Origin of the sequence: Rhizobium sp. J15, assembly GCF_002531825.1 — a bacterium.
Classification (GTDB): domain Bacteria; phylum Pseudomonadota; class Alphaproteobacteria; order Rhizobiales; family Rhizobiaceae; genus Rhizobium.
On the sequence record NZ_NWSX01000032.1, the window covers coordinates 1 to 57,671 of the forward strand.

The 57,671-nt window shown below is 57.4% G+C and carries 52 protein-coding genes (1 of these 52 running past the window's edge); 24 read left to right on the forward strand and 28 right to left on the reverse strand.

Features of this window, described 5'->3' with window-relative positions:
• Positions 1-29: 29 nt before the first annotated feature.
• Both solA and CO670_RS22935 read right to left on the reverse strand, forming a co-directional pair.
• Positions 30-1,142, reverse strand: a complete 1,113-nt coding sequence (gene solA, locus CO670_RS22930; RefSeq protein WP_245425944.1) for an N-methyl-L-tryptophan oxidase — start codon at positions 1,140-1,142, stop codon at positions 30-32.
• Positions 1,143-1,322: 180 nt separating this feature from the next.
• Positions 1,323-2,081 (reverse strand): FadR/GntR family transcriptional regulator, encoded by a 759-nt coding sequence (locus CO670_RS22935; protein ID WP_037113432.1) that lies wholly within the window; start codon positions 2,079-2,081, stop codon positions 1,323-1,325.
• 304 nt (positions 2,082-2,385) lie between these two features.
• Between CO670_RS22935 and CO670_RS22940 the strand changes: the two genes are divergently transcribed.
• The 8 genes from CO670_RS22940 to CO670_RS22975 are packed head-to-tail and all read left to right on the forward strand — an operon-like array spanning position 2,386 to position 11,004.
• The gene (locus tag CO670_RS22940; RefSeq protein WP_097592328.1) at positions 2,386-4,467 is read left to right on the forward strand and encodes a hydantoinase/oxoprolinase family protein; all 2,082 of its coding nucleotides are present in this window, start codon (positions 2,386-2,388) and stop codon (positions 4,465-4,467) included.
• A 10-nt stretch (positions 4,468-4,477) separates the two neighbouring features.
• Positions 4,478-6,121, forward strand: coding sequence for a hydantoinase B/oxoprolinase family protein (locus tag CO670_RS22945; RefSeq protein WP_097592329.1), 1,644 nt, complete (start codon positions 4,478-4,480; stop codon positions 6,119-6,121).
• Between the two features lie 8 nt (positions 6,122-6,129).
• The gene (locus CO670_RS22950) at positions 6,130-7,446 is read left to right on the forward strand and encodes an amino acid deaminase (RefSeq protein ID WP_097592330.1); all 1,317 of its coding nucleotides are present in this window, start codon (positions 6,130-6,132) and stop codon (positions 7,444-7,446) included.
• A gap of 29 nt (positions 7,447-7,475) precedes the next feature.
• The gene (locus CO670_RS22955; RefSeq protein WP_097592331.1) at positions 7,476-7,946 is read left to right on the forward strand and encodes a RidA family protein; all 471 of its coding nucleotides are present in this window, start codon (positions 7,476-7,478) and stop codon (positions 7,944-7,946) included.
• A 55-nt stretch (positions 7,947-8,001) separates the two neighbouring features.
• Positions 8,002-8,670 (forward strand): amino acid ABC transporter permease, encoded by a 669-nt coding sequence (locus tag CO670_RS22960; protein WP_097592332.1) that lies wholly within the window; start codon positions 8,002-8,004, stop codon positions 8,668-8,670.
• Positions 8,671-8,678: 8 nt separating this feature from the next.
• On the forward strand, positions 8,679-9,329 hold the full coding sequence (locus CO670_RS22965; RefSeq protein ID WP_097592333.1) for an amino acid ABC transporter permease: 651 nt from the start codon (positions 8,679-8,681) through the stop codon (positions 9,327-9,329).
• Between the two features lie 59 nt (positions 9,330-9,388).
• The gene (locus tag CO670_RS22970) at positions 9,389-10,225 is read left to right on the forward strand and encodes a transporter substrate-binding domain-containing protein (protein ID WP_097592334.1); all 837 of its coding nucleotides are present in this window, start codon (positions 9,389-9,391) and stop codon (positions 10,223-10,225) included.
• Positions 10,226-10,233: 8 nt separating this feature from the next.
• Complete coding sequence (locus tag CO670_RS22975; RefSeq protein ID WP_097592335.1) at positions 10,234-11,004, forward strand: amino acid ABC transporter ATP-binding protein; 771 nt, start codon at positions 10,234-10,236, stop codon at positions 11,002-11,004.
• 538 nt (positions 11,005-11,542) lie between these two features.
• On the opposite strand, the gene CO670_RS22985 is transcribed toward CO670_RS22975, so the two are convergent.
• Positions 11,543-12,283 carry a helix-turn-helix transcriptional regulator gene (locus tag CO670_RS22985; protein WP_245425945.1) on the reverse strand — a complete coding sequence of 247 codons (741 nt, stop codon included), beginning with the start codon at positions 12,281-12,283 and terminating at the stop codon, positions 11,543-11,545.
• 146 nt (positions 12,284-12,429) lie between these two features.
• Between CO670_RS22985 and CO670_RS22990 the strand changes: the two genes are divergently transcribed.
• The 12 genes from CO670_RS22990 (at position 12,430) to CO670_RS23045 (ending at position 27,868) form a co-directional block, all read left to right on the forward strand.
• The gene (locus CO670_RS22990) at positions 12,430-13,461 is read left to right on the forward strand and encodes a pyridoxal-phosphate dependent enzyme (protein ID WP_097592337.1); all 1,032 of its coding nucleotides are present in this window, start codon (positions 12,430-12,432) and stop codon (positions 13,459-13,461) included.
• Between the two features lie 1,077 nt (positions 13,462-14,538).
• Complete coding sequence (locus tag CO670_RS32640) at positions 14,539-14,736, forward strand: hypothetical protein (protein ID WP_141502357.1); 198 nt, start codon at positions 14,539-14,541, stop codon at positions 14,734-14,736.
• A gap of 154 nt (positions 14,737-14,890) precedes the next feature.
• The gene (locus tag CO670_RS23000; protein ID WP_097592338.1) at positions 14,891-15,481 is read left to right on the forward strand and encodes a DUF1349 domain-containing protein; all 591 of its coding nucleotides are present in this window, start codon (positions 14,891-14,893) and stop codon (positions 15,479-15,481) included.
• A gap of 204 nt (positions 15,482-15,685) precedes the next feature.
• The gene (gene hisN / locus CO670_RS23005) at positions 15,686-16,471 is read left to right on the forward strand and encodes a histidinol-phosphatase (RefSeq protein WP_097592339.1); all 786 of its coding nucleotides are present in this window, start codon (positions 15,686-15,688) and stop codon (positions 16,469-16,471) included.
• Positions 16,472-17,213: 742 nt separating this feature from the next.
• Positions 17,214-19,019, forward strand: coding sequence for a thiamine pyrophosphate-binding protein (locus CO670_RS23010; RefSeq protein WP_176539004.1), 1,806 nt, complete (start codon positions 17,214-17,216; stop codon positions 19,017-19,019).
• A 101-nt stretch (positions 19,020-19,120) separates the two neighbouring features.
• Positions 19,121-20,437: a histidinol dehydrogenase gene (hisD, locus tag CO670_RS23015; RefSeq protein ID WP_097592341.1), complete on the forward strand. Its 1,317-nt coding sequence runs from the start codon at positions 19,121-19,123 to the stop codon at positions 20,435-20,437.
• 75 nt (positions 20,438-20,512) lie between these two features.
• Complete coding sequence (locus tag CO670_RS23020; protein WP_085740317.1) at positions 20,513-21,763, forward strand: ABC transporter substrate-binding protein; 1,251 nt, start codon at positions 20,513-20,515, stop codon at positions 21,761-21,763.
• A gap of 81 nt (positions 21,764-21,844) precedes the next feature.
• Positions 21,845-22,741, forward strand: coding sequence for a sugar ABC transporter permease (locus tag CO670_RS23025; RefSeq protein ID WP_085740316.1), 897 nt, complete (start codon positions 21,845-21,847; stop codon positions 22,739-22,741).
• Entirely contained in the window at positions 22,731-23,609 is an 879-nt protein-coding gene (locus CO670_RS23030) for a carbohydrate ABC transporter permease (protein WP_085740315.1), read from the forward strand. Before CO670_RS23025 ends, CO670_RS23030 begins: the two co-directional genes overlap by 11 nt.
• 4 nt (positions 23,610-23,613) lie before the next feature.
• The gene (ugpC, locus tag CO670_RS23035; protein WP_097592342.1) at positions 23,614-24,714 is read left to right on the forward strand and encodes a sn-glycerol-3-phosphate ABC transporter ATP-binding protein UgpC; all 1,101 of its coding nucleotides are present in this window, start codon (positions 23,614-23,616) and stop codon (positions 24,712-24,714) included.
• Between the two features lie 8 nt (positions 24,715-24,722).
• A complete protein-coding gene (locus tag CO670_RS23040) occupies positions 24,723-26,219 on the forward strand; it encodes a GMC family oxidoreductase (protein ID WP_097592343.1) in 1,497 nt (498 codons plus the stop codon).
• Positions 26,219-27,868: a GMC family oxidoreductase N-terminal domain-containing protein gene (locus CO670_RS23045; RefSeq protein ID WP_245425947.1), complete on the forward strand. Its 1,650-nt coding sequence runs from the start codon at positions 26,219-26,221 to the stop codon at positions 27,866-27,868. Before CO670_RS23040 ends, CO670_RS23045 begins: the two co-directional genes overlap by 1 nt.
• A 115-nt stretch (positions 27,869-27,983) precedes the next feature.
• On the opposite strand, the gene CO670_RS23050 is transcribed toward CO670_RS23045, so the two are convergent.
• The 3 genes from CO670_RS23050 to CO670_RS23060 are packed head-to-tail and all read right to left on the reverse strand — an operon-like array spanning position 27,984 to position 31,196.
• A complete protein-coding gene (locus CO670_RS23050) occupies positions 27,984-29,282 on the reverse strand; it encodes an MFS transporter (protein ID WP_245425949.1) in 1,299 nt (432 codons plus the stop codon).
• 13 nt (positions 29,283-29,295) lie between these two features.
• On the reverse strand, positions 29,296-30,168 hold the full coding sequence (locus CO670_RS23055; RefSeq protein ID WP_097592344.1) for a sugar phosphate isomerase/epimerase family protein: 873 nt from the start codon (positions 30,166-30,168) through the stop codon (positions 29,296-29,298).
• Positions 30,169-30,221: 53 nt separating this feature from the next.
• On the reverse strand, positions 30,222-31,196 hold the full coding sequence (locus CO670_RS23060) for a Gfo/Idh/MocA family oxidoreductase (protein ID WP_097592345.1): 975 nt from the start codon (positions 31,194-31,196) through the stop codon (positions 30,222-30,224).
• 173 nt (positions 31,197-31,369) lie between these two features.
• On the opposite strand from CO670_RS23060, the gene CO670_RS23065 reads away from it, so the two are divergent.
• A complete protein-coding gene (locus tag CO670_RS23065; protein ID WP_097592346.1) occupies positions 31,370-32,194 on the forward strand; it encodes a helix-turn-helix transcriptional regulator in 825 nt (274 codons plus the stop codon).
• Between the two features lie 33 nt (positions 32,195-32,227).
• On the opposite strand, the gene CO670_RS23070 is transcribed toward CO670_RS23065, so the two are convergent.
• The gene (locus tag CO670_RS23070) at positions 32,228-32,923 is read right to left on the reverse strand and encodes a hypothetical protein (protein WP_176539005.1); all 696 of its coding nucleotides are present in this window, start codon (positions 32,921-32,923) and stop codon (positions 32,228-32,230) included.
• Between the two features lie 312 nt (positions 32,924-33,235).
• Here CO670_RS23070 and CO670_RS23075 point away from each other — a divergent pair, with 312 nt between their 5' ends.
• Positions 33,236-34,672, forward strand: a complete 1,437-nt coding sequence (locus tag CO670_RS23075) for an aspartate ammonia-lyase (RefSeq protein ID WP_097592347.1) — start codon at positions 33,236-33,238, stop codon at positions 34,670-34,672.
• Positions 34,673-34,676: 4 nt separating this feature from the next.
• Here the strand turns inward: CO670_RS23075 and CO670_RS23080 are convergent, their stop codons facing one another.
• From CO670_RS23080 to CO670_RS23175, 20 genes are all read right to left on the reverse strand, one after another.
• Positions 34,677-35,444 (reverse strand): DeoR/GlpR family DNA-binding transcription regulator, encoded by a 768-nt coding sequence (locus CO670_RS23080; RefSeq protein ID WP_097592348.1) that lies wholly within the window; start codon positions 35,442-35,444, stop codon positions 34,677-34,679.
• Positions 35,445-35,535: 91 nt separating this feature from the next.
• Complete coding sequence (locus CO670_RS23085) at positions 35,536-36,537, reverse strand: glycoside hydrolase family 3 N-terminal domain-containing protein (protein WP_097592349.1); 1,002 nt, start codon at positions 36,535-36,537, stop codon at positions 35,536-35,538.
• Position 36,538: 1 nt separating this feature from the next.
• Positions 36,539-37,354, reverse strand: a complete 816-nt coding sequence (locus CO670_RS23090; RefSeq protein WP_097592350.1) for a DeoR/GlpR family DNA-binding transcription regulator — start codon at positions 37,352-37,354, stop codon at positions 36,539-36,541.
• Positions 37,351-37,977 (reverse strand): HAD-IA family hydrolase, encoded by a 627-nt coding sequence (locus tag CO670_RS23095; protein ID WP_097592351.1) that lies wholly within the window; start codon positions 37,975-37,977, stop codon positions 37,351-37,353. Before CO670_RS23095 ends, CO670_RS23090 begins: the two co-directional genes overlap by 4 nt.
• 702 nt (positions 37,978-38,679) lie before the next feature.
• Positions 38,680-39,063 carry a VOC family protein gene (locus CO670_RS23100; protein ID WP_097592352.1) on the reverse strand — a complete coding sequence of 128 codons (384 nt, stop codon included), beginning with the start codon at positions 39,061-39,063 and terminating at the stop codon, positions 38,680-38,682.
• Between the two features lie 41 nt (positions 39,064-39,104).
• A complete protein-coding gene (locus CO670_RS23105) occupies positions 39,105-39,869 on the reverse strand; it encodes a sugar phosphate isomerase/epimerase (RefSeq protein ID WP_097592353.1) in 765 nt (254 codons plus the stop codon).
• Between the two features lie 68 nt (positions 39,870-39,937).
• On the reverse strand, positions 39,938-41,215 hold the full coding sequence (locus CO670_RS23110; RefSeq protein ID WP_245425951.1) for an MFS transporter: 1,278 nt from the start codon (positions 41,213-41,215) through the stop codon (positions 39,938-39,940).
• A gap of 49 nt (positions 41,216-41,264) precedes the next feature.
• On the reverse strand, positions 41,265-42,242 hold the full coding sequence (locus CO670_RS23115; protein ID WP_245425955.1) for an aminotransferase class IV: 978 nt from the start codon (positions 42,240-42,242) through the stop codon (positions 41,265-41,267).
• Between the two features lie 54 nt (positions 42,243-42,296).
• Positions 42,297-43,655, reverse strand: coding sequence for a glucoamylase family protein (locus CO670_RS23120; RefSeq protein ID WP_245425957.1), 1,359 nt, complete (start codon positions 43,653-43,655; stop codon positions 42,297-42,299).
• Positions 43,656-43,963: 308 nt separating this feature from the next.
• A complete protein-coding gene (locus CO670_RS23125) occupies positions 43,964-44,851 on the reverse strand; it encodes a Gfo/Idh/MocA family oxidoreductase (RefSeq protein WP_097592355.1) in 888 nt (295 codons plus the stop codon).
• Positions 44,848-45,651, reverse strand: coding sequence for an IclR family transcriptional regulator (locus CO670_RS23130; RefSeq protein ID WP_097592356.1), 804 nt, complete (start codon positions 45,649-45,651; stop codon positions 44,848-44,850). Before CO670_RS23130 ends, CO670_RS23125 begins: the two co-directional genes overlap by 4 nt.
• 4 nt (positions 45,652-45,655) lie before the next feature.
• Positions 45,656-47,239, reverse strand: coding sequence for an ABC transporter ATP-binding protein (locus CO670_RS23135; RefSeq protein ID WP_245425959.1), 1,584 nt, complete (start codon positions 47,237-47,239; stop codon positions 45,656-45,658).
• Between the two features lie 28 nt (positions 47,240-47,267).
• Entirely contained in the window at positions 47,268-48,104 is an 837-nt protein-coding gene (locus CO670_RS23140) for an ABC transporter permease (protein WP_097592358.1), read from the reverse strand.
• 17 nt (positions 48,105-48,121) lie between these two features.
• Positions 48,122-49,093, reverse strand: coding sequence for an ABC transporter permease (locus tag CO670_RS23145; protein WP_097592359.1), 972 nt, complete (start codon positions 49,091-49,093; stop codon positions 48,122-48,124).
• Positions 49,094-49,160: 67 nt separating this feature from the next.
• A complete protein-coding gene (locus CO670_RS23150) occupies positions 49,161-50,741 on the reverse strand; it encodes an ABC transporter substrate-binding protein (RefSeq protein WP_225881471.1) in 1,581 nt (526 codons plus the stop codon).
• A 90-nt stretch (positions 50,742-50,831) separates the two neighbouring features.
• A complete protein-coding gene (locus tag CO670_RS23155) occupies positions 50,832-51,713 on the reverse strand; it encodes a dihydrodipicolinate synthase family protein (RefSeq protein WP_097592360.1) in 882 nt (293 codons plus the stop codon).
• A gap of 440 nt (positions 51,714-52,153) precedes the next feature.
• Complete coding sequence (locus CO670_RS23160) at positions 52,154-52,741, reverse strand: VOC family protein (protein WP_245425961.1); 588 nt, start codon at positions 52,739-52,741, stop codon at positions 52,154-52,156.
• A 109-nt stretch (positions 52,742-52,850) separates the two neighbouring features.
• The gene (locus tag CO670_RS23165) at positions 52,851-53,159 is read right to left on the reverse strand and encodes a YciI family protein (RefSeq protein ID WP_097592361.1); all 309 of its coding nucleotides are present in this window, start codon (positions 53,157-53,159) and stop codon (positions 52,851-52,853) included.
• Between the two features lie 29 nt (positions 53,160-53,188).
• Entirely contained in the window at positions 53,189-53,803 is a 615-nt protein-coding gene (locus CO670_RS23170) for an NAD(P)H-dependent oxidoreductase (RefSeq protein WP_245425964.1), read from the reverse strand.
• A 120-nt stretch (positions 53,804-53,923) separates the two neighbouring features.
• Positions 53,924-54,715 carry an alpha/beta hydrolase gene (locus CO670_RS23175; RefSeq protein ID WP_097592362.1) on the reverse strand — a complete coding sequence of 264 codons (792 nt, stop codon included), beginning with the start codon at positions 54,713-54,715 and terminating at the stop codon, positions 53,924-53,926.
• A gap of 135 nt (positions 54,716-54,850) precedes the next feature.
• On the opposite strand from CO670_RS23175, the gene CO670_RS23180 reads away from it, so the two are divergent.
• On the forward strand, positions 54,851-55,825 hold the full coding sequence (locus CO670_RS23180) for a LysR substrate-binding domain-containing protein (RefSeq protein ID WP_245425968.1): 975 nt from the start codon (positions 54,851-54,853) through the stop codon (positions 55,823-55,825).
• A 151-nt stretch (positions 55,826-55,976) separates the two neighbouring features.
• Here CO670_RS23180 and CO670_RS23185 read toward each other — a convergent pair whose 3' ends face one another.
• Complete coding sequence (locus CO670_RS23185) at positions 55,977-56,849, reverse strand: LysR substrate-binding domain-containing protein (protein WP_097592363.1); 873 nt, start codon at positions 56,847-56,849, stop codon at positions 55,977-55,979.
• Positions 56,850-56,988: 139 nt separating this feature from the next.
• Between CO670_RS23185 and CO670_RS23190 the strand changes: the two genes are divergently transcribed.
• Positions 56,989-57,671, forward strand: the 5' portion of a protein-coding gene (locus tag CO670_RS23190; RefSeq protein WP_097592364.1) for an SDR family NAD(P)-dependent oxidoreductase. The gene runs 79 nt beyond the window's last position; 683 of the gene's 762 nt are visible here — the first part of the coding sequence; it begins with the start codon at positions 56,989-56,991; its stop codon lies off the right edge, out of view.

The window sequence follows — 57,671 nt, forward strand, 5'->3', positions numbered from 1 at the left end:
GGAAAATAATGCACCATCAAATGCCGGGACTAAACACCTAGCGAATGCTTGAAGCCATGTCCTGAGCAAGCAGAGACCACGATGACCTTGTCCATTTCGGGATGGGCATCGATGATGAATCCGTTATCGGGCGTGTTCGTGTAGAAGCAGGTCGCGTTGTTGACCACATCGGGCTTCACGCCGACCATATTCGGCCCGACATGTTTGTTGTAAAAGTCATCGGACTCCCAGCATTCGGCCTTGGGACCGATCGTCTCGTGATCGATATCGGGCGTGTCGCGACTTGCGACCATCTTGACGCCCTCCCGTGGATCCGTGACCGGGAATCCGGTGAAGTAGTCTTCTAGACGATCCGTCACGAACCAGATGAACACCGGCATCTTCTCGGGCGCGAACGGCGCGAAGTCATCTGCATCGTACCAATGGATCGTCTGACGAGTGACGGTGAGAATTCTATCGAAGGGCGCTCCGAGCAAACCTCGGGTCCAGCCACCGGCCGCGACGACCGCTCTCTTGGCGTGAACAGTTGCATTGTTCGTATGCACGACTACTTTGCCGTCGACCTGCTCGAGTTTTTCAACAACGGTATCCGTCACCACCTCCGCACCAAGCGCCCTTGCGCCTTTGATCTGGGCATCGATGAGAGCTTCTGGAAGCATGTATCCGGCATTGGGCTCGAGATAGCCGCGATCGGTATCACGGAAGTTCCTGAACTGGGGATAGCGGGCTCGCAACTGCTCGGCGTTGAGGATTTCATGCTCAACGCCGAACTCCTCGGCCATGGCGATACTGCTGGCTAGAAAATCCTGCGCCCCGTGGAGCGGTGTGGCTCCGTTCATCGGCGATCCGACAATAAGCGTTCCTGACTTCACAAGGAAAGTCTCACCGAACTCCTTTTCGAGATCTGCAATGATCTCATGAGAGCGCACAGCAAGGGGAACGTATGCGGGACCTTCGCCGACTGCTTCTCGGGTAACCCGAGTACCGCCGTGGCTGGATCCTTTTGCGTGTGGAGGAACGAACCGATCTATGCCTAGAACTCGCTCACCCCGCTTGGCGAGTTGATAGAGCGTAGAAGCTCCCATCGCGCCAAGCCCGACCACGACGACATCAGTGTGAATGGTGGAGGTATTCCAGGACATAGCTTTGCTTCCGATCATGCTGAGCCGCCATCACACCGGCCGGCGCTTCATTTGCAGATGGCATTAGGCCTTCGCTCGATCGAAACCTGAGCATGCAACCACGACCGCCGCCCGCAGAAATCAGGCGAGGTCAATTTCACGCCTCGATGTCATCCTATCACAATGCAAAGAGATCATATCTTATGTAGCATCGTCAAGCGTATTGTCTTGTTCCTCGGTATTTTTCCGAGCCTGCACCATCAGTCCCCGGTAACGCATCTGGCTTCTGCCAATGTGATTCTTCATGGCATCACGCGCCGCCTCGACGTCTTGATGCGCGATCGCCTCGCAGATCGCGTGATGCTCGCCGACCGACTTCTCAAGGTATTGATGGGTTATGAGCGTCCCACGCTTGGCACCCTCCAAAGCACGGCGCGGGAGGATGGAAAGGCCTAGCCGGTCAAAGAATTCGATGAAAGCTTCATTGTTTGTCGCTTCCGAAATCGAGCGATGAAAGGTCCAGTCCGCTTCCTCGGTCGGCACGTTATCGGCGAGCGCCGCTCGAAACCGGTCTGCCGCTTCCCAAATTTTTGCTTCCTGCGCCCAAGATCTGCGTGCTGCGGCAAGGCCGGCTGCGTGCACCTCGACCGCCATACGAAGTTCGAGGATATCGAGCATGGAAGCTGAAAAATGCAGATTTCCAACGCCTTGCTGTGAGCTGGCTTCCGGCTCCGCCTTCTGGGAAACGAACACGCCGACACCGTGTTTGGCTTCCAGCAATCCATCCGCGCGCAGCGCTGCAACCGCCTCTCGGATTACTGTTCGGCTTACCCCGAACTCAAGTGCCAGCGCCTTTTCCGTCGGTAATTTGTCGCCCACCTTGATGGAATCGTCGAGGATGCGCTCCCGCAAGGCCTTCTCCGTCTTCAATGTCAGCGTGTTCTTCTTCGTCGCGCTCAAGTGAATGCCTCCAACCTCAAGCCTCGGTGATCATATCTTGCTCGGCACATGTTTGCCCTTTCACGTGCCGTATGTCCATCGCGAAGTTGAAACCCTGGATTTCCAACGAAATTTGGCCTTCCGCAGCTGCGGGAAAACAACATAATCACCGACACGCCAAAACAATCTGTTGACAAGAGATCATATCTCTATCAGGCTACAAGTACGATCTTGACCGCCAAGCCGGCTATAGGCCGCATATGAAAAAGGGAACGAGCGGGCGGACGTGAATCACAATGGGTTCCCGAAGATAGGGCATAGATAGATGGACAACCAAAAGGCCAGGATCGGCGTCGACATCGGCGGTACGTTTACCGACGTCGCGATGGAGTACCAAGGCAAGATCTTCTCGACCAAGGTCCTCACGAACTATACGGCCCCTGAGGCGGCTATCATCGAGGGTATCGCGGGGGTCTTGAGCGACGCCTCCCTGCCGTTCTCGGAAGTGGGTACCATCATTCACGGAACGACGCTTGCGACCAACTCGCTCATCGAGCGGCGTGGCGCCAAGACGGCCTTCGTCACGACCCGTGGCTTTCGTGACGTCATCGAAATGCGGACCGAAAACCGCTTCGAACTCTACGATCTCAATATCGTGCTTCCCCCTGCGCTGATCCCGCGCCGCGACAGACTCGTCGTGGATGAACGCGTCGGCTCCGACGGGGAGATCTTGAAGACTCTGGACGAGGCCGAGGTTGCCGCGCTGGCTGCCTCCATCAAAGCGGGCGAATATGAAAGCGTCGCCATCGGCTTCATGCACTCTTATGTGAACGACATTCACGAAAAGAAGGTCCGCGACATTCTCGCATCCGAAATCCCCGGGATTTCGATATCGATATCGAGCGAAGTCTCGCCGCAGATGCGCGAGTTCCAACGCTTCAACACCGTTTGCGCCAATGCCTATGTGAAGCCTTTGATGGCATCCTATCTCAACCGGCTTGTCGACAAACTGCGCCAAGCGGGTGCACATTGCCCCGTATTTATGATCCATTCGGGCGGAGGCATCATTACCGTTGACAGCGCCGCTGAATTCCCGGTCCGCCTGCTAGAATCCGGGCCGGCTGGCGGCGCCATCTTCGCTGCCGAAGTTGCCAAGCGGTACGGCCTTGACCGCGTTCTCTCCTACGACATGGGCGGAACGACCGCAAAAATTTGCCTGATCGACGACGCTACCCCGAAAACCGCCAAGACGTTCGAAGTGGCGAGAACCTATCGCTTCAAAAAGGGCAGCGGCATGCCGATTTCCATCCCGGTTATCGAGATGATCGAGATCGGCGCCGGCGGCGGTTCCATCGCCTCCGTCGATGGGATGAAGCAAATTCGTGTCGGTCCTCATAGCGCCGCATCCGAGCCTGGGCCTGCCTGTTACGGCCGCGGCGGTGACCGGCCTACGGTCACGGACGCCGATTTGCTGCTTGGCCGACTGGACGCCGACAACTTCGCAGGCGGCTCGATCAAGCTCCGTTCCGACAATTCGAAGAGCGCGCTTTCCCGCGAGGTCGGCGCCAAACTCAGCATTGACGAAAATGCCGCCGCTTTCGGCGTCTGCGAGGTCGTCGACGAAAGCATGGCGAACGCCGCCCGCATGCACGCGGTCGAAAATGGCAAGGAGCTTGCCGAGTACAGCATGATCGCGTTTGGTGGCGCCGCTCCGCTGCATGCCTCCCGGCTTTGCGAAAAGCTCGGCATGAAGGAGCTCCTGATTCCTCCGGGCGCGGGTGTCGGGTCCGCCATTGGATTTTTGCGTGCACCTATTGCCTTCGAATCCGTGCGGAGTGCCTATGTCCGCTTCGCACGGTTCGAAGCCGGCAAGGTGAATTCGGTACTGAAAGAATTGCAGGAAGAGGCCACGCGCTTCGTGCACGCGGCCGATCCCAATGCCGAGGTGGAGATGGAGTGCACAGCCTATGTGCGCTACGTCGGCCAGGGCTGGGAAATCCCGGTCATCGTAGAAATAAGAGATTATGCGGAAAACGACGGCGCGTCTTTGCGCCAGCAGTTCGAAGACGCCTATGCCGCCTATTTCGGTCGGGCGATCGATGGTCTCGACGCGGAAATCATCAGTTGGTCGCTTCGCGCCAGCTCCCCGATCCATGAGGCGCAGCCCGTTCGGCGGGCTTCGAGAACTCATGCGGCCAAGGTGCCGACGCGACGAGAGATGTTCGACGCCCGCGCAGGAAAGTATCTGCCCGCCGACATTGTCGAGCGAACTGAGCTGAAGGTTGGCGAGTACGTCTCCGGCCCGGCCGCGATCGTGGAGCGCGAAACGACCACGATCATCTCGTCATCCTACGAGGCGATCATGCAGCCCGATGGCTGCCTGCTTGTGACTGCAAAAAACGCATAAGGAAAAGGCCATGACACAGAAACGCGATGCAATCGCCGAGATGCGGCTCCAGATCATGTGGAACAGGCTCATCTCCGTCGTCGAAGAGCAGGCTCTGACACTGGTGCGCACCGCCTTTAGCACGAGTGTGCGCGAGGCGGGTGACCTCTCAGCCGGTGTGTTCAACATTGCCGGTGAAATGGTCGCACAGGCCGTAACGGGAACGCCCGGACACGTGAACGCCATGGGCGAAGCCGTAGGCCATTTCATCCACACGATCGGACGCGATAATATTTTCGAGAGCGATGTCTACATCACCAACGATCCCTGGAAGGGCACCGGACATCTACACGACTTCACGGTCGTCAGCCCATCCTTCCACAAGGGCAGGCTGATAGGCTTTTTCGCATGCACCGCGCACGTCGTCGATGTCGGCGGACGCGGCTTCGGACCCGACGCTGGTGAAGTGTACGAAGAAGGCATTTTCATCCCGATCATGAAGTTCGCGGAGCGAGGCGCGGTAAACCGCGATCTGATCAACATCGTTCGTAACAACGTACGCGAAGCCGACCAGGTCGTCGGAGACCTGTATTCGCTCGCCGCCTGCAACGAGATCGGCCACAAGCGGCTTCTCGAAATGCTCGCGGAATTCGATATTGCCGATATCGAGGATCTTGCGAAGTTCATCTTCGAGCACTCCTACCAGGCTACCGTCGACCGCATCGCCGAACTGCCCGCAGGTATCTACCGCAACTCGATGCGCGTGGACGGCTACGGATCGGCGATCGACATGGTCGTAAAGCTCGATGTGCGGAAGGACGAAATCATCGCCGACTTCGATGGTACATCGCCGCCCAGTCCCCTCGGCATCAACGTCCCGCTGATCTATACGACGGCATACGCCGCATACGGCTTGAAATGCTCGCTGGCACCGGAGATTCCAAACAATGCGGCGTCCCTGAAGCCATTCAGGATCATTGCACCGGAGAATTGCATTTTGAATGCGCAGCGACCGGCGCCGGTCGCTGTTCGCCACGTACTCGGTCACTTCGTTCCGGATACCGTGCTCGGCGCAGTCCATAAGATGCTGCCCGACACGGTTCCGGCGGAAGGCGCTGGCGCCCTGTGGAATATCCACCTCAGCGCCCGCCCGTCTAAAGGCCGTGCAGCCAACGGCTTCGATCTGCACCGCACCGAGATCCTGATGTTCAATTCCGGCGGAAGCGGTGCTAGGCCAACGCTCGACGGTCTCAATGCGACTGCTTTTCCAAGCGGCGTTCACAGCATGTCGGTGGAAGCAACCGAGCACGTGGGCCCGGTCATCGTTTGGCGCAAAGAATTGCGAAACGGATCGGGCGGCGAGGGGCGCCAGCGCGGCGGCCTTGGTCAAGTCGTTGAGATCGCACCGACGGACGGTCATGAATTCTACTTCAACGCCATGTTCGACCGAGTCGAAAACGCGGCGAGGGGCCGGGAAGGGGGCGAAAATGGCGCCTCGGGCCGCGCCTATCTCAACGACGGCACCGCCCTGAATGCAAAGGGCCGGCAGTTCGTCCCAGAAGGCAAAAGACTGGTTATCGAGCTTCCCGGCGGCGGTGGTTATGGCAAGCCCGACGATAGGCCGCACGAAGCAGTCGAACGGGATCGTCTCGACCAGTATGTCGTTTCGAAGTGAGTGTTTCGATGAGCATGATCGAGAAACTGGCCGCAGAAATTGGCACCTTCAACCTGTCACCGGGACTGCGCGGCATTCCGGCCGGGAACGCGCCGGTCAGTTCCGCCAACATCCCGGATGCGCACTGGCGTCCCGCCGGCGGCGAGATGAGCCTCCCGCTGCTGACGCTCGATCTGCAAGCCTACGAGATAAACAAGAAGACAATGCTTGGCATCTGCAGCGACTTCGACTGCCAGATCGCTCCGCATGCCAAGACGCCGATGTCGCCGGTTCTCGCCCGAGATCTCGTATCTGCCGGCGCGTGGGGTGTATCCGTCGCGGACCTTCGCCAAGCGGAGGTGATGCTGCATCACGGACTCCGCCGCGTGCTGATCGCCAACGAAATTGGTGGTAAATCCGCCGTGACGCGGCTGGCACGACTGCTTCGAAACTATTGCGATGCAGAGATCTTCATGTTCGTTGACTCGACCGACGTGGTATCGGCCTTGGCCGGATCGTGGTTGGGCGATGACACGCTTCCGCCGCTGAACCTGCTGGTGGAGGTCGGCTGCGGCCGGGGTGGAGTAAACTCCGATACGGAAGCTCGGCATCTTGTCTGGTCGATCGCGAGCCTCAATTCGGAGCATATCCGATTGGCAGGAATTGCCGCGTATGAGGGAACGGCAAACCGTCCAAACGAGAAGGAGTTTCTAGCGAATCTCGACGACCTTTTCGATCGTGTCTCCTTTGCCTTGAAAGCAGCTCGGGAAACGGTCGGGCCGGAAAGCCCGCTCGTCTTGTCGATGGGGGGCTCCAGTCTTTTCGACTATGTAATCGATCGCTGCCGGCCGATCGTGGATGGCGATTCTAACGTTACACTCCTGTTGAGGAGCGGAGCGTGCTTCTTCAGCGATCACGGACCAATCCGTGCGAGACTACAGGCGATTTCTTCACGTGGAGTGCTGGGCAAAGCTGCAAGCGACAGTATCGCGGGAGCCTTCATGCCCGTGCTCAGGATTTGGGCCGAGGTCCTGTCAACCAATGGAGCACACGATGCCATCTGCGGCTTCGGCCTTCGCGACGTCGCACATGATCAGGGTCTTCCGGTCCCGGTCGCTGTATGGCGCAACGGCGAACAGTTGACGACCCTCGGCGACGTATCGGTCGTCTCGAAGCTTAACGACCAACACGCATTCGTTCATGCCCCGGAACTCGAGCTGAGCGTCGGCGACGTCATCGAGTTCGGCATCAAGCATCCGTGCACGACGATCGATAAGCACGACGTGATCTTCGGTCTCGACGAGCGGGGCGAGGTGAAGGTCGCTTTGCGAACATTCTTTGGCTGAACGTCAAAACCTACTTACAGGAACTGAAAATGAAAAAGTCCGTCCACGACCGCATCAACGAGCTGGGAATCGTTCTTCCCGCCGTAACGGCCCCAACCGCTACCTATATCCCGACCAAGATCCTCGGATCGATGCTCTATGTATCCGGACAGGTTCCCAAGGTCGATGGGCAGGTGCGCTTCGTCGGCAAGGTAGGCGAAACGATGTCTGCCGAAGAGGCGAAGCAGGCTGCCCGCATCTGCGCAATGAACATCGTCGCACAGTTGAACCTGGCGCTTGGCGGTAACCTGGATCGAGTTGTTGGCTGTTCCCGCGTTCGCGGCTTCGTCAACGCAGTCCCGGATTTCGGCGGACACGCAGCTGTAATCAATGGAGCCTCGGACGTGATTGTCGAGATATTCGGCGAAAGAGGCCGTCACACGCGCACGGCGATCGGTGTGGGCTCACTGCCTCACGGCGTCGCCGTGGAGGTGGACGCAGACTTTGAGATCCGGACTTGAGGAAACGAGTTCTTCGGCCGGCATGACGCGATGACAATACGGAACGGCGCTCGATATGGGATATCAGTTTGACTTCGGCGTTGTGTGGGAGGCTTGGCCCATCCTGCTCGATGGAACGCTGACCGCCTTATACTACACAGGAATATCCAGCGCTCTGGCGCTCGTCTTCGGCGTGATCATCATGGTTGCCCGCAGAAACGAGCTCCCGCCTCTCCGCTATGCAGCGAAGGCTTTTATCGAAATCATTCGAAACACGCCTTTTATCGTGCAGCTTTTCTTCATCTATTTCGGCCTGCCTTCTCTCGGGCTGAAGCTGTCGGTGTCAGCTGCGGCCATCACTGCGCTGACCGTCAACACGGCCGCCTATATCGCAGAAGTTCTGCGCGGCGGTGTTGATGGACTGCCCTATGGTCAGATCGAGGCCGGTAGAGCCCTGGGGCTGAACCGGCGACAGATCTTCTTCGACATCGTCCTCGTTCCGTCGATCCGATCGGTCTATCCGGGTCTCTGCAGTCAGTTTGTTCTCCTGATGCTCACATCGAGTGTCGTGGCGTCGATCTCTGCTCCGGAACTCACCTATGCGGGGCAGATGATCGAGGCGGAGTCGTTTCGGAGCTTCGAAGTCTACTTCGTCGTGACCGGCATCTACCTCGCGTTATCGATTTGCCTCTCGACGCTGCTTCGGCTCCTCGGCCGTGTCTTTTTCTCCTACCCAATGAAGTGAGGCCAGCCATGGTTAGAGAACTCGTTGCAGCCGATTTCTGGATGCTTTTGGAAGGCCTCAAATGGACCGTCTTGCTATCAATCATCGCGTTCGCCGGCGGTGGTGTGATGGGGCTGATCATTGCCCTTATGCGGACGAGCGCATTTCGCATCCCCAGAACCATCGCCCACTTCTATATCGAGATTTTCCAAGGCACGCCTTTGCTTATGCAGCTCTTCGTCGTCTACTACGGCGTGGCGCTCCTCGGTTTGGATGTAAATGCTTGGGTTGCTGCGGCGATCGGTCTGACGGCCCACTCCAGTGCGTTTCTCGGGGAAATCTGGCGGGGAGGTATCGAGGCTGTTCCACGCGGTCAGACAGAGGCGTCCCGGGCGCTTGGCCTAACTTACTTCCACCGAATGTTCGATGTAATCCTGCCCCAAGCGTTCAAGGTCTCGCTGCCGGCAACCGTTGGATTCCTGGTCGGCCTCATCAAGGGCACCTCGCTGGTCGCCATCATCGGGTTTACCGAACTGACCCGAGCAGGCCAGATCATTTCCAACAACACCTTCCAGCCATTGCTCGTCTTCGGAGTGATTGGCGCGATGTATTTCGCCCTGTGCTGGCCACTCTCTCTCCTCAGCGACCGCCTTGAAAAAAGGATGGCATTCGGGAGGTAGCCCATCAGTGACATCGGCACACTGGATTAATAACTGCCGAAAATCAAAAGAGGTGAACTATGAAGATGGATTTCAAGGGAATGGGACGTCGTAGCTTCATGGCAATGACGGCGATTGCAGCGGCAGCAACCATGCTCGGCACTGCCGTCTCGGCGCAGGCTGCTACGATCGAGGAAATCAAATCGAAGGGAACGATTACGTTTGGGATCGTGACCGACCAACCGCCCTTCAGCTTCATCAATGGGAGCGGACAGAACGAGGGCTACGACATCGACCTCAGCAAGCTGATGGCGAAGGAGCTCGGCGTCGAAGCCGCCTACGTTCCGATCACCAGCGCAAACCGGATTCCTCAGCTCTTGACCGGCAAGGTCGACATGCTGATCTGCGTCCTCGGCATCTACCCCGACCGCGCAAAGGTCGTCCAGTACGTGGCTCCCTACGCCTCGATCAGCGCTTCGATTTACGGCCCGAAAGGCATTACGAAGATTGAAGAGCTTTCCGGTCATTCGATCGCCGTCGAAAAGGGCAGCTCGATGGACAAGTCCGTGACGGAAGCGGCGCCAAAGGATGCTGACATCCGCCGCTATGACGATGCGTCCTCGGCAGTGCAGGCGCTTCTCTCCGGCCAGGTCGAGTATCTTGGAAGTTACTCCCACCAGTTCGTCGGCGTGGAGAAGGCGGCTCCTGGGAAGTTCGTCTCAAACATCGTGCTGAAGACCGAATATCTCGGAATTGCTGTGGCTCCTGACTCCAAGGAACTCGGCGAATGGGCCGGCGACTTCATGTCCCGCCACGAGAAGGACGGCACGCTGACTGAAATCTACAAGAAGGCTTTCGGGACCGAGTTCCCTAAGGTCCCCGCTTCGATGGAAGGTATCACCTTCACAAAGAAGTAAGGGTGTTAATGGCTCATACCACAGAAGGAAGTACGCCAGTGGCAGACAAAACGATACGAATGGTGGACGTCGATAAGTGGTATGGGCCTCTTCACGTCCTAAAAAAGGTGAACCTCGACGTGGCAAAGGGCGAGCATATTGTGCTTTGCGGACCCTCGGGGTCCGGCAAGTCGACACTGATACGCTGCATCAATTATTTGGAAGAGACCCAAGGTGGCGCCATCGTCGTGAACGGCGTCGAACTGGGAAAGAAGGGCACTAATGCCGACCATATCCGGCGTGATGTTGGCATGGTGTTTCAGCATTTCAATCTATTTCCTCATAAAACAGTTCTCGAGAATTGCATGTTGGCGCCTAAACGCGTTAAGCGTTTGAGTGATAAAGAGGCGCGAGAGACGGCGATGCGGTATTTGGAGCGTGTGCGGATCGCGGAGCAAGCCAACAAATATCCGGCGCAGCTATCGGGCGGACAGCAGCAGCGAGTCGCCATCGCGCGCGCACTCTGCATGGGGCCGAAAGTCATGCTCTTCGATGAGCCAACGTCGGCCCTCGATCCCGAGATGGTCAAGGAAGTGCTGGATACGATGATCTCGCTCGCCGAGGACGGCATCACCATGATCTGCGTGACGCACGAAATGGGTTTTGCCCGCGCCGTCGCGCATCGGGTAATATTTATGGATGGGGGACAGATTATCGAGAGTGCTCCGCCGCACGAATTCTTCTCGAATCCGCAGTCGCCGCGTGCCAAGGCCTTCTTGGGCCAGATTCTCAACCATTGATCGAACCAGGAGTCAGAATGCAAAATCAGTGAACCTGGGCAGCAGGAGATGAAGGCAGGACGGCGTCCAAAGAACCGGTTGATGGTGCAGCGCTTGAGGCGCTGCGGCCCCGGTATGCCGGTGTCGACGGTCGAAAAGGCAATGGTCTCTGTTTGACGCACGCCTGCGCCGCATAAGGGCGACGTGTCGACATTCTCGCAAAGACGGATGGCGTTAACGTACGGATCGAGCGAAAGGGTCTGATCGGCCGGATCGATTTCAATTCCCGCTCATCCATACCATCGCCAGCATTCCCATGGGGACATGGCTTCCCGATCTCCGCGGTACAGTGCCGGAAATGGAGGTCAGTGAGGACAGTACTGCGAGTGGGGTTCACGTTTCGGCGCGAAACAGCTGCCGGAAGGCGCCCTTTTTGCCGGCATTACGTTCGATGTTTCCGGCATCGCGATCTTCAATCCGGATGTCAATATGCGGAGCCGAGCTTTTCACCGTGTCCTGCTTCCCGGCGCTTCATGCTTCAGTTGGTCGGGGCCGCTATTCACCGGCCTTCGTCGTGCTCTCGCAAGCGTCCTCGAAATGCGTTGGGCGTCGCCCCGATCGCATCCTGAAACATCGCAATGAATGCAGAGGTGGTGCTGTAGCCCAACTTGAGTGCGACCGTTTGAACGGAAAGGCCATCCGCAAGCATGGGAACCGCCCGGGTTAGCCGAAGCCGCTGACGCCATTTCACAAAGCTCATGCCAAGATCGCGGGCGCAGCGACGGGCCAATGTACGCTCCGTGCTGTGGACGTGGTTCGCCCATTGGCCAAGAGATCGACCGTCACCGGGGTCTTGAAGAAGTGCTTCCAGAACTTGCTTTAGGGCGCGATCATTCGACAATGGCAGGAAGCTCTCCAAAGGCGATCCAACACTCAGCTGATCGATCAACACGCGCATCAGCCTTGCATCATCGGCATTTCCAGGCTCTCGTACACCACGCTTCTTCAAATCAAGAAGAATCGCTTTCGCGATCGGCCCGACGGAGAGAACGCTTGCTTGGTGCGGAAGACGGTCACAATGGCTCTGTTCGATGTCCAAAAGCAGATACGTGGTTTCGTCGCCAGCCCAGGCCAGATGCTCGGTCTCGGGCGGCAACCACACGCCGAAGTCTGGCGGCGCCGCATAGCGGCTGCCTTTCACCGTCAACTCGACGACGCCCGCGACGGAGTAGACGAATTGACCCCAGCTGTGTCGATCCACTGGGAATGCGGTGACTTCGGTCAACTGCACAACCTTCATGGCGACCGATCCACGTGCAGACCGTTCATTTTTTCCTAAACGATTGTCGCCAGTCATTTTGTCAGAAGCCACGTATCCAGTGTCCGGATTTCAGTATCTGCCCTTGTGTATAGGGTCCTCATCTGACGATGTGTAGAGGATAATGGATGAGTGCTCTGGAAACACTTGAATGCCTGCCGCGCCTTAATCTGCGCGGGTTTGTATCGCCAGTGCAGCGTCTTGAGCGTTTCAGTGATGCGATTGGTGTCGAAATTTGGTGCAAGCGGGACGACATCGGCTCGGTCGGTCTCGCAGGCAACAAGGTCCGCAAGCTCGAAGTCGAGCTCGCGCACGCCTTGGCTTGCGGCGCCACGCACCTGGTTGCGGAAGGCTCGCGCCTTTCCAATGCCACGCGTGCGGTGGCCGCTGCCAGCGCTGCTCTCGGACTGAAATGCACACTGCTCCTTTGTCATGACGAGCCGCACGAACCTGTCGGCAATCTCATGCTTGATGGTCTTTTCGGCGCTGATCTTCGATTTGTGGGCGATATGAGCTGGACTGATCTTGCTCGGCATTCAGTAGACGTCGTCAGCGAACTCGAACGATCCGGTGAACGCGTTTATCGACTTCCCATCGGCTGTGCTTCTGAACGCAGCTGCTTGGGGTTTGCCCTGGCATATGACGAATTGCGTCAGCAAATGCGCGAGCATGGACGCACCGTTGGGACGATCGTCCATGCGAGCTCATCAGGCGGAACCCATGCGGGCCTCGTCCTTGGGAATGCACTCCACGGTTTCGAAAGTGAAATTCGCGGCATTGTTGTAGCGGAGGACGTCTATCCCGATGTGCCTGGCGCCTATCTGTCGTTCGCTCGCGGCGGCGCGCGCCTTATCGATGCAGAAGTCGAATTGACGCGCGATCATATCAACGTCACGCAAGCATATCTTGGTGAGGGATATGGACTGCCTGCTGACGGCATATATGAGGCGATCGATTTGCTCGCGACCAAAGAGGGTTTGCTGGTCGATCCTGTCTATAGCGGGAAGGCGATCGCGGCGATCATCGATCTTGCCGCGAAGGGTGAGCTAAACGGCCCTGTCGTCTTCTGGCATACAGGCGGGTATCACGCGCTTTTCGACCCTCGCTATGCAAAGCGAATCTGGTCGGCACTTGACCGCCTCGCAGACATCGTGCTGTGATCTCGCACTGGACCACCGCTGAGGTATAGTCATGAACTAGCCGCCATGGGGCGGGTAGTTCAGCCGCTCGCATCAGGAAGAGCGAGTGCGAGGGGCGCTGGTTTCACCCCTGTCCGCGCGGCGCCGCCGGCAGAGTCAGGACGGCGATGCGGGGCGAAAGGCGCGGGCAACGGGTCTGCCGCGAATGGACAGCCGCATACGCGATTGAATCGCTTTCTATCAGCGTTTCAAAGGACGGAAGTCGGAGGCCCAATTGTTTCGCGAGTGGGAGACTGGCTCATACCCGATCTGGTCGGTGGAACGTCTTGCGAGAAGCGGGACGTCCGCTGTTCGACACGCCGTTGACGATCTCGTAGGCGAGGTTTTGAGAATCCATTCCCTGCCGGACCAATGCCACGAGATTAAGATCGCTGATCCATATCAGCTCGCGGCGGGCACGCCCGCGCCGCCACCTGGGACGTTTTCGTTGAAGGCCCTTTGGGTATAGGCCGCGGCTTGGATGCGATAATTGGTCCGGCCAACCCTGAGGGCCAAGCATCGCGGTCCCGGCCATCGTTGCACTTAACATAACCGGAGCGTTACACCGCGGTGATCGCGGGCGCACAATGATGCTAATGTCATCGACCCCGGATCTAACTAACGCCCGTTCCTCTTGCGCCACTCGGCGCCGTCGATATCGGTCTTCTTTTGGCAGCCGTTCCATGAGAAACCGCAATTCCGGTGAAGCCGACTGCGTATCCCTTCTTGCCCTCCTGCTCGGAGTGGATTTTTCACGGCCGGCGTCCTTGACGATGCGAACCGTCATTCCTGCGATTGAGAGGAAAACCGTGACATCGCGAGCCAACATGATTGCCCCAGGTCGGTGATGTCGAACCTTCCTTCGAGATTGTCGAGCAGGAAGCCTGCATCGACCATCTTTCGAATGATCTCTTGAGAATTCTTCGGCTTGGGCTCGCCGGTCGGATCACAAATCGGGTCGGGGTCGAGCGTGGCGACGACGTCGCCGGCCGTGACGTTCGATGACGCGACTGCGGTTTCGAAACGCCGGCGGCCGGTCGCTATCCAGAGCGCGCGCTCGTGCTCGGGAAACTCGGCGAGTCTTTTCTTGATTTCGCCGATCCGGACAAATTCCGTGCCGGCGAATATACAGGCCGTTTATTAGAATTTCGAATAAAAATCGACCATTGGGCCGACGGCGCAAAAACGGGTTTGGTGTCGTTGAACGGTGCTCATGTCGCAGGGTCGGGCGACCACGTCACATCGCGTCAGGTTTAACGGCTTTGCGAAATTGTAGTCAGGGAATTTCGTGTGATTTTAATCCTGCTGTGTTGCGTTGCTTTCTTTTCTCACCAACACGCGTGGTTCTTGGCAAAATTTCCGGCCGAGCTTCAGGACACCGTGGTCAATTTGAAACGAGCTGAGGTCGTAGATGAACTTAAATAGCATGCAGGTCAGAGGCGGAAACCACGGGACGGTGGTCGTCGGCGACAAGAGCTTGACGCTAACTGCCAATGGAAGCACTGACTGGTTCCATCATCCCGCGGACAGCTTTCGCCGGAATGACGTGCTTTCCTTAGGTGCGGACGTCGCTGAAAAGTCATTCGCAGTTGTCGCAAGGGTGTCAGTTGAGTTCACTTCACCCTACGACGCAGGCGCAATTTTCGTGCAGACCGACGAGGATAACTGGGCAAAACTGGCGTTTGAATACTCTGCTGCCCGTAAGCCAACAATCGTAAGCGTCGTTACAAGGACGACATCAGACGATTGCGACGGACCGAATTTCCCTGGAGAAGCTGTTTGGCTCCGCGTTTATTGCGATGGTGAAACGATTGCATTCCATTTTTCCGAGGACGGCAAATTCTGGCAGTTTCTGCGCTGGTTCGCTATCCCTGGCATTGGCAAGCGTCCGATTAAAGTTGGTTTTGGCGTTCAATCGCCGACGGGAGAGGGCTCAAAGGCTCACTTCGACCATATCGAACTGACCTTTGAAAAGATCGCCGACCTGCGAAGCGGTGCGTAAAAGGCATCAGCACAGGCTCACGCGGCCTAATTGACGGCGAATGTCACGCGTCGTTCGTAAGGAGACGAACAGGAACCCTAGGGTCGCGTAGGACGGGACATCAACCGGGCGACATGGGTGGCATCCTCAACGCAATAACCAAAGCGATCTATGCAGCAAGAGTGTTGCGGCGCTTCGAGACACCAATCGAGACAGGAATAAACAATGAAACTTCCTACGGCGGATTTTCTGCACAGATTAGCCGACGCTGCCGATCGCGAGACAGTGTCGCGATTTCGGCAAAAGCTTGAGACGACAACGAAGCCAAAAGAGGGATACCGCTTCGATCCAGTGACGGAAGCGGATCGAGAGGCCGAATTGGCAATGCGAGCGCTGATCTCCGAGGAGTTTCCCGATCACAGCATTGTCGGTGAAGAATACGGCGTCACGGGAGCTGGAGCCTGCCAGTGGGTCCTCGATCCGATCGATGGCACCCGTCCGTTCCTGCTTGGAATTCCGGTATGGGGAACTTTGATCGGCTTCTGCGAGCAGGGGCGAGCGAGTGCTGGATTAATGAGCCAACCGATCACGAGAGAGAGATTTTGGGCCCACAACGGCGAAAGCTGGCTCAGGACTGACAACGCTACAACCCGCTTGACGACAAGTCCGTGCACGCAGCTCTCGGATGCCGTCTTGCATACCAACTCGCCTGAAGGTGTGCGCCGGAACCCCGACGTTCGATTTGATGTGCTCGACGCGACGGTCAAAATGACCCGATATGGGGGCGAGTGTTACGCTTTCGCCATGTTGGCGGCCGGCCACATCGATATCTGCGTCGAATTCAGTCTGCAGCCTTACGACATCGTGCCGTTGATTCCGCTTATCGAGGCAGCGGGGGGCACAGTAACGACGTTTGACGGGTCGCGTCCGGAAAACGGAGGCCGCATTATCGCTTCTGCAAACGAGGAACTCCACGCCGCTGCGATCAGCGTTTTGATGCGTGGACGATGAAGCATAACGCGACAATGATGCGATCGCCAAGGGTAGAGCCTGTCGCGACGCGCCGCCAAAAGCCGGACGGTGGGCGCGCGACAGTGCGTTCATGGTCATCTGCTCCAGGATAGCCCGAGCTGAATCTGACGCCAGATCCGCGCGATTTTCGGTTGTCAGCACACCTCTTAGATCGCCAAATCTGGGCCCCAACCTTACACCTTACCTTAACTGCCACTGTGGTTTGGGTAGTACGCTGCTTTCCGGCGTTTGCTCTTATCAGGGCACAATGGCAGGCGCGGTCATCCTGACATTACTGCAAAGCGATCTGATACTGGGCTGCCGGAATTTGCCTGGCAGATTGTCTATGGGGGCATACTTGCACCTGTTACGGAGGTCAAAGAGGCAAGTGTGCCTCCTTGACCAATTCATTCCAGACTCTTTGAGCATTATGAAGCACTTTTGACTTCATAATGCTCATTCACGCGAGCGTGGTCGCCAGCTCAGAAGCCGTCCGTCATTACCCTCGCATAGCGCCTGATAGTTCATCACGGGGCCTCCCGCTCGGGTGGGTTGTTGTAACCGGCGTCGAGCTCTGCGCCGGCTGGCGCAACATAAATCAAAAGGTGCTTCATCCTGCTTCGCCGTTTCGGAGTCTGCGAACTTGCGAGTCCGCCTGATGCGGCGGCAATGTAAGCGCAGTTGAACGGCTGCGGTCATTACCAGCCCACGACTAAAGAACAACGAACTTTAGAGGGTGAAGATGATGAAACTCACAGGTGGCCAGGTTGTCGCAAGGGCACTGAAAGAGTATGGCGTCGAATATGTGGCTGGCGTGCCGGGGCACGGGATCTGGTCGCTTTTTGACGCGTTCCTCGAAGAAGGCTCCCAACTTCCATTCATCCAGGTCATGCACGAGCAGAGCGCCGTCCATATGGCCGATGGATATTTCCGGGCCAGCGGAAAGCCGATGGCTTGCTCGACCTCCGTCGGGCCGGGCGCTGCAAATACCATCATCGGTCTCGCAACAGCGCTAACCGATTCCACCTCGCTGTTCTACGTATCGGGTTCTCCGCAGACCTACATGCACGGTCACGGCACCATGCAAGAACTCGAGCGTCATCAGGATAACGCCTTTCCGCGCGTCACCGAACAGGTTACCAAACGTGCGTGGCAGGCAAATTCCGTCCAGGTTCTTCCCAGCATCATGCATCGCGCTTTCAGCGAAATGCTGACGGGCCGGCCGGGTCCGGTGCACGTCGAAGTGCCGATGGACGTTCAAGTCGAAGCTGCTGACGTCACGATCCATCCGCTCCAAAAGCGGCTTCCGATCGGCATTGCCTACCCGGATCCGCGTGCAATCGAAGCTGCAGTGAAGGTCCTTCTCGCAGCCGAGCGACCTGTCATTGTCGCCGGCGGCGGTGCTATTTCTGCGAACGCGTCGGAGGAATTGACGCGGCTCGCTGAAAAACTCGGTGCGGCCGTCTCGATTACATGGAATGGCAAGGGCGCGATTTCTGAAGATCATCAGCTGTTCATAGGTGCTGTCGGTCAAACCGGCACTACGAGCGGCAACAAGATCACGGCTTCGGCAGATGTTGTCGTCTCCGTCGGTTGTCGCTTCACGGATTGGTCTGCGTCTTCGTATGCCAAGGGCGTCTCCTTCTCGATTCCCTCTGCAAAGCTGATTCACATCGATCTCGATCCACGCGAAATCGGCAAGAATTACGAGACCGAGGTCGGCATCGTGGCGGACGCCAAGGTTACTCTGGAAGCCATTCTGTCGCTGATTTCCGACGCAGACTCTACAAAGATGCTGTCGCGCCGTGAACCTTTCCTGGCTGACGTCCAGAAAGCGAAAGCAGATTGGCGCGCGCAGGTCGAGCCACGCGAAACGAGCCGCGAAACGCCGTTTACGTCGCAGCGCCCCTTGATGGCGCTTCGCAAGGTTCTCGATCGCGACGGCATCGTTGTCGTTGGTTCGGGGAATACGCAAGGGTCAGTGAAGCAGAGCTTCCCGGTCTACAAGCCCCGCACCCACATCACGTCCGGTTCCTACTCGCCGATGGGATGGGCCGTTCCCGCAGCGCTCGGCGCCAAACTGGCCTGCCCGGACAAGCAGGTCGTCGCGATTGTCGGCGACGGTGATTTCATGATGTCTCTCCCGGAGATGGGAACGGCAGTCATGAACGGCATCAACGTTGTGTTCCTCGTGCTGAATAATTTCGGATACATGTCCATCCGCGGGGGGCAGCGAAAGTTCATGGGTCGCCACGTTGCTTCCGAGTTCAACCACCATGTCGGCAATGGTGAACCCTACTCGGCCGACATCGCTGCCTCGGCTCGCGCATTCGGCCTTGAGGCATGGAAGGTTGAGAAAGATGAGGACCTCGAAAGCAGCATCAAGGCTGCCCTCGAATGCGGTGGGCCCGCTCTCGTCGAAGTGATTGTGTCGCGTGACGCCGCTGGTCCGTTTGCCACCGGGTGGTGGGATTTCCCGTCGCCGGCCTACTACGAAAAGGAACAGGCTGGCTACGCAAAGATGCGCAAACTCGAGCAGCATCTCTAGAACCGAATTGAGGTTCGGGGCGCCGCCCGGCGCCCCACCAACCACAGTTTATTCTCACCCTGAATGCGGAGCGCAGCTTCCGCAAACGAAGAGTTATTGTCATGATCAGACACATTAAAACTGCCCAAGCTTCGACGGCGGGCGCTTCTGATGGCGCGGTAACGAAGGCTGTCGAGGAGCTCCTTTCCAAAGTGGAAGCCGGCGGCGATAAAGCGGTCCGGGAACTCTCCGTTAAGTTCGACAATTTTGACCGTGAGTCTTACCGCGTGACCAAGGACGAGGTCACCGCCGCGATCAATTCGCTGACCAAACAGGAGCGGGACGACCTGGACTTTGCCCAGGATCAGGTCCGCCGTTTCGCACAGGCACAGAAGGAAGCGCTACAGGATCTCGAAGTCGAGACGATGCCCGGCGTCATCCTCGGCCATCGCAATGTGCCGATCGAAAATGTCGGCTGCTACGTGCCGGGCGGGAAATATCCCCTGCTTGCATCGGCCCATATGACAGTGCTGACAGCGCGTGTGGCGGGCTGTGACCGCGTCATTACCTGTGCCCCGCCGTTCAAAGGACAGATATCCAACAAGATCGTCGCCGCACAGTCTCTCGCCGGGGCGGACGAGATCTATTGCATCGGCGGCGTTCAGGCGATTGCGGCGATGGCCTACGGCACCGAAACGATCAAAGCCGTCGATATGCTGGCCGGACCGGGCAACGCCTTCGTGGCGGAGGCCAAGCGTCTTTTGTTCGGCAAGGTCGGCATCGATCTGTTTGCCGGCCCGACTGAAACGCTGGTCATTGCAGACGAAAGCGTCGACGGTGAAATCGTCGCCACTGACCTGCTCGGTCAGGCCGAACACGGCGCCAATTCTCCGGCCGTACTCATCACCAATTCCGACAAGCTCGCCAGAGATACGCTCGCCGAAATCGACCGGCTCCTGCAGATCCTGCCGACAGCGTCGGTCGCCGGCAAGGCTTGGAACGACTGCGGCGAGATCATCCTTTGCGACACGATCGACGAAATGGTGTCCGAAGCCGATCGCGTCGCTTCGGAACACGTTCAAGTCATGACGAGCGACCCAAACTATTTCCTGGAGAACATGAAAAACTATGGCGCGCTGTTCCTTGGCGCCCGTACCAACGTTGCCTTCGGCGACAAGGTCATCGGTACGAACCACACCCTGCCGACGAATAAGGCCGCGCGCTACACGGGCGGTCTCTGGGTCGGGAAATTCCTCAAGACCTGCACTTATCAGCGCATCGAGACCGATGAGGCATCAGCGCTGATCGGTGCCTATAGCTCGCGTCTGTGCCTGATGGAAGGCTTCGTGGGTCACGCCGAGCAGGCCAATATCCGCGTCCGCCGCTTCGGCGGCCGCAATATTCCTTACGCCGGGTCGGCTGGGCCGCTCGACGCGTAAAATCTGCCGGCAGCTTTGACACGTGCGAGGCTGCCCGCAATCCACCAACCGCTGAGACAAAAAAGGGGAACTACAATGAAACTGAAAATGCTTCTGACCGCTTCGATCTCTCTGCTTCCGATGGCCACGATGGCGCAGGAGAAGCCGAAGATCGAAGGTATTCACCACTGGGTTTCCGAGAGCGAAGTCAAGGCGCTCAAGGTCATCACCGACAAGCTCGCCACCAAGGGCTATACTTGGCAGGACAGCGCGGTCGGGGGGCTCTCCGGGGCAAACGCCCTGCAGGCGCTGCGCACCCGGCTCGCCGCCGGCAATCCGCCGACGACGATGCAATTCCTGGGCTTTGAGGGGCTCGATTGGGCGAACGAAGGCGTTTTGCGTTCGCTGAACGAGCTGTATGAGAAAAACGGGTGGGAGAAGACCATTTCTCCTCAGTTGGAAGCCTTCGTTAAGAACGGCGACGACTACATTTCCGTGCCGATCAACATGCATCGTCAGAATTGGATTTGGGCCAACAAGGCGCTGTTCGACAAGAACGGCATCAGCGAGCCCAAGAGCTGGGACGACGTGATTGCAGCCGGTGAAAAGCTCAAGGCTGCGGGTGTCGTCCCTCTGGCGATGGGCGACGAACCCTGGCAGATCCTCGAAGTCTTCGAAGCGATCGCCACCGACATGAACGGGCCGGAATTCTACAAGAAGGCGATTGTCGATCTCGACGAGGACGAATTGTCGAGCGACAAGATGGTCAAGACATTCGATATGTTGCGCAAGGTGCGCGGTCTGGTCGATGACGGCTTCACGGGCCGTGACTGGGCCGTCGCCTCGGCCATGGTCGCTGACGGCAAGGCCGGTATGCAGGTGATGGGCGATTGGGCCAAGGGCGAGTTCCTCAACAAGGGCCTGAAGCCTGGTTCCGACTTCCTCTGCTTCCCAACGCCGGCACAGACGCCCTATTTCAAGTTCGTCATCGATGCCTTCGGCCTCTTCAAGACCAGTGACGAGGCGGTCGTTCTTGGGCAGGATGCCTGGGCGGAGTCCGTCATGGATCCGCAGGTCCAGCGCGACTTCAACAAGATCAAGGGGTCGATTCCCGCCCGGATCGACATTTCGGTTTCGGACTTCGACACCTGCGCACAGCGCAGCTTCGCCGACCGTGATGCTGCCCAGAAGAATGACACCATGCTTGGCGGATTAACCGAAGGCTTTGCCAACCAGCCGCAGTTCACCGGCGTGTTCAGCGACGTAGTTGCGAAGTTCTTCACGACCGACATGTCCTCCAAGGACGCGGTCAAGGCTCTCGTCGACGGAATCAACAACGCAAAGTGAGCGTCTTCGGTGTCCAGCCCGCCACGGCGGGCTGGTTCGCTCGATTTCGACGCACATGCGCCTCAACGCTGGAATGCTGTGATGGACAGTAGGATTTCTCCGAAAGATAGATTTACGCTCTGGCTGCCCCGGCTGGTCTTGTCTCCAAGCCTGGTGGTGGTTTTCATCGGCGTCTATCTCTTCATTGCGTGGACGGGCTGGATATCCCTGTCTTCGTCGAAAATGGTGCCGCGATACGACTTTGTCGGCCTGGAGCAATATGTTCGCCTTTGGGCAACGCCCCGCTGGGAGACGGCAGTCGCCAATCTATTCATCTTCACGGTGCTGTTCCTGGCAATAACGATCGCGCTCGGCCTGCTTATCGCCATCCTGCTCGACCAGCAGGTGCGGGCCGAGGGCTTCCTGCGCGCCATCTACCTCTATCCCATGGCTCTTTCTTTTATCGTTACCGGCACCGCATGGAAGTGGATCCTCAATCCTGGGCTCGGCGTGCAGAAGGTCGTTAACGAGCTCGGCTGGACCGGCTTTGTCTTCGACTGGATTACGAGGCCGGAATACGCGATCTACTGCGTCGTGATCGCGGCGGTCTGGCAATCCACCGGTTTTGCCATGGCGATCTTCCTGGCTGGCCTGCGAGGCATCGACAATTCCGTGATCAAGGCGGCCCAAATTGAAGGTGCAGGCCTCGTCCGGATCTACTGGAGCATCATCGTCCCTATGCTTCGGCCAGCCTTCCTCAGTGTCATCGTTCTGCTGAGCTATATCTCAATCAAAAGCTTCGATCTGGTCCTGGCGCTGACTAATGGTGGCCCGGGCAGCGCAACCGAGATGCCGTCAACCTTCATGTTTTCCGCTACGTTCAAACGAAATCAGATGGGCATCGGTGCGGCAAGCGCCATGATGATGCTGATGACGGTCGCGGCAATCATCGTGCCGTACCTCTATTCCGAACTGAAGGAGAGCCGCAATGACCACTGAGGTTAACAGGGCGCGGCGTTCCGCCCTATTCGGGCATATCTTCATCTACGGGTCGCTCATCGCTCTTGCAGCGTTCTATCTGATGCCGCTGTGGGTGATGATCGTCACGTCGCTCAAGTCGCTTGACGAGATCTACTCCGGTTCGTTTATCGGTCTTCCGCAGCAGCTCACCTTCGACGCCTGGCAGAAGGCCTGGGACGAAGCATGCATCGGCACCGAGTGCAGCGGCCTGAAGCCATATTTCGTGAATTCGCTGATGATGGTCATTCCGGCGGTCATTCTGTCGACCGGGATTGGTGCGATCAATGGCTACATCCTGACAAAATGGCGCTTCCCAGCCTCAAACTTCGTGTTCGGCATGCTGCTCTTCGGTTGCTTTCTGCCGTTCCAGGCGGTGATACTGCCGATGGCCCAGCTGCTTGGCGCCCTCAAGCTCTCAGGAACCATTCCGGGACTGGTCCTCGTTCACACCGTCTACGGGATCAGTTTCACGACGCTGTTCTTCAGGAACTACTTCATCACGATTCCGAACGAACTCACGCGTGCAGCACAGATCGACGGTGCCGGATTTTTTCGTATCTTCTTTTCGATTATGCTGCCGGCGGCACTGCCCATCATCGTTGTCTCATGCATCTGGCAGTTCACTCAGATCTGGAATGACTTCCTCTTCGGTGTGTCCTTTACCGCGGGACAATCGTCACCGATCACCGTGGCACTCAACAATATCGTCAACGTCACGATGGGGCGCAAGCAATACAACGTCGACATGGCCGCTGCCATGATCGCCGCCATTCCCACGCTCGTCGTCTACATCCTGGCAGGCCGCTACTTCGTACGCGGATTGACTGCCGGTGCCGTGAAAGGCTGAACCCATGTCTACTCTCGAAATCGATCGCGTCCGCAAGGCTTATGGCGAACTGGAAGTCCTCAAGGAAGTATCAATCTCGATCGGCACGGGCGACTTCCTTGTGCTGCTCGGACCTTCCGGCTGCGGCAAGTCGACCCTCCTGAACATGATCGCAGGCTTGGAGACGATCACCGGCGGTTATATCCGCATCGGAGAAAAGGTCGTCAACCACCTCTCGCCGAAAGACCGCGACATCGCAATGGTCTTTCAGTCCTACGCGCTTTATCCAACAATGACAGTGCGGGAAAACATCGAGTTCGGAATGAAGATCCGCAAAGTGCTTCCGGCTGAGCGGGACAAGGCGGTCAAGGCTGCGGCCGATCTTCTCCAGATCAGCCATCTTCTTGATCGCAAGCCGTCACAACTGTCGGGCGGCCAGCGTCAGCGCGTCGCCATGGGACGCGCAATTGTCCGCCAGCCAAAGCTGTTTTTGTTCGACGAACCGCTGTCTAACCTCGATGCCAAGCTTCGCGTCGACATGCGTACCGAAATCAAGCGCCTGCATCAGCGCCTCGGTACGACGATCGTCTACGTCACGCACGACCAGATCGAGGCCATGACGCTCGCAACCCGTGTTGCGGTCATGAAGGATGGCGTCGTCCAGCATCTCGACGAGCCTCAGAAGGTCTATGACCGGCCGGCAAACGTCTATGTCGCAAAGTTCGTCGGCTCGCCTTCGATGAACATCATCCCCGGCAGGCTCGAGGTCGCCGGCTCATCCGCGACCGCCGTTATCGACGTGCCGAACAAGCCGCCGGCGCGCGTGACGGGTATCGGCTTGTCTGCCGAGTCAGCGAAACGATACGCTGGCAAGAATGTACTTGTCGGGATCCGTCCGGAGAACTTCACACCCGCTTTGGCTGGGGCTGGCAACCACATCGCAGTGGACGTCGATGTGGTCGAGCCGACTGGACCTGATGCCCTTGTTGTCTTCCAGCTTGCAAACGTCGAAGTAACGGCGAGATTGCCGCCGAACGTCACCCGCTCGCGCTCTGAAGCATCGCTCGCCGTCGATGCCTCGAAGATCGTCCTGTTCGACGTCCAGACCGAAGCCAGAATTGATTGAGGTATGCCATGCAGCACACGGCGGATGTGGTAATCATCGGCTCAGGCATCGGAGGCAGCTCGCTTGCCTACAGCCTTGCCGAGAGCGGTCTCAAGGTCATCATACTGGAGCGCGGTGGGCACCTCAGAGACAGCGTGGAAGCTCGCGACGACGTCGCGATTTTCCAACAGGGTTTCTATCGGCCAGCGGAAGAGTGGCTTGGAACCGACGGCGAAAGCTTCCTTGCCAACAATTATTATTACGTTGGCGGAAATTCGAAATTCTTCGGCGCCGTGATGTACAGGTATCGAAGGGAAGATTTCGAAGCCCGTCCACATCTCGACGGAAGCTCTCCCGGGTGGCCATGCACATACGAAGAGCTGGAGCCGTGGTATGATCGGGCTGAAAAGGTGTTCCAGGTCCGTGGCGCGCTCAGTCAGGATCCGACGGAGCCCTTCCACAGCAAGCCCTACGCCTTTCCTCCGGTTCCCGACGAGGCGCCGATTGCATCGGTCCGCGACCGGCTGAAGCGTGCCGGTGTCCATCCGGCGAGCTTGCCGCTCGCCATCGACATCGAGGCTTGGCTTCATCGCGCACAGACCGGTTGGGATGCATTTCCGAACACCGGCGTCGGCAAGATCGATGCCGAGGCCGGTCCGCTGACGGAGGCCTTGCGTCATCCAAATGTCAGCCTCATGACCGGTGCCAACGTCTCGCGTCTGGAAACGGACGAGACCGGCACCCACGTCACTGCTGCCGTCTTCGTCAAGGATGGGATCGAGCAGCGCATCTCTGCCGGCATATTCGCCGTCGCCACCGGCGCGGTGCAGACTGCAGCACTCCTGCTCAGGTCTGCGAACAAGGCTCACCCGACTGGACTGGCCAACAGCTCAGACCAGCTCGGCCGGAATTTCATGAACCACAACACATCCGCGATGCTGGTACTCGATTATCGCCGCAATGCCTCGGTCTATCAGAAGACGATTGCCTTCAACGATTTTTATAATGCCGATAACGACTACCAGGCGCCGCTTGGAAACGTTCAGTTGCTGGGGCACATCACCGGCAACATTCTGAAAGCGAACTTCCCGGTACCTGCACCCTCATGGCTGGTCCGCATGATCGCGCGACATGCCTACGGATGGTTCCTCACCAGCGAAGATCTTCCTAATCCGGAAAGCCGGGTGATGGTCCGCGACGATCGCATCGTCGTCAACTGGATCCGATCGAATATGCGCGCCCACCAGGCTCTCATCAAAAAGACAAAGGACGTCATGCGAAAAGCGGGCTTTCCGGTGGTGCTCACCCACACCTTCGGTCGAAAGACGACGTCTCATCAGTGCGGTACGGCGCGGCTCGGGCGTGATCCGAAAATCTCCGTCGTCGATCTGAACTGCCGTGCGCATGACGTCGAAAACCTTTATATTACCGATGCCTCAGTTCTTCCGACGTCGGCGGCAGTCAACCCAGCCCTGACCATTGCTGCCCTTGCGATCAAGGCGGGCGCATCCATCCGAGGTGTGTGATGTTACTTCCCCCTTTTGGCTCAGCGCGTTATGGCATCAGGCCGCATTCTGGCAAGCACCGCCGCTACGACTATATCGTCGTCGGCGGCGGGTCGACCGGCTGTGTGATCGCCTCGCGATTGTCCGAGGATGAAAATATCCGCGTGGCGCTCCTAGAGGAGGGGCCCACCGATTCCAGCCCATACATCCACATTCCAGGCGCCTACTACAAGACTGCTCAGGGAAGCCTCTTGAAGCGTTTCGCCTGGGAGGCCGGTCCGGAGCTTGCACGTAACGAGCAGCAGACGATGGTACAGGCGCGCGTGCTCGGCGGCGGTAGTTCGGTCAATGCGATGATCTATATTCGCGGTGTCCCCTCGGATTACCAGCAGTGGGTGCAATTGGGCGCTGCGGGATGGGCCTATGAGGACGTGCTTCCATATTTCAGGCGTTCCGAAGACAATAACCGTTTTTGCAATGATGCACATGGCGTCGGAGGTCCGCTCGGCGTCTCCGACATCGATCACATCCATCCCTTGACGCGCGGTTGGCTACAGGCATGCCAGCAGGCGGGTCTTCCCTATAACCCGGATTTCAACTCCGGCAGCCAGGCGGGGTGCGGGCTCTATCAGATTACCGCAAAGGACGGTAAACGCAGCAGCGCTGCCGTCGCCTATATCAAGCCAGCGAAGGGACGGCCGAACTTGCAGGTCGTCACTCGCACCACTGTCACTCGGCTGATCATCGAAAACGGCAGGGCTGTCGGTGTCGAATACATCCGCAATGGTGAGAAGCACGTGCTGCGTGCAGAGCGCGAAGTAATCGTGTCGGCGGGCGCGATCGCCACGCCGAAACTCCTGATGCTCTCAGGCATCGGACCAGCCACCGAGTTGAAGCGGCACGGGATCACCGTGCATGCAGATCTTCCGGGTGTCGGTAAGAACCTGCAGGACCACGTCGAAATATCACTGATCTATCAACTGAGTGGCCCCTACAGTTACGACAAATACAAGAAGATGCATTGGAAGGCGGCCGCCGGTTTGAACTACGCGCTTTTCAAGGGCGGGCCCGCGTCATCAAACCTCATCGAGGGCGGTGCGTTTTGGTGGGGCAATAAGAGCGAACATGTCCCCGACATCCAGTTTTTCATGGTGGTCGGCGCGGGCATCGAGGAGGGTGTCGATGCCGTACCGGGCGGCAATGGTTGCACGATCAACCTCGGTCAGATCCGGCCGAGGTCGCGAGGCGAAGTCACCCTGCAAAGCGGCGATTTCAACGCCGACGCCCGCGTTGCTCCCAATTACTTCTCTGATCCGTACGACCTGGAAGCAATCACCGAGGGTACAATGGTCGCGATGGATATCATGTCAAAACCGGCGCTCTCGAAATATCTCCAGTCACGATATGTGCCGGCCCCGAGCGTCAGCACGCGCGATGACATTCGCGCGTTCTGTCAGAGAGCCGCGCACGCAGCGCTGCATCCGTCGGGGACTTGCCGGATGGGTATCGACGAGATGGCTGTGGTCGACCCGCAACTTCGCGTCAGGGGGATCGAAGGCCTTCGCGTCGCCGACGCATCAGTTATGCCAACATTGATTTCTGGCAATCCAAATGCCGTCTGCATCATGATCGGGGAACGGGCGGCCGACTTTCTGCGCCTTACGCAATAAGAGCGACGGAGACAACTTGATCGAGCGGGCGATGTCGCAACGACATCGCCCGCTTTCGTTTATCGCGAAGGAGTCCATTCCACCAAAAGGTCCAAGCCACCTGGCGTGTCGCCGCTCAGGCTTCGTGTCGGAGCTTGAGCCCATGAAGCGCCATGCGCTTGGCGACTGCGAAACCGACGATGGCGACAAGAACAAAGCCGCCCGCAATTACGCCAAAGCTTGTTGTCAGGCTCGAATGCTGTGCGATAAAGCCGAGCAGCGCCGGCCCTAGAAGCAGGCCGCTATAGCCCATCGTCGTGGCGATCGACATCGCCCGTCCGGCCGAATCCCCTCCAAGATGACCGGCGGCCGCAAAAACCGCTGGAACTAGGTTTGCCACTCCGAGCCCGCATAAACCAAGGGCAAACATCGTCACGCTAATGCTGCTCGACACGACGATGACCGAGACCGAGACAGCGCAGACCACACCGCCGATGCGAATAACATTGACATGCCCAATGCGCCCCGTCGCCAAGTCGCCCGCAAACCGTCCGAGTGCCATCGTCGCGGAGAAGGTTGCGAACGCATAGGCTCCGACACTTTCAGAGGCCCCGCGTTCGGCGACGAGAAAGATTGCAGTCCAGTCCATCACGCCGCCTTCGGCCAACATGGAGAGGAAAGCGATGGCTCCGAACATAATGACAAGAACCAGCTGTTTTCGACTGAGCTCTATTGTCTTCACCGCCTTCGATTGGGTACCGCTGATGCGATGTTCAAACGAGCGTGTTCTTGCAATCAGCCGCGAGGCGAACGCGACGACGACCACGGTTGAACCTGCAATGCCGAGGCATAAGTTCAACCCGCCACCGATCGAAACCAACTGGCCGACAAGAAGTGCGCCCAAGAGTGCCCCGACACTGAAGACCCCGTGGAAGGAGGACATCAGGTGTCGTTTCGATGCGCGTTCGAGGTGCGAGGCTTCGGTGTTCATCGAGACATCCAGCGTTCCGAAGCCGGCGCCCGCCGCAAGGATCAGAAGTGCTGCGGTCAGAACGCCAGAAGCCAATGGAACCAAAAGGATGCACGTCCCGAATACAACGCAGCCCGCAAGCGAGAGCTTGTCGCTCTGCAGTCGGTCGATGAACCGTCCGATCGTCACCATCAGAACAATCGCGCCCAGTGCGAACCCAAGAAGAAGGAAGCCAAGTTCTCCCTTGCTGATCGCAAGCCTCGTCGAAACGAGCGGAAGGCTGGAAGCCCAAGCTCCAATGCCTATTCCGGCCGCGAGGAAGAAAGCACAACATCTTGCCCGCTTTGACGAGCCAATGCGCCGAAGCACGCCTGTTGGTGCTGGCCTGGTAAACAACATTAAGACCCCTGTATATTGCGGAAGGTGGTGCTTGGCGGTCTCAGCTTGAAACAGTGAAGCCGCCATCGAAGGTAAGACCCTAGGGGGCGAGTAAGTCACTCATCAGGTCTTTGAGTCGACGAGCGACCGCAAAACTGTTTTCTTGGTGATTGCGACGGCAAAAGAGTTCGCAACTCCACCATCCCTCGTAGCCGGTTGCCCTGACCGCATCCGTCCACTCCTGGAGATTTAGCACCCCTTCTCCGGTAGGCACGTCCCGGAGTACAGGCTCATCCGGAATGCCTCCATCGAACTTCAGGGAGTCGCAGACATGAATGCCGTAGAGCAGCTCCTTGTCGAGCTTGGCGATTCTCTCCGGCGTGTCTCCGGACGTGTAGCAATGCCAGAAATCCACGAGCAGCCGCAGATTGTCGCGGCCCGCTTTCTCGATGACCCTGAGTTGTTTGTCCATTGTATTGAGCGGGGTCCAGGACAGCGCTTCAAGATAGAGGATGAGATTGTGGTCGGCCGCAATCTCCGACAGTTCTCGCAGATTGGAAGCAGTAAGGTTGACCTGCTCATCTTCTGGAAGGTCGACCAAACCCCTGTGGAGATCTGCCGTTCGTTGCCCACGCGCGACCTCGAGACTCAGCGGTCCTGTGATGACTTCGACGCCCTCAGCGCCCACGGCGCCTGCGAGTTCAAACAGACGGTTTGCTTCCTCAAACAGTTTGATCTTGTCATCCTTCTGGCGCTCAATATCGATGAGAAAGCCGATGCCCGGGATGAATGTATCGCCAACAAGGGATTTGAGTTCGCTTCTCGATAAGCCAGCGTCAAGGCAGTTCGCGATTTTGTCGCCAGACGCCTCCAAGCCATCGAAGCCTATCTGCCGCGCAATTTCGACATCGATCGCTAACGTCGAATCCCGGGCGACCAGGGAATGAAGAATGATCTGATCTCGCTTTCTCACCGTTGCTCTCCTTGATGTTATGCCGGATGTTGCGGAGCAGCCGAGAACTCTGCTCATGCCGTGCCCCTCGGTTTGATGTCGACAACATCGCCCGACTGTGCCGACACAATGATCGAGTTAATGGCGGCAAGGTTTGCCACGCTGTCCGCGCCAGTCGAAAGCCAGGTCGGCCTTCCATGAAGCCCGGTGACAAAATCCTGAATAGCAGCCACGTGCACGTCCTTGTCACGGATCGGAATAAGCTCGTTCCTGCCACCGATCCTGCGCGTCAAAGTGCCGGATCCGCGACCGTAGAGCGTCCCACTGGCGGTCAGCGATCCCTTCGAACCCGCAATCATGACCGTGTCTTCGATCTCGGCGGTCAGGAAGCTTTCATGTGCTTGGAAGATGCAGCCGTCATCCATAGCGAGAACGAAGGCAAGGTGTTGCGGCCCACCTCCCATCGGCTTCGAAATCCCGGTGGCCCGATGGGGCTCGGCGTCGGTCAAGAACCGAACAAGATCAACGTCCTCGATAGCCGCGTCGAAGAAGATGTCGCCTTCCAGATTGGCGAACTGACCACGGCGATTGGGTGAAGGATGAAACGCGCCGCCGCGCGCCACGACAATCGAATGAATCTGGCCGATCTCGCCATCGCGGATCAGCCGCTTCATCGTTTGATGGACGCTAGACGCGCGCGCGATGTGATGAACGGCGAGCGTGACCTTGAGGTCGTGACAGAGCGACACGAGCCGGGCTGCCTCTTCAAGCTCGTTGCTGATCGGGCCATCACAGAGAATGTGTTTGCCCGCTTTTGCGGCTGCGGCGATGTGAAACGAGCGTCGCTCCCGTGTGGCGCTGACATAGACGAAACGCACCTCGTGATCGGCCCAGACCCGTTCGAGATCGTCGGTCGCATTGGGGATGCCAAGATCGCCGGCAAATGTGCCTGCGTAATGGGCATTGCGGCTGACCACCCATAGCGGTTGATGGCCGATCGACCGTATCGCGGAAACCATATGCTCGGTCGCGATGGTTTCCGTGCCCATGATTGCCCAACCGACTCTGTCGTTTCCTGCCAAGTGGTGGATTCCCTAGTGTTTCATCGGCCACTATGAGGTGGGATCCTCCATCGGAGCAATTTCGCAACGGCTTGAAGATGTTCTCAAAGTGGCGTAGAATTAGCGTCAGAGTGCTTCAGCTTATAGCTTGAGGAAGGGCCATGAATTATATGATGGACGATCCGGCGTCGTTTGCCGCCAACTTGAGAACGCTGTGCGATCGCCAAGGCTCGGTGGCGGCCGTATGCCGCAAGATCAAGGTCAACCGCCAGCAGTTCAACAAATATCTTTCCGGTGCCCATCTGCCTGCAGCGGCTAATATGCGTATCATCGCCAATTATTTCGGCTTGAGCGTGCCGATCCTGTTTTCCGACCCCGAGGAGTTCCGGACGCTCGTCGATGGCAACTTCTTTCATGCTATGTCGGCGGTCAGGCAGCTGCCGGAATTTGCGCGTTTCGTCTCCGCAATGCTTGTCGAAAATTCCGTTCCGGACAGCGATCTCGTCGGCGTCTACGACCGATACCAGTTCTCCTCTATCTACAAGGGCTTCGTGTTAAAATCCGCATTCTGCATATACAGAGCAAACCAGTTCCTGCAGCATTATTACGTCGAGCGTTTCCCTAGTTTCGATGACCCGAAGAAGATGGAATATGTCTTCAAATATTATGGGTTCTGCTTCCCAGTCGCGGATCGGATATTCACAGCCGATTTCGAGGGCATTCAGTCGAACGAGCTGACCTTCGGCGTCTATGCTCAGGTCAAGCGCAACTCCAAGAAGTTCATGTTCGGGATTTCGAGCGGAATCGCGGCTACGGTGTTTCGTCAGCCTTACTCGACCAAGGTCGCGTTACATTACAGGGGACCCGGTTTATTGAAGAGAGAGCAGCTGAAAGGAATCACCGTCATGGACAAGAACGATCCGGCGATCCCTCGAGAGGCACTGCAATATCTGGGCGATGGCTCAGACATGATTCAGATGTCCTGATCGGCTAATCCGGGCGCCCGTCCCAATCGTCGATCAGGGGTGAAGCTCGACGGCAAGCCACACGGAATCGGTATCGCAGTAATAGCGGTGCCATGGGTAGGTCCATTTGTTTTCGCCGGTAACGCGGCAGAACGGGTCGTGTGAATAGCCGATCGGCATCACGACATCTTCGTACAGCGTTTCCTGATCGCGTTCGTGGAATTTCTGCATGCGACCAAGCCCATGGATCTGCGTATGGACCTCGAGGAAAGGGTGCTCGTTATGGATGAAGCAGTCGGTATCACCTGGCGCCCACCAGAGATTGAGTTTGAGCGTAAATAGCTGTTCCGCTGCTGGCGCCGCTTGCTCGTTTGTGAAAACCTTGGGGTCGACCGTCACCGTTCCGATTTCGTCCTGCGCCGAAATGAACAATGGCGTGTCGCGCGGAAAGCTGCGGATTCTGTTGCCGAGCCAGTCCCATCCGCGAAACTGAGCACCGCCCAAATTGGTAGCCTTGCGGACCTTGATCAATGCAGCTCGCTCTGCCGACTTGATCCTGCCGCCCTTCAACCATGTTGATTTCCAGGCCGGAACGATTGCAGGATGATCGGTGCCGGTGATCATCGGTGAGGGGCTGATGTTGACAACGACAGCATCTTCGACGTCGAGATCGACGACGTTTTCTACAAGCTTTGCCGAGATGAAATCGTCTGCAAATGCGAGGTCTCTGGTCTGGTTATGCACGATCATGGATCCCGAATGATGGAGATGATTACATCAAGCCATTTCGGGTGCGCCAAATAAATTGCGCGATAGTGCGATTATCGGCGCAAAATGATTATCCCATTGCGTCGATATGCGAAGGGCATGCGGTGGCGCAGTGGCCCGCAGGCAAGAGCCACGGTGAGCCTTTGCAGCTCGAGAGCTTGTTGAGTGTTGAGGCGGAAGGCCTGCGATCCTTCGCGTTACTTGCGTCATAATGCTCATCGCTTATCACCGCAGCGAAATTTGATCGAGCAGATTGCTGAATTATTCTTCATCGACAACCATTGAGGATGGAAGATGGAAGACGCAGCACTGGTGCCTGAAGCATCGAGCATTCGCTTCGAGGCGGATTCACTCGGGCCTGTCCCGGTCCCGGCTTCGGCCTATTATGGGGCTCAAACGGCGCGAGCGATCGCAAATTTTCAGATCTCCGGCATTCCGATCGGTCACTACCCCGACCTTATCCGATCTCTCGCCTATGTTAAGAAGGCAGCAGCCAGTGCCAACTTCATCCTTGGGGACCTGTCGGAAGACAAAAGGGACGCGATCCTCCGCGCGTGCGACGAGGTTGCCGAAGGACTGTTTGCCGATCAGTTCGTCCTTGACGTCTTCCAAGGCGGCGCCGGCACATCCACCAACATGAATATGAATGAGGTGATCGCAAATCGCGCGCTCGAGCACCTTGGTCTGCCGCGCGGGCGATTTGACGTCATTCATCCAAACAACGATGTCAATTTGTCTCAGTCGACCAATGACGTTTACCCAACCGCGATCCGATTGGCCCTCGTCCTCTCGACACGGAAATTGCTAGATGCGCTGGAATACCTTTCGGCCTCGTTTGACGGTAAGGCAGGAGAGTTCGTCAGCATCTTGAAGCTCGGCAGGACCCAACTTCAAGATGCCGTCCCTATGACGCTCGGCCAAGAGTTCACCGCTTTTGCAGTGACCTTACGGGAAGATATGTCACGACTGACTGAGGCGGTTGCCCTGTTTCACGAGGTCAACCTCGGCGGTACAGCAATCGGCACCGGGATCACCGCCGATCCCCGCTACGCCTCAACGGCGATTGGTGAGCTGGCAACGGTCTCCGGTGTGCCTCTGCGGCCGGCCAGCGATTTTGTCGAAGCGTGCTGGGATACCGGCGCCTTCGTTCTGTTTTCCGGCACCCTGAAGCGAACTGCTGTCAAGATATCGAAAATTTGCAATGACCTACGGCTCCTGTCGAGCGGGCCTCGCGGCGGTTTCGGGGAAATAACGCTGCCCCCCATGCAGCCCGGGTCGTCGATCATGCCTGGCAAAGTTAATCCCGTCATTCCCGAAATGGTCAACCAAGTTGCCTTTCAGGTCATCGGCTCCGATCTCGTCGTCACCATGGCTGCACAAGGCGGGCAGTTGCAGTTGAATGCCTTCGAACCTGTCATCGTATTCAACCTACTTCAGTCGATATCGTTGATGACGAGTGCTTTCCGCACATTGGCGGACAGATGCGTCGCCGGCATTGTCGCCAATGAGGAGGCTTGCCGGCAGAACCTCGAAGCGGGTACGGCGCTTGCAACCGCATTAACGTCGCTCATCGGTTACGAGAAGGCGGCAGAGCTCGCAAAGCAGATACTCTCCACCGGCAGGACAATGCGAGAATTGCTGGAGGAGGACAGCAGCCTCTCTTCTAACCTTATAGAACAGGCTCTCGAGGTGAAGTCGTTGACGCAGCCTATCAGGCTTCGGCGGGCTTGAAGTGTTAGTCGGCGCGGATGATCCGATAGCCCGCCCGCTCGAGCGCATCGCCTTCGCTGGACTCGAGCGTCTCGTCGATGACCACATGATCCACGTCCCTAGCGTCGCCAATCCTGTACGGCGCGTGTTCGTTGAACTTGCCCGACGTGGCCATCATGATGCTGGTTCGGCTGTTCTTGATCAGGGTCTTTTTGAACTGAGCTTCGCCGAAGTGATGGACTCGAATTCCATATTCGGCTGAGATGGAGCAGCCTCCAACAAAACTTCGATCGATGATCGTGTTTTCGAGAAACGAGACTGCCGCGGCATCGACGCTGCCGCCGATCGCATGGTCGACCAGTCCGCCCACCAGAATCAGAGGATGCGCTGCTCTCGTCTTCACGGCAAAAGCCACGTCGATCGAATTTGTCGCCACCGCGACCTGACGATCTGTGGGAAGGTAGTCAACCAGTGCGATGTTGGTGCTGCCACTATCGAGGAAGACGAGCTCACCGTCCTCAATAGTCCGAGCTGCGGCGCGCGCAAGCCTGCGCTTCTCGTTCAGGTCCTGAGTCAGTCGCATCGAAAAGTGTAGAGCGGAGCCTCGTATCGGCAGCGCGCCGCCATAGACCCGTCTGCAACGGCCCTCCGCCGCAAGCAGGCGCAGGTCGCGCCGAATGGCGTCTTCAGACACATCAAATTCGATCGCCAGCGAGGCGGCGACCACGTTTTGCCCAGCGGCCAATCGCATGGCGATCATCTCTCGACGCGACAGGGAAAACTCGAGCTTCATGGCAACGAACCGCAAGCCCCCGATGGCGGGAGCAAGACAGTGGACGAAACGCGATCGCCGGCGTCGGGAGAGATCTTGTCTGGAAACGTCGTCATGTGGCTGCCATCCTGCGAATTCGATCCGCGGCTTCTGCCAGTCGCGTCACTGGGAGCGTGCCGCGTTCGACGGCATCGACTATCGCTGAGGAGAGATTTTCAAGATCGGCGCTGCCTGCAACGAGCAGAAGATCGGCGCCCGCCGCCAATGACGCGATCGCCGTTTCCGCAAGCGAGCGATCGCGCATGGTTGCAGGAGCGTCGAGATCGTCGCTGACGATCAGTCCTGTAAAACCGAACTCTTTTCGTAGCAAAGAGATGATCGCAGGCGACGTGCAGGCGGGCTCGGCTGGATCGATCGAGCGAACAACCGTCGGTCCGACCATGACCGCCTTTGAGCCGGCGCGAATGGCCGCTCTGAACGTGGCCGCGTTATCCAAGATTTCGTCTAGCGGCGTTTCAAGAATAACGTCCTCGACAGCCGGATCTCCGGCGAGATCGTTAAAGCCGGGAAAATGCTTGGTTGCCGAAGCAATTCCCGCGCGTTGGACCCCCGTGACAAAGGCCTCCACCAGACGCGCAACCGCGACGGGATCGGAACTCATCGTTCGCTTTTCAAGCCACGGGTTCGTGCCGGTGACGACATCGGCAATCGGAGCGAGGAAGAGCGTGACACCAAGCGTTCGGGCGGCGACAGCCGTCTCGAAACACCGACTTTCTAGCTGCTCCCTGTCCATCGCCAGGGCCTCGTCAAGACGCGGCAGCGCCGGCGCGATGCCCTTGAGCCGCTCGATTCCGGCCAACTCCTGATCGACGGCTACAATCAGCTCCGGCCGAAGCCTCGTCAGTTTCGCAAGACGTGCCGCGAAAATCTCAGGGGTCTCGGATCGCAGGCGATCATCGGACATCGATCTGGCGACATATTCCGCCCGCGTTTCTCCGATCAGGATGGACCAGCCCCCGTTTTCAAGAAACGGCACCATCACCTCGTCGAAGTCGAGGCTGGCGAATGCTGGCAGCAGGACAGCATGAGCATCCTGATTGATAGTAAAACTCACCCTAATTTCCTCTCGTAGAATTGTCCGGTTTGGAGTTCACCTCGACAACTTCGACGCCGGCTTCTCTGATCCTCGTGATCAACGGCTCCTTCGTCGCTGTGGTGTAAAGCGCAGATATCGTGGAGATTGGCGCAACCTCGTAAGTTGCATTGCGGCCAAGCTTGTCGTGTGAGGCCAGGAGAAGCGTCCTTTCAGCTGCCTTCACCATCGCAGCCTTTAAAAAGGCATCATCGATGTCGTCGGCCCGCAGTGTCAGGTTCTCGTCGATCCCGCAGGTCCCGAGAACGCAGATATCGGCGCGAATACCCCGTACGGCCTCCACTGCGAGCGCTCCGGTGGCGCTCCGCGTCAGGCGGTTGAGTTTGCCGCCGAGGAAAGTGACGTCGGCAATCGGATGGTCTAGTGCGGCGGCAGCGATGTCGATCGACGTCGTCAGGATCCTAACTTGCAACGACGGCGGCAGGTTGCGCAAGAAGTGGAGAACTGTCGTGCTGGAATCGACGAAAATTGTGACGTCGTTAGGAATGCTGGCTGCCGCCGCGCGCCCGATCGCTGATTTGTCGGGGGCATCCAAGGCTTCTCGCCGCCTGAAATCGAGGACGGGTGCGGAAAGGCGCATTGCCCCGCCATGGAATCGCTGCACCAGCCGGGCATCGACGAGTTCTTTCAGGTCGCGACGGATCGAATCTTCAGAGACACAGAGTTCGCGGGCGATTGCTGTTGCGAGGACGCGGCCCTCTTTATTGATCCTCTCGAGCAGGATGGCCTGGCGTTCTTCCGGCGAAGACGTAGGCACGACGTCCTGTCTGTTCTTCATGGGCTCAGACCGGTTTTCGAAAGTAGACCGAGCGCGACAAGTCGCCTCTCAAGATCCTCGGCCGTTGAGAAGTGGACGGTGTGGAAACCTAGTTTGTTGGCGGCTGCAATGTTTGCTGCATTGTCATCAATAAAGATGCAGTCTTTTGCGCCTAGGCCGGACCTTTCCAGGAAACGTTGGAAAATCTCCTGTCCTGGCTTGATCATCTTTTCTCGGCCCGAGACGACAAGCACATCGAAGAGGTGAAGGAAAGGGTAGAGTTTCGTTGCAATCGGAAACGTCTCGGCCGACCAATTCGAGATAGCGTGAACCGGCACGTTCTCGCGCTTTAGGCGCCGCAAGATGTCGGCGGTACCTGGAACCTCGCCACCCAGCATCTCTTGCCATCGTTCCCAGAACGCCGAAATGAGGCTCGCCTTTTCTGGGTGCCTCGCAGCCAGGGCCTCTATGCCCTCGGAAAAGATGTGGCCTGCGTCGAACTGCTGGTTCCACTCGTTGCTGCAGACATCGCGAAGAAAAGCTTCCACGCTCTCCTCGTCCGGAAGGAGCTTGCGGTAGAGGTATCGGGGATTCCAGTCGATGAGAACGCCCCCAATATCGAAAACGACAGACGATGGTCCCACAGCCGTACTCCTTGCGTGTTTGTGCGTTATTATGCTGAATCATGCAGCCTGTCAAGAGAAGCATGCAAGAAAACGCATGAGAAGCGGGTGAGATGCTTCTGGGCGAGTTTTCGTGTAGCCACAGTGGATAAAACTGCTGCCGTTGAGAGGACCTCAACGGCAGCAAAATCGGCCTTGAAAAGGCCGAGGAAAGCCTGGGGAGGAGTAGCGATGGCTATGCGCGAGAACCCAATTGAGTACGGCAGCGATCGCGATCAGGGCTTTCAATCGTCTTTTTACATCGCATGCGGCTCTGCCACAATTTCGCAAGCCCACGCCTCAATGGTCACGCAGTCGTGCCAAGTGCTTCATCGTGCGTCAGTTCATTTTCTGAGTTTTCCTCTCGGCGATGGGCTCGACTTGCGTTCAGAACAGCGCATCGCAAGCTCGCATCACCAGTCTTTCGAGAAATCGACTTGGTCTTCGCGGCGCGGAGTTTTGCAAAGGCGCATTGGAAGATGAGCCGATCCAGGCGACCTCGAGATGTCCCTGGTTTGGCACCGGCGATCAAATCAGAATCGAAGTAAGGGCAGATCTGACCATCGACTTGTTGCGATAGCGGCTGCAGGCACAAAGCGGTTATCAACGACGGTTGTCGATGACTGACGGAGGTCTAGCTCGCCATAATACCAAAACAGCGCAGCGGCATGGAGGCAACAGGAGTCAAGGGCCGTGATTATTGACCTCAATCCAGTATCCGTCGGGATCCTGGATGTAGACTTGTCGATACCCGTCGAACCGTTCGCCAACCGTGTTGATATTCCCCGGCCAATCATAATACACGATCGCCCGGTTTTGCATGTCGGCTAGAAATACGTCGAGGTCGCTCACTCGCAAGGCAAAGTGCGTATCCTTTCTTAGCGACGTAGTCGTCGTATCTCCTTCGCTCAAATGGATTGTGTCGCTGCCGCCGATTTTAAGCCAGCGAATCTTCTCATTGTTGGTTTCCGCAATGACTTCAAAGCCAAACACGTCGGTGTAGAATTTGATGCTTCGCGCAAGGTCTTTGACGAGAAGTGAAAAATGATCAATCCGGTATTCTAACATCACAATGTAGGTCCTCCATGCCCAGCATGAGAGTGTAGCTCTCAAGTGTTGAATCGATTAAGGTAGCTCAGGCTTCGTTTGGCAAATTCCAGTGGTTGGCGCGGATTGTCGTGCTCAACAACGAGCAGCCAAGCACCACACTCGGTTGCTGTCTTCCATAGCGACGGCCATAGCATGGTTCCACCACCAACCTCAGACCATCCGTCTTCATCCTCGTGAGTTCCAATGGGCGCCTCGTCCTTGATGTGAGCCGATACGAGGATGCCCCGATATCTTTTCAGCCAATCTGCTGGGTTGATTCCCGCTCGGCTCATCCAGGCAATATCCGCCTGCCACTTCAATGGGCTTCCTCGGGCGGCTGAAATCAAGATCTCGAAGCCAATGCGCCCATCTGCGAGGGGCAAAAAGTCTTGGCGCATGTTGTGATAGCCAAGCCCAATCCCGGCACTATGCAATCTCTCAGCTAAATGAGCCAATTCAGATCCCATAAAGCGCCAGCCACGGGCGCTACTCCTTGACGCGTCAAACGCAACGCCTGGCACAAATAACTGTTTGATCTGGCAACGTTCACATACGTCAATCAACCGCACGAGGCCATTACGCAATGCCGGATAGCTCACATGGGCGGACGGTGCCAACAGATGGTGTGCGTCCAGCATGGCTTTTAGCGCCCGGGGCTCAGCTAAATGCTCTTCCAAGAGTTCGACGGCCTTGAAACCCGCCCCAGCAGTCGCAGCCAACTGCTCTTCGAGCGGGCCTAGTGACCGAACCGAATACAGCTGCAGCGCTATAACTTTTCCTGTCATGTCCTCAAACTTCTCGCCGATCCAACAATGACATTCTCACCTTTTCTTTGAATGACGCTTGCCCGGAGCTATGGGAACTTCATAGACCTCGCCATGCATGCCAGCCCTATAACGGCCACAGCGGAAAAGACCGCGGGCAAGAGAAACACATGTGGAAGACCAAATTGGGCAACACCCAACCCGCCAGCGGCTCCGCCAAGCGCGCTGCTGAGCGCGGTAGAACTCATGAATATGGCTGACGCTGTTGCCACAGCCGTTGGAAGCAAGCGTTGAGCGGCAATAATTCCCAATGCAGCAAATACGCCCCACACGCCGCCCATGAGGATTTGCCCCGCGAACATACCCATGGCGCTGCTCCAAGCCGCAAAACAGATATTGGCGAGAACTCCAAGGACCGCAGCGCCACACATCAGCCAAAGCATACCTATCTTGCGTGCGAGGAGGACGGCAAATGGCATAATCAACAGCTCTACAAGAGGCTGAATTCCGATGACAGCCCCGCGGGTAGCAGCATCAAGACCAAGGCCCTCGTCCATATACAGCAAAAGGAAGCCATATTTGATCGCCTCTCCCGCGTAGACGAGGACGAACAGACCGGTGAAACCCAGGAGAGGCAGCATCTCCTTTAGATTTCGCTGGCGAAGTGGCGTGGCCGTTGTTCCAGGCCTTTTTTCCGGCGAAGGTGTGGCGAGTGTGCCTAAAGGGGCAATTTGAAGGAGAAAGCACATGGCGGTAAACCACAGCATTACGCGAATTCCGAACTGCGCGGCTATCCACGACCCCACCACGGGACCAACAACCCAGCCGGCGGTCAGCGCCATACGCACAATGGAAACAATGTCGTCGCTCGCCACCGTCGCTTTGGATTGGATGTCGTCATGAATCGCAGCAAAGAGCTGCGAGGCGGCTGCTCCTGAAAATGCCAGCACGAATGTATTCATCACAAAGGGCATCCAACTGCTGATCGAGAGCGCGATCCCAGCCCAGCCGATGAAACCCGAAAGGGCACATAGGCGAAAAAGGCTGAGCCGGTCACCTGTTCGATCGGAAAAGCTTCCGATCGCATAGCCGGCAACAGGTGCTGCCAAGTTGGTCAAGTAAAAGAGGCCGGCAGCGGCAATCGGCGCATTAAGTTCTCTCACAAGGAATAATACTATCTGCGGGGCTGCGGCCGACATCCCGATGCCTGATAGGAACATGGCGATTGCTGCACCCAGATAAAGTGGAGACGAAACGATCTCCCTCAGTGCGGGTTGTTTTTCGAGGGCTTCCAATTGTGGCTTTCCATGCGGGAGCGAGGTGCAGTGACGGCAGATGATGGCCATAGAGAAGTCGAGCGGCGACACTGAAACCCGTATCCGGCCCGCCGGCCTCACCTACCATTTCTTCAGGTGACTAGGGCTCCGAGGTGTCTTTTTGGGTGTAGGCGACGGGCTCGCCATACCATCCGCTGCTTCGCTTATCCCAGTATGACCGGTGAATGCGGCGGGTTTGTTCACCCACAGACCCGGAACCAATTCTGTTTCCGTTCACCGAACAGACCGGCAAAACACCGCCCGCGGTCGTTGTGAGAAAGATTTCTGAGGCCATCAGAAGCCGTTCAAAGGAAATGTTCTCTTGGATGACATCGACATTCAGCTCTTTGCACAATTCTATCACGGTCCTCCTCGTCATTCCTTCCAACATACCGAAAGAGGGGGTCCTCAGAACGCCGTCGATCACCGCGAAAATGTTGAAGCCCGGCCCTTCTGTAACGTTGCCGTCTAGATCGCTGAGAACCACCGTATCGGCCCCGTTCTCGTAGGCTTCGAACAATCCCATCTCAAAGTCGAGCCAGTGGTAATGCTTCACCAATGGATCTACCGACTGAGGTGGAATTCTGACGCGGCGGCTGACGTGAAGTGCCATGCCAGTTTCCTGTTTTTCCGGGTTCGCGATCCACATGTACGGTACGCAGAACGCCTGAAAGCTGTTCGAGCATAAACGAAGATCGCGACTGCCGATCGGGGGGCGTCCGCGGGTCATGATGATTTGAACGTAAGCATCACGGAAACCGCACACGGCAACGAGTTTGTGGACTATGCGGTGGATACCGCTCCTTGTAACAGGAGCTGTATCCATCCGAAGGCGCTGGACAGATCGCTCAAATCGATCCAGGTGGTCAGTCAAACGGAAAAAGCTGCCATCCCACACCGACACCGTGTCCTGACACGCGTCCGAACGCAGAAAGCCCCAGTCTAAAAGGGGCACCTTCGCCTCTTCAATTGGTATAATTTTTCCATCGACATAGGCGGAGCCTTTCTGAAAGGCGGATTCCTTGCCGCGATCGGGCACATCCGAGGTGGGGGCTGGCCAAACAAGCTTATTGCTCACAACCTTTTCCCTCCGGCGGACCCGCGCTCTGAACTTTGCTGTCCTCTGGGTCACTCACCACGTTTTGCTCCTCGCATATATGCACCTGTCTTTAGACAGCGGAACTGCGGAATCCGCTCGGTGGTGTTGCCGCCTCCCAATCCCCAAGCGGGATAATCCCGTTACAACTTCCGGAGCTTTCATAAACAAGCGCCACAGCAAACCTGTGCGATAGTTCTCGATCATTGCAACGATCGGCCCCTGGTTGATCGCAAGATTGCAATTGGAGACCCAATTTTGAGCGGGAGCGAAGGCATCAGCAAAGCCGAACGCTCCCCACAAGCGTCCGTTTCCATAAGAGAAAAATGCCCGTGCCGCAGCTTCCGCTTGGTCGGGCAGGAACGGGAAGCTCGATAGCGCGGCTGTCGGGGCAATAACGCCGACATCATTTAGCGGGCAACTCACCAGGTAGCCTTTGGGACCATCTGATGCGGTCAGGCCCCAACCATATGCTCCATAACCAATGTGTCCCTTCGGGTTTCGTCTGCAATGCTCATAGTTAATTCTGCAATGAGCGACGACTTGGTCCCAATAGTCGATGTGGTCATCGAAAAGACCCCGCGGATCTAAGCCGCAGAACGAGTACTGAGAGAGAAAGAGAGGACCGCCGTATGGCGAGCCGGCGGGAAGGCTATGGCCATAATAGCTGTTACCGTTTCGGTACTTACCCTCGTTTCTCCATCCGAGTTGGAAGACCTGCGGGCCAATAAAGTGGTCTCGCGAACCCGCCGCGAGTACATAGGCAACGAGCCCCTCATTCCACCCAGTAATAGGCACATTCAGGGACCATTGGTGTTTTGGACTCCAGTGCCAAAACAACGATGGCCGGGCTCCCGGATGTACGAAGCCGCTCCATTCGATCGCCGTGACAATTTCATCAACTTGTTGTCGGATGTTGTCTTCGACTCGCGTTTTCTCATCAAAATATTCGCGAGCGCATATAAGTCCCTGCACGAGTAAAGCTGTTTCGACTAGGTCCGCACCGTCGTCCATAGGCACCAGGGGGACTGAGTTGAGATCGCTGGCTTTCACAAAGTGCGGGAAACCCCCGCGATATCTTGTTATCTTCCGCAAAGCCTCAATGATTGTCGAAACACGCAAGGCGGCACGCTCCCGCGCCAACCATTCGCGATGAGCCATCACGATTATCGCCATTATCCCGAAGCCAACGCCTCCGAGCGAAACCAGATCCGATATCACCTCGCCGTTGGTTCCTCGCCTGTCATAGGGAAGGCCTGTCGCCATATCGGCATCCCAAAAATATGCGGCATGCTGTCGTTGAATGGTGTCAAGCAGGTTGGGAAGCGCTGTGTACTCAGGCTTGCTAGGTGGTGCCGCGAACAAAGACTGGTTCGCCGCACCGTCACTGTCCAAGGAAGCACTCACAGTCGTCATTTTGGCTCGCATTATTGAATGTTCGCAGGAATTCAGTCAGTCTCTGGTGCGCAGGTTTTGCTGGCACGTATCGATAGACACAGCAATCACGAGGATTACATCCGCAGCCATGTTTGCGCACTTCGCAACCTGCAATTTGTGGTGTCGAATGTGCGCAGAGTTCGCGTCACATTGCTTCGATCGGCAGTGATCCGCCGCAATCAATTAAGCCAGGCCCGAGGGAAATTGGATCTCATCTGGCGCTTGCAGTGCCACTCAGCATGTTGTTGTCGGAGGCTGATGCGACGCTATTTCGAGATACGGAGTTGCCCATCGCATTCCGCAACGAGCCTGAGAAGGCGCAAACCGTCCGACACGTCGCAATAGGGTTCCGTGCCGTTTTCGCCAATCAGCTGACGTATTGCCTCGTGGTAGGCCTCTGCAGCACCGCCATTTACCATGTCAATGTGCGGCAGCTCGACCGTGCCTCCACTCCAAGCGAAGGTGGTTTCGCTGGCGAGGTCCTCGTCGAGGGCGCTTAAGGCCAACTCGGCATCCGAGGTGGCACCGCTTTCATGACGGGCGGAGAGCAGAATATGACCTTTGGGATCGAGGTCGGCGGAAATCTTAGCAATGCTCCCAAGAACATACTGCAAGACGGAAAGTGCGTGTGGACCGAGATCATAAAGCGCAGCGCGCGGATCCTGGCGCCAAGTTGAATTGATGTATGGCGATGGAACTCTCATGGAATTCGCCACGATCCGCACTCGTCCATGCCTCAACCCGGGTGCTTCAGCAGCCTGGGCAAGTTGCGATCGAAGTTCGGGGTGAAATAGGCGCGTTAGGAAAAGAGCTGAGCGTACGCCACTCTTGCGTATAGCCTCACTTAAGGCGAGGCCGTCGTCCACCGTGAGTGCGATCGGCTTTTCAAGAAGCACATGCTTTCCGTGTTCCGCGGCCGTTTTCGCCAGTTTGGCTTGGGCTCCAGGCGCGACGGCGAAGGCTACAGCGTCTACATCGGACAAAAACCGGTCAAAATCATCATAGGCCGCAACCTTGTGTTCTGCGGCCAGCCCCGCTGTCTTGACGCGATCTCTTCCCCAGACGCCAACGAATGTTACGCCTGGGTCCCGGGCAAGCCCCGGAGCATGAATTTCCGATGCCCAGTGAGCGGTACCGACCAGACCTATTTTCATGCCGTTCGGATCCTGGGTTGCGGCGATTCCTGGTAGCCCAAGGCGCGAGAAATTTCTTTTGCGGCTTCGGAGACAACAAGACCGATCGATGGGATTTCTTCGGAGACAAGGCGGCTGACGGGGCCGCTCATGCTGATTGCTCCTTTTGGACGCCCCGTCGCGTCAAATATAGGGGCACCGATGCATCGCCCCCCGAGGGAAGATTCTTCGTCATCGACCGCGAAGCCTAGCGCGCGGATAGTTTGGAACTGTGCCTCCAGCGAGGCTCTTGTCGACAACGTCTTTCTGGTAAATGTATCCAGCGCCGACGGAGGCAATAAAACGTTGAGTGTCTCCTCGTCCAACCAGGCCAGAATCGATTTGCCAAGCGAACTTGCGTGCCACGGGTTTGGCAAACCCACTGTTGCTCCCTGCTTAAGCGCCTGAGTGGCCTCGATACAATCAATCACCACGAGCTCCTTATGAACCCAAAGCGCAAGGCTGACCGTTTCATTATAGCGACGGTGAAGCACTTCAAGCTGCGGCCGTGCCAGGTGTCGTACGTCTCGATGTTGGAGAGCTTTTTGGCCCAGGAGATAAACCCCAATGCCGAGGACATACCGGCCACTTCCGTCTCGTTCGACGTACCCGTGGCCTACTAAGCTGGATAGATAGCGAGACGTCGTCGGTTGCCCCAATCCTACCTCACGAGCGATTTGCGACAAAGAACTTGGACCGCTGGCGGAGCCAAGCGCCGCGAGGATTGCCACCGCTCGGTCGACTGCATCAAACTTGCTGGACTTTCCGCTTTCTGATTCCATCCGCCTATCCTTGCAAATTTGGAAAATGAACCACGCGAGGCGCGAGGCGCGTAGATTGAACTCTCGGAGCCGCATCCAAGAGCAGCTTGGTATATTCGTGCCGGGGAGCACGCAGAACCCCACCGGCGGATCCGCGTTCCACCACCTCACCATTCTTCAATATGATGATGGATTCGGCAATCTCGGAGACGAGTGGGAGGTTGTGCGTTATGAATAGCATCGATAGCCCATCGCGCTTCAGCTCCATCAATAAATCAATAACGGCGGCTTGTACGGAGACGTCGAGTGCCGACGTGATCTCATCGCAGATCAACAAATCGGGGTCCATTGCAAGAGCCCGGGCGATTGCGACACGTTGCCTCTCCCCGCCGGAAAGGTCGGCTGGATACAAGTTAGAAACCCGTTTAGGCAGGCGCACCCTTTCGAGCAATTGCGTCACTTTGGGCCCGATTGAGCTTCTATTCGCACCCGTGAGCATCGCCGCGCGGCCGACCGCATCCTGGATGGATTCGCGCGGGTTAAGGGACCGATCAGGGTTTTGAAAAACAATCTGAAGGGCTGACAATTGTGCCCGCGAGCGGTTCGCATAGCCGAAATTGAGAGCCGCATCTTGGAAAGTGATTCGACCCTGACCGCTCGCATGGAGACCGGCAATGCACCGGCCGGTAGTTGTTTTTCCGCTGCCGCTGCCGCCGACGAGAGCCAGGCATTCCCCATGGCCAATTGAAAACGAGATCCCATGAACAACCCGCATCGGGCCGTAAGAAACGTTCAAGTCCTCTACCTGAAGTAGAGCCGGCAACGCTCCGTCCGGCGCCCCGGGTTCTTCCTCAGCCTTGCAGCGCGGGGGTAACTGCGGGACCGTGCTAAGGAGCATGCGAGTGTACTCGGTTGCTGGACTGGTGAAAATCTGTTCCTTTGTGCCACTTTCAATAATCTTGCCGCCGAGCATAACGGCGACCGTGTCCGCAATATTATGCACGACCGCCAAGTCATGCGTGACATAGACAAAACTCGCCCTCGACGTCTGGACTAGTTCGCGTATCAAATTCAAGATGGTTTGCTGTGTGGAGACGTCTAGCCCGGTCGTTGGTTCGTCCATGACGATCACGCGAGGACGAGTGATGAAGGCCATTCCAATCGCAACCCTCTGCAGTTGGCCGCCGCTAAGTTCAAACGGGTAACGGCGCAGGAAGCGGGCATCGGTCGGCAAGCCTACGTCCTTGAGCATATCCCGCCTCATTTCGGCGATCTTTGATGCCGGATAACCGTGAACATGCAGCAGTTCGGCGATTTGATCGCCGACCCGCCTGCGCGGGCTGAAGCTCGTTGTCGGGTTTTGGGGGACCAGTGAAACCCTGCTTCCGCGATAGTCGCGCAGCTCCCGCTCTGTGAGTGCCAGTATATCCTTGTTATCGATTATTACCTTGCCACCACCAAACACCATACCGGGGCGCGCAAAACCAAGCAGGCCAAGGGCTAACGATGTCTTACCTGACCCCGATTCCCCGATAATGGCGAGCACTTCGCCCTCGCCGACGGTAATCGAGGCGTTGTCAACGATGATGCGGCCCTCGGTGTCGCGCATCGACAAGTTCTGAACAAGCAACGGGGGATTAAGCATTTTCCTGCCTCTTCGAATGGCCGATGGAACGCGCGAAGTTGTCGGTCAGGACGTTCACGGCGACCGAGAAGATCGCAATCGCTGCCGCGGGCGCTATGGCAAGCCAGGGGGAAATCGTGATCCCCAAGCGGTTCTCACTGATCATCATTCCCCAATCCGCTGCAGGAGGTGGTAGCCCCAGACCAAGATAACTGAGCGAGGCGTAAAGGATGATCGATCCGCAGAGCCGAACGCCGTAATCCGCCAACACCGGAGGGAGAATATTCGGCAGAATATCCTTGAGACACACCGCCAGCCAGCGCTCACCTCTGACGAATGCGGCTTCAACGTACTCGTTTCGAGATATGTCTATCGTAATCAGTCGAACAATTCTTAGAACGCGGGGGACATGGATGAAGACAATGCCAAATATCACAGTGGTAAGGCTTGGCCCGGTTGCCGCCAGCAGTACAAGCAGGAAAATTGCAGGAGGCAAGGCATAAATAATGTCGGAGAGCGCGACGAGAGTATGGTCTAACGAGCCCCGACGAAGACCTGACAATATGCCGATGGGTACTGCGATCAGAAAAGCCAAGGTCGTTGCCAGAACCGCTATCATCAAAACCGTTTGACCTCCGGAGAGAAAGCGGCTGAAAGCGTCTCGTCCCAGAAAGTCCGTTCCCAGCAGGTGGTCACGCGATAGTTGCGAAAACGGGGGGCCGACGATTTCGTCGTACGCGTAGGGGGTGAGCCACGGTCCGATCGTCGCGACTCCAACGATTAAGATCGTGAGAAGCAACGCGATCCATGATGCGCGTTTGGAAAACATGATCTGCATAGTTCGAAGCATTTGTTCCTCCTCACGGATCAAAGCGAAGCGTTTTGGGCTCGCAGTCGAGGATTGAGAAGCATGATGAGAACCTCGGACACCAGGTTGATCAGCACATAAGTTCCGGTAATCAAGAGAGTTATGGCCAAGACCGTGGGCATATCGCGGTTGATAACCGCGTCTGCAAATGCGCTGCCGATACCAGGCAGTTGGAACACGGCCTCGGTAACGACGACCCCACCTGCGAGCCAGGCGGCGTTCAGTGCGATGGTCTGGATCGACGGCGTTAGGACGTTCGGAAAGACATGGCGTATGAGCACACGAGCCGGGCTGAGGCCTCTAAGACGAGCCATGTACACATACTCCGCCGAAAGGACCTCGATGGCCACAGCCCGTACCATGCGAACGACCTGGGCTAGAGTGGTGCAAAGGAGTGTAACGACAGGCAGAATGAAGAGGGTCGACTGCGACAGCAGCGTTCTGTTGCCTTGGATCAGTGATACCGGCGGAAGGAAATTCAGACCGACGGCGAAGACAACGATCAGGACCGTGCCGACGACAAATTCCGGCAGGGCTACAAGTACGATTGTCGGGACCGTGATGATGTGGTCGGGCAATCTGTCCTTCCATACCGCAGCGGCGGTCCCGAGCAAAAACGAGAGCGGAATCAGCGCCAGAAGCGAAGAGACAGTGAGGATGACGGTATTGATCACCTTCGGCCGGATCATCTCCCAAACTGGACGACCCGATGGAATTGATCTGCCGAAATCCCCCGACGCTACGCCGGAAGCCCATGAGAGATATTGAGAGATTGCCGGTCGGTCCAAGCCAAACTCGGTGCGCAAGGCTTCCACGGCGGCAGGATCAGCTTTGGGGCCGAGTGCGGCCCTTGCAGGATCTCCCGGAAGAAAAAGTGTCGCGGTGAAGACGACAGCCGAGACGGCTATCAGCGTGAAAACAGACAGCGCTAGTCTTGCCATCACCAACTTTGAAAGACGGGCCGTAACCATCCATGGCTCCCTTCTTGATGGTGCCCCACCTCGGGGAGGCGGGGCAATCGCTAGGTCCGGGCGAAACTTAGGCTTCGAGCGAAATCCCTTCGAACCGGTAGTAGCCGAGATTGCGTTGACTGGAAGGAGAAAGCCCCTTCACACGGACGTTTGTCGCATCCAAGAGGTCTCTAAAGCCCCAGATTATATAGCCGCCGTCTTCCCAGATGATCTTTTGCGCTTCAAAGAGGTAGTCCTTCCGCTGAGACGGATCGAACGTCGTGCGAGCCATGGACACCCACTTGTCGAAAGCGTCGTTCGTCCAATCCGGTTCGTTCCAATACGCGCCGCGGGCATAGGCCTGTCCAAAAACGGATTCGATTGTGTGTTGTCCCCAATCGGAACTAGCCATGGCCGTCTTCTTGAATTTCGGGCCGGAGTAATAACTGTCCGGCGGGACGACAGTTAGATCGATTTTCACCCCTGCCTGCTTCGCTTGGTTTGCAATGAGGGTTGCGGATGCCAACATCCCCGGCGCGGCGTCCGAAGTGTACAGCTCAAATGAAAGATCGTTGTCGTATCCTGCCTGTTTCAGGAGCGATCGGGCCTGATCCGGATCGTGCTGCCTTTGCGGCAGCGCGGAGGCGTAGTCGGGATCAGTTATGCAATGAAGATCGTTGCCGATCCTGCCGTAGCCGGCCAGGGCGTTAGCCACCAACTGTTCGCGGTCGACAAGAAGCCGCATCGCCTGACGTACGCGGACATCGGTGAACGGCTTCTGGGCGACCATCATGAACTGGTCTGTCGTCGCTGCGCTCGTTGAGCGCAGCAAAGCCATCGCAGGGTTCGCCTCGACGATACGCGCAAGGTTGCCATCGAGTTGTGCGACAACATCGACCTGGTCAGCAATTAGCGCGTTCATCCGCGCCGTCGGATCATTGATAGCAATGAATTCGACACCATCCAGATACGGCATTCCCGGTTTGCGGAAGGCATCGTTCCGCTTCAGCGTCACCCGTTGGCCCTGGCTCCATTCGACGAACCTGAAGGGTCCGGTGCCCACCGGCTGAGTAAAGTCCTTGGTGCCATCTTTTACAAGAAACATCACTTTGCTCCCAAGAACCTGGGGCAGAAGTGCGTAAGGTTTAGCGAGCGAGACTTCGACGGTGCTGTCGTCGAGTGCTCGAATATCGGAGGGCTTCATCAAGCCCGATAGATTGGTGAAGCCGTCGGCCTTGTTTTCCGGCGTGAGCATGTACTGAAGCGAGTACACAACATCTTTGGCTGAAAACGGCGTTCCATCGTGCCATACAATCCCGCTGCGAATTCGAATTTTCCAGACGTTCCCTTCCTTGTTGTGGCTGAAGTCCTCCGCCAAGCTGTTGTAAATGTGTCCGTTGCCGTCGAAATCAGTCAATCGGTCGTAGATCGATTGAGCGACGGCGAAGTCCATGTCTCCCGTCGAGATAAACGGGTTGAGCGACGACTTAGCGCCTGCTGCGCCCAGACCAACACGCAGAGTGCCGCCGCGGGACGGTTCACCGGCATGAGCTCGATCCGCGATCGCCGGGGCTAGTGCGATGCATGACCCGACTGCCAGACCCGCTTTGAGGAAATTGCGGCGCGGCATGGTGGTCGATGTGAAGATGTTGATGCTCGTCTCTTTCATAACAGCTGCTCCCTTTTTTGTGTTGTAACGGCGAGAGGGTGAGATGTCGGAACACTCATGGTGATCCGACATCCTTCGGCACGTCCTGGCCTAGGCGATAAGTCCGGCGTGGCGCAGTGCAGCGCGTATATTGTCTTGATCTTCCATGGCCAGATCGCCGCTGGGCTTCCTGGGCTCGCCTACCTTGCGGCCAAGCAGATTGATGGCGAACTTGACGCGTGCGGGAAAGTTGGCTGGCTTGATCATCTCTCGGGCAAGAGGCGCGATTCTTTCCGTTAATTCACGTCCCCGCCTGTAATCGCCTTCGAGGTGCGCCCGGTAAATTTCGCCGTATTCTTTCGGAATGACAGTGTTCACGCCGGAGATCGAGGCGTCTGCGCCCAACAAAAAACTTGCGATGTTCACGCTATCCGCGCCGGCAGCAATCGCGACGCGATCTCCAACGGTCTGGACAAGCTCCGCGACCGGTTCAAGGGCAACCTCTTTCACGCAAATGACACCGGTCAGCTTGGCGATGCGCTGCATTACCGACGGAGGGCTGAAAAAGTGGTTATAGAAAATGATCGGCATTTGCGTCGCGTCATGGATGTCTCGGACGAACGCCTCGAGGCCCTCCTGCGACGGCGTCGTATAGATCGGCGGCCCGACCATCAACGCGCTTGCGCCAGCCTCTTTTGCTTTTTGGCCCCTTAGGATAGCGTCCTTGGTCGTCGTCGTGATGACGCCGGCGATAATGCGAATGTGGCTGTTCTGCACGGCCTCATTGACAAGCTGGCCCAGCTCCTCGGCGCTCAACTCGTCTCCCGAGCCCGTACTGCCTCCAACGACAGCCAGCCTCACACCGACGGATTCCATGAAGCGCAGTTCATTTCGGAACAGCTCGAAATCCAGGCTGCCGTCCGCCGCAAATGTGGAAACGAGTGGCGGGATGACGCCGCTTATTTCTTCCTTGGACAGCGTTTGTTTTGTCATGGTCTCTTTCCTATTTCACTGAGTGAAAGTAACTCTCGTACAGTGAAATCATCCAGAAGCAGGCGTGATGTGTCAACTCGCCGATAAGGCAGGCGCGTCACATTGCGTCACTTATCATCAAAGTGCGAACGCCCGTGGGACGAGGTCTTTGACGTTCAAGCCGGTCGAATGGACAGGAAGTTGCGTCTGTTCACACGAGAAAGGAGACGATGAATGGGTTGCAGAGAGCTCGCGATCTCAGCTGCGCTGCCGCAGAACCCAGCCGTGTCTGGCTGTTGCCACTTCGAACAAGCCTGACGCATGCACGGAATACGACAGTATTGCCTGCGGCGATGCCCTTTCACGGCCCCGTCGTTGCAACTGATCAAGGACGGCAGTATCCACCGCCTTGTCTCACGGATTGATGATGAAGTCCGGCACTCGTTGTCCGGACTTTGCGATTAGGAGGTTATCTCGACGCGCGAGCCGTCAGGCGTCGCGATGACGGCCTCGTAATAGCCGTCGCCCGTCATTCGTGGACCCGAAACCAGGATCCCGTCGATCTTGCATCTGGCGGCCATTTCGTCGACCGCCTTCTGACTCCCGAGAGAAATGGCAATATGATCCCATCCGCTTGCTTCCCGATCTTCACTTGGGTCAATCCACGGTCCGGTCATGAGCTCGATTTCGGCACCTGTGTCGGCAAGCTTGATGAAGCGCGAAACGAAACCTTCTCGGCGCTTGCTATGATATGGCTCCCCAATCTCGGCATCGAAATACGTCTGCCAGAATGCAACCTGTCGGTCGAGGTCGGGAGTCCAAATAGCAACGTGCGCAATATGCAAGTTATTTCCTTTCCGATTAAAAACGACAAGGGTTTCCGCAGCAACATGGCGTAGGCGCAGCGGTTGCACAAGCTTCAGGGGCGCGGGTTCCCCGACCGATCCTTCCGCGTGCGGCGCCTTTCTTTCGCCTACCGCCGAGCCAAATGTAAAATAGCAAAATGTGTTCGCCTGTTGCGAGGCGTCATTGCGAACCGCCTCGGTCACCTCTCCAGGTGGAACACTGACCGAAGCGGATGGAGAAGGTATTCTGTCTGCACTGCGTTCGATAAAGTCTCCGGTGTCAGCAGCGTTATCAGAGTAGCATCGTGGTCGCTCAGATCAGGTTTGGTTTCAGAGTCAAAGCTTCCGCAAAGGCTTCCGCGCCAAGGACGGGTTTGAAGCAGCGTATGTCATATTCGACCAGATTCTGCTTATGGAAGGAGTCGGATTTCAGCATTGCGTCGAGTTCTTCCCGGCTGGCGCAATGGGCAAGGACGATTCCGCCAAGAGCCGGTTCCATAGGGCCAGCGGCGATAATTGTTCCCGCCTTCAAATGTTCGGCGAGCCATTCGCGATGGGTGTCGAGATGGGCTTTTATATCATCCATGGGGCGGATGTAGGTGAGAGTAACGACATAAAGCATTGATGGATTTCCTTAAAGGAGTGGAAGGACTATGCCACGAGGTTCAGGATCTGCTCGTCGGCGTCGCGGAATGCTTTGGCGGTCATTTCCGGGCCGCGCGCCATCCCTTCAGCATAGATGAACTGGACGTCCGTGATGCCGAGAAAGCCCAGCATGTGTCTAAGATACTGCGCCGGCGTGTCGGCGGGCGTTTCCCTGTAGAAGCCGCCCCGCGTCAGGGCGATGATCGCCCTCTTGCCCTTCACCAAGCCTATCGGTCCGGTCTCCGTGTAACGGAATGTCGCACCCGGCTTGGCGATAGCATCGATCCAGTTCTTCAACTGGGATGGAATGTTGAAGTTGTACATCGGCGCACCGATGACGATGATGTCCGCCGCCAGGAGTTCAACGACGTGACGTTCGTCTTCGAGCGCTCGGGCGGTCTGATCTGGCGTTCGCGCGTCGGGAGGGAGCATCCGTGCCGCGACCGCCAGTTCATCGAGCGGCTGGATCGGATCGCGGGCCAGGTTCTTAATCTGGACGACAGCGTCCGGATCAATCCTTCTCAGATGGCGGACGATGGCGTCGGCAAGAGCGGAGGAGGTGGAGCCGTCAATTCGCGCGCTGGAATTGATTTGCAGTATCTTCATGAGAATTCCTTTCATGCGCCTCTCGCGGCGCGTTCAGTCGATGAACAACGGACGCGGATCATCGCCGGCGTGGCGAGCATGGCCGCGGTCACTCGGGGATAAGGAGGCGGGTCGCCTGGTCGACGCGCCCGCAGCTCAGGCTTGTGCGGCGTCTTCGATCAGTGCGGTGACGACATCTGCATGGGATATCAGCGACATGTGGCTCGAGAAGACCTCCGTTATGGCAGCCTGACTGCGGTGAGCCATCCAGCTCTGGAGTTCGGGCGCAAGCGCTCGGTCGTTCCTGGACAGAAGATACCAAGACGGCTTTTTCTTCCAAGCGGTGCCGACTACCTTTTCACCGAACGAGGTTGCGGCGATAGGCTTCTGTGTGGCGGCAAGAAGCTGGATCCTCTCGGGCGGAAGATCGCCTGCGAGCGCGGGCCCATAGTAAGCCGGGTCGAACCAGAGTGAATTGCGGTCGTCGGGGCGCGCTCCTTCCATGCCGGAAGAAGGCGAACCATGATTTTGAAGGTCAATGGCCGACTCATTCTCATCAGGCACCAGCGCCGACACATAGACGAGAGACGTGACGCTCGGCGAAAGCCCGGCCTCGGTGATTACCATGCCGCCCCAGCTATGCCCCACCAGTACGACAGGGCCGGACTGGCGGCTCAGGACATTTTTGATGTAGGCGATGTCATCGGCGAGCGATGTCAGGGGGATTTGTGCGGCCGTGACGGTGTATCCCTTTGAGCCAAGCCGGAGGATGACTTCGCTCCAGCAATTGCCGTCTGTAAATGCGCCATGCACCAGCACCACGTTTTTTGTTTTCTGTTCAGCCATTTCGCTTGTTCCTGTGCGCGCGGATGCCCGCTGCCGCATGATTCCCGCAAGAGCGCCGGTCGCTGACATCGCGATCAAGCTTCTTCTATTCAGGACGGACATGTCGTGCCTCCGGCGGATTTGCGGTCGGCGTCTTGCCGATGAGTTCGATTGCAAGATAGCGGGTTGCCAAATGTCGCAGTAGGACTATGAATCGGGACTGATTGTTCTATTGAAGCAACAATGCGATAATACGGGGTGACAGCGTTGGAAGACTTGAATGACCTGATGCTGTTTGCCGCTGTCGCGCACCATGGAAGCTTCTCCGCTGCGGCATTGGCACACGGACTGCCCAAATCCAAGGTAAGTCGCCGTATCGCCGGCCTGGAGCGACGACTGGGCGTGCGTCTTCTGCAGCGCTCGACGCGGGCTCTCCACGTGACGGAAGTCGGGCAAGCGCTCCTGCCGCACTGCGAGTCCATGGCGGAAAGCGCCCAGGCGGCACTCGAAGTCGCAGCCTCAGCAGGAGAACATCCCTCAGGTCGGCTGAAGGTCAGTTGTCCGATTGGTGTCGCGCACATCTACCTTGCACCGGTGTTGGGCAAATTCCTGAAGGCACATCCCGCAGTCCAGTTTGAACTCGATCTGACGAATCGGCGCGTGGATGTGATCGCAGAAGGCTATGACGTCGCCCTCAGGATCAGATCGAGTCTTGACGATTCCAATCTTGTCGTTCGCAGTTTGGGAACGAGTGAGCAGATGCTTGTGGCAAGCCCGGAATTCATAGCCACCCACGGTCCTTTCGGCAGCGCGGATTCTTTGCAGCGGAAGCCAGGCGTCGGGCCTGCCGGCGTGAGAGGCGAGAGGAACTTCTGGAGTTTGCTGAAGCCGGATGGTGTTTCCATCGACATCGAATATCTGCCGACGCTCATGACTGACGATGTCTATGTGCTGTGTCAGGCTGCGTTAGCCGGAATTGGTGTCGCACGTCTGCCGGTCAATATTTGCGGAGACGCCATTCGCGACGGCCGCCTGGTGAAGGTCTTGCCGCATTATCGATTGCACGCGCACGGTCTTCATGCCGTGTTTCCGTCCCGTAGGGGCCTCGTGCCAGCGGTGAGGGCTTTCCTCGACTTCCTGGCCGAAGAGCTCCCGGGGATGCTTGCGGCGGTGACTGGGGGATATGACGATGGCTATAGCCCAGGTAGCCTCGGTTCAAATCGGACATCGTGACCGCTTGGTGTAGATGAGGCCTGTGGGTTCGGCCCGCATTCAGCTGTCATCCAGGATGACGCAATAAACAGGTCCGTTGTCATATACGACGCGGTGTTGATGAGTTAAGACGGTTCCAATGCCCCGCTTTGTCGGGAGGACAAACATATTGTCAAAAAACCTGCGACGTAAGCCAGTCTGCGAAAATCTTCGATAGCCTCCGTTGGCTGCCGGCCTTCGGATAGGCGAGGTAGTGGCCGATGTAGCGGTTGTCACGGCTGTTGCTGAACGGGCGGACCAGACGCCCGCTGTCGAGCTCGCGCCTTGCCAGAGTGTTGGACTCCAACGCCACTCCCAGTCCGTTCGCTGCGGCGTCGACTGCCAGAAAGCTTCTATCGAAGCTCATGGCGGGGAGGGGCGGGGGGCCGAGGTTATTAAGTTCAAACCAGTCGATCCATTGAATCCTTTTCAGGTCGCTGCGGATGAGGGGAAGACGCGCCAGGTCTCGTGGGTTTTTCAGTCGTTCAGCCATCTTTGGAGAACACAGCGGAGAAATGATCTCTTCTCCAAGCGGCACGACGATCAAATCTTCTCTGTTCGATGGTTCGCCGTAAACGATGTCCACATCGAAGAGGCCGTCGACGAAACGGGCGTAGTTTGTGCTGGCCGCAACCCTCACCTCAACTCCCGCATTTTTTGCAAGGAAGTCGGGAAGGCGTGCAGAAAGCACCTGCGCGGCATAGCTCGGCGCGCAGTGAACCCGAAGGAGGTGAGTCTTGTTGGATGAAATCATCTCAACACCCCGGCGGAGCTCCTCGAAGGCATTCGAAGCGTGGGACAGGAGCGTCTGGCCGGCCAGAGTCAGGGTGACCTTTCGCGTGCTTCGCTCGAAGAGCGAGATGCCAAGGTCGCGCTCGAGCTTTGCAATGGCATGACTTACGGCGCTTGGTGACAGGTGCAGCTCCTCGGCTGCGGCGCGAAAGGACGCCAGCCTGGCTGCGGCTTCAAAGATGCGGACCGCGGAGAGTGAGGCCATCTGCAACATCGGATTAGTGAACCAGATTCACCCAGCGTTGTAAACTTCGCGTTTGTCGAATGGCGTCAACTCGATCAGTTTCGACCCCGCAAGCCAACTGACTAGCCGAAGATTTGCCAGATGCTGGGACGCATCGGGAGGAGATTACATGTTACTCAATGGGAAGACCGCGGTCATTTCGGGCGCGGCGAGCAGGCGCGGCATCGGCCGTGCGACGGCGCAGCTTTTCGCCGAGCACGGCGCGCGCGTTGCCATCCTTGATATTGATGCGGATGCCGCGGCGGACGCCGCGGCGGCTCTGCCGAGCGTCAAGGCCGGTAGCCACGTGGGATTGCGCTGCGACGTCGCCGACAAGGCATCCTGCGCCGAGGCCGCATCCAAGGTGATCGCCTCCTTCGGTTCGGTAAACGCGCTCGTCAACAATGCCGGCATCACCCAGCCGGTCGGCACGCTCGATATCACCGAAGCTGACTGGCAGCGGATCGTGGCGGTCAACATGACCGGTGTGCTCTTCCTGAGTCAGGCCTTCATCCCCTACATGCGGGACAATGGTGGCGGATCGATTGCCTGCATGTCCTCGGTATCGGCACAGCGTGGCGGCGGCATCTTTGGCGGGCCTCATTACTCCGCAGCCAAGGCAGGCGTGCTCGGTCTCGCCAAAGCGATGGCCCGCGAATTCGGTCCAGCCGGAATTCGCGTCAACTCCGTCACGCCTGGCCTCATCCAGACGGATATCACCGGTGGCAAACTCACCGATGAGATGCGCGCCGACATCATCAAGGGCATCCCCCTGAGCCGGCTCGGGGAGGCCGCCGACGTCGCGAATATTTA

Coding starts and splice junctions, on each gene's coding strand:
- solA (WP_245425944.1), bottom strand. CDS start 1,142: ATGTCCTGGAATACCTCCACCATTCACACTGATGTCGTCGTGGTCGGG.
- CO670_RS22940 (WP_097592328.1), top strand. CDS start 2,386: ATGGACAACCAAAAGGCCAGGATCGGCGTCGACATCGGCGGTACGTTT.
- CO670_RS22945 (WP_097592329.1), top strand. CDS start 4,478: ATGACACAGAAACGCGATGCAATCGCCGAGATGCGGCTCCAGATCATG.
- CO670_RS22950 (WP_097592330.1), top strand. CDS start 6,130: ATGAGCATGATCGAGAAACTGGCCGCAGAAATTGGCACCTTCAACCTG.
- CO670_RS22955 (WP_097592331.1), top strand. CDS start 7,476: ATGAAAAAGTCCGTCCACGACCGCATCAACGAGCTGGGAATCGTTCTT.
- CO670_RS22960 (WP_097592332.1), top strand. CDS start 8,002: ATGGGATATCAGTTTGACTTCGGCGTTGTGTGGGAGGCTTGGCCCATC.
- CO670_RS22965 (WP_097592333.1), top strand. CDS start 8,679: ATGGTTAGAGAACTCGTTGCAGCCGATTTCTGGATGCTTTTGGAAGGC.
- CO670_RS22970 (WP_097592334.1), top strand. CDS start 9,389: ATGAAGATGGATTTCAAGGGAATGGGACGTCGTAGCTTCATGGCAATG.
- CO670_RS22975 (WP_097592335.1), top strand. CDS start 10,234: ATGGCTCATACCACAGAAGGAAGTACGCCAGTGGCAGACAAAACGATA.
- CO670_RS22985 (WP_245425945.1), bottom strand. CDS start 12,283: ATGAAGGTTGTGCAGTTGACCGAAGTCACCGCATTCCCAGTGGATCGA.
- CO670_RS22990 (WP_097592337.1), top strand. CDS start 12,430: ATGAGTGCTCTGGAAACACTTGAATGCCTGCCGCGCCTTAATCTGCGC.
- CO670_RS23000 (WP_097592338.1), top strand. CDS start 14,891: ATGAACTTAAATAGCATGCAGGTCAGAGGCGGAAACCACGGGACGGTG.
- hisN (WP_097592339.1), top strand. CDS start 15,686: ATGAAACTTCCTACGGCGGATTTTCTGCACAGATTAGCCGACGCTGCC.
- CO670_RS23010 (WP_176539004.1), top strand. CDS start 17,214: ATGATGAAACTCACAGGTGGCCAGGTTGTCGCAAGGGCACTGAAAGAG.
- hisD (WP_097592341.1), top strand. CDS start 19,121: ATGATCAGACACATTAAAACTGCCCAAGCTTCGACGGCGGGCGCTTCT.
- CO670_RS23020 (WP_085740317.1), top strand. CDS start 20,513: ATGAAACTGAAAATGCTTCTGACCGCTTCGATCTCTCTGCTTCCGATG.
- CO670_RS23025 (WP_085740316.1), top strand. CDS start 21,845: ATGGACAGTAGGATTTCTCCGAAAGATAGATTTACGCTCTGGCTGCCC.
- CO670_RS23030 (WP_085740315.1), top strand. CDS start 22,731: ATGACCACTGAGGTTAACAGGGCGCGGCGTTCCGCCCTATTCGGGCAT.
- ugpC (WP_097592342.1), top strand. CDS start 23,614: ATGTCTACTCTCGAAATCGATCGCGTCCGCAAGGCTTATGGCGAACTG.
- CO670_RS23040 (WP_097592343.1), top strand. CDS start 24,723: ATGCAGCACACGGCGGATGTGGTAATCATCGGCTCAGGCATCGGAGGC.
- CO670_RS23045 (WP_245425947.1), top strand. CDS start 26,219: ATGTTACTTCCCCCTTTTGGCTCAGCGCGTTATGGCATCAGGCCGCAT.
- CO670_RS23050 (WP_245425949.1), bottom strand. CDS start 29,282: ATGGCGGCTTCACTGTTTCAAGCTGAGACCGCCAAGCACCACCTTCCG.
- CO670_RS23060 (WP_097592345.1), bottom strand. CDS start 31,196: ATGGGCACGGAAACCATCGCGACCGAGCATATGGTTTCCGCGATACGG.
- CO670_RS23065 (WP_097592346.1), top strand. CDS start 31,370: ATGAATTATATGATGGACGATCCGGCGTCGTTTGCCGCCAACTTGAGA.
- CO670_RS23070 (WP_176539005.1), bottom strand. CDS start 32,923: ATGATCGTGCATAACCAGACCAGAGACCTCGCATTTGCAGACGATTTC.
- CO670_RS23075 (WP_097592347.1), top strand. CDS start 33,236: ATGGAAGACGCAGCACTGGTGCCTGAAGCATCGAGCATTCGCTTCGAG.
- CO670_RS23080 (WP_097592348.1), bottom strand. CDS start 35,444: ATGAAGCTCGAGTTTTCCCTGTCGCGTCGAGAGATGATCGCCATGCGA.
- CO670_RS23090 (WP_097592350.1), bottom strand. CDS start 37,354: ATGAAGAACAGACAGGACGTCGTGCCTACGTCTTCGCCGGAAGAACGC.
- CO670_RS23100 (WP_097592352.1), bottom strand. CDS start 39,063: ATGTTAGAATACCGGATTGATCATTTTTCACTTCTCGTCAAAGACCTT.
- CO670_RS23105 (WP_097592353.1), bottom strand. CDS start 39,869: ATGACAGGAAAAGTTATAGCGCTGCAGCTGTATTCGGTTCGGTCACTA.
- CO670_RS23125 (WP_097592355.1), bottom strand. CDS start 44,851: ATGAAAATAGGTCTGGTCGGTACCGCTCACTGGGCATCGGAAATTCAT.
- CO670_RS23130 (WP_097592356.1), bottom strand. CDS start 45,651: ATGGAATCAGAAAGCGGAAAGTCCAGCAAGTTTGATGCAGTCGACCGA.
- CO670_RS23135 (WP_245425959.1), bottom strand. CDS start 47,239: ATGCGCGACACCGAGGGCCGCATCATCGTTGACAACGCCTCGATTACC.
- CO670_RS23140 (WP_097592358.1), bottom strand. CDS start 48,104: ATGCTTCGAACTATGCAGATCATGTTTTCCAAACGCGCATCATGGATC.
- CO670_RS23145 (WP_097592359.1), bottom strand. CDS start 49,093: ATGGTTACGGCCCGTCTTTCAAAGTTGGTGATGGCAAGACTAGCGCTG.
- CO670_RS23150 (WP_225881471.1), bottom strand. CDS start 50,741: ATGAAAGAGACGAGCATCAACATCTTCACATCGACCACCATGCCGCGC.
- CO670_RS23155 (WP_097592360.1), bottom strand. CDS start 51,713: ATGACAAAACAAACGCTGTCCAAGGAAGAAATAAGCGGCGTCATCCCG.
- CO670_RS23165 (WP_097592361.1), bottom strand. CDS start 53,159: ATGCTTTATGTCGTTACTCTCACCTACATCCGCCCCATGGATGATATA.
- CO670_RS23170 (WP_245425964.1), bottom strand. CDS start 53,803: ATGAAAGGAATTCTCATGAAGATACTGCAAATCAATTCCAGCGCGCGA.
- CO670_RS23175 (WP_097592362.1), bottom strand. CDS start 54,715: ATGTCCGTCCTGAATAGAAGAAGCTTGATCGCGATGTCAGCGACCGGC.
- CO670_RS23185 (WP_097592363.1), bottom strand. CDS start 56,849: ATGTTGCAGATGGCCTCACTCTCCGCGGTCCGCATCTTTGAAGCCGCA.